A 51,072-nucleotide genomic window follows, 5' to 3' on the forward strand; every position below is an offset into this window, starting at 1 on the left:
GCCCCAGCCCCTCCACCTTCTGCAGCGACTCCAGGCAGCGGCCGAGCTCGCCGGGCTGGTTGGGGGCGGTGGGATGGTCGTAGGTGGCCACCACATCCGAGCCCCCGCGGTGACGGCGGGGGTAGATGAAGGTGGGGATAATGACGACGGGGTTCATAAGGTTCCTCTCGGGGCTCGTTGGCTCGAAATATATCGAACGTGCTTATTGTAACCGTTGGCGCCGCGCGGCGGGAAACCGTCCGTCAACGCGTGCGCCCGCCTCCACGCTCGCCCCTCGCGCCGTGGAGGCCATCCCCCTCGGAAGGCTTCGGCGCCGCCCCTAGCGGCGGCGGCCGGCGCGCCCGGGCGGGGCGCTCCCTCCCTTCCGGCGGCCCTGCCGGGGGCCGCGCTTGGCGTCGGAGGCCTTCTCCTTGCGCAGGCGCCGCGCCTGCTCGCGCCGCTCGTCCACCGCGGCCACTTCCTGGCGCAGGGCGCGGTAGGACTCGTAGCGCGCCTGCGGCAGCTCGCCCGCGGCCAGGGCGGCGGCCACCGCGCAGCCGGGCTCGCCGGTGTGGGTGCAGTCGCGGAAGCGGCACTGGGAGGCCAGCTCCGCCACGTCGGGGAACGCCGCCTCGATGCCGGCCTCGGCATCCCACAGCCCCAGCCCCCGTACCCCGGGCATGTCCACGATGCGCCCCGCGCCCGGCACCTCCACGATCTCGCGGCTCACCGTGGTGTGGCGCCCCTTCCCGTCGCCGGCGCGCACAGCGCCGACATCGAGCACCTCGGCGCCCACGAGCATGTTCACCAGGCTCGACTTCCCCACGCCCGACCGACCGATGAGCACCGTGGTGGTGCCGGGCGCCAGCAGGCGGCGCACCGCCTCCACGGAGGCGGGATCGGCCTCGCTCACCACGAGCACCTCGGTCTTGGGGCCGGCCAGATCGCGCACCGCCTGCTCCACCGCGGCCGTGGCGTCCCCGTCGGCCAGATCGGCCTTGGTGAGCACCACCGTCACCGCCGCGCCCGTCTCGAAGGCCAGCACCAGCTCGCGCTCCAAACGCCGCAGGTTCACCTCGCCCACGGGCTGGGCCACGATGACGCGCTCGAAGTTGGCGGCCAGTACCTGGGGAAGCGCCCGCTCGGTCGGATCCTTCCGCACGAACTCGCGCGTGCGCGGCGCGATGGCCTCGATGACACCCTTGTCGTGGGCGTCGGGCACCGCCACCGACACCATATCCCCGATGACGGCCCGCTGGTCGTGGCCCTTCACGAGCGCCGTGGCGTGCTCGCAGCGCACGCGCTCGCCGTCGGGGAACTGCACGAGCGGGTAGCCCCGGTCGAGCTTCACCACCTCCCCGGTGCGCAGGGTCCCCGCCATCAGCGCTGCCCCTCCCGCATGCGGTGGAACACGATGATCATAATGGCGCCGATCCCCACGAGGACAAGCCCCGGCACGAAGGAGCTGATGTCGAAGACCTGCTCGGTGATGGAGCCCTTCTCCACCACGCTCACCGTGTCGGCGTGCAGGTCGGTGAGGCCCTGGTGCTGGGGGCACGACAGGTAGAAGATGCCGCGAATCTGCAGCATGGTGCCGCGCTTGCCGTAGGCGCCGTAGGTGTCGATGCCCTCGGTGGCGTCAGTGGCGATGAACACCGGCACCTCCGAGCGCGCCTTGTCGTTGCCCTGCAGCACGATCCAGCAGAAGCCGGGGTCGAACTCGGCGTTGATGCGGTCGCCGACCACCTCGCCGGTCACCTGCACGATCTGGTTGTTCAGATAGGAGTCGGCCTCCTGCAAAGCCCCGATGGAGGTGTCGTAGATAAACGAGCTGTCGGGCTTCTGCTGGGGGTTCACCAGGTTGTTCTCGCTCACGCCGTCGCCGAACACCGGGTCGGTCACCCGCGGCGGAGGCGGGGTAAGCTCGGCCGCCCCCTCCTCGGGAACCACGCCCGCGGGAGCCTCGGCGCCGGACGCGGCGGTCCCCTCGGCGCCCGATGCGCCCTCCGCGCCCTCCGGTGCCGGGGTCGCGCCCTCGCCATCGGCGCCGGCACCCGCACCCGTGCCCGTACCCGCGCCCGATGCGTCCTGGCCCGCATCCGACGAGTCGGACGCCTCCTCGCGCGCAGAGGGGTCTACCACGCCAGCCTCGTCGGTAGGCACGTCCTGGTTGGTGGGCGCGTTCTCGGGCACGTTGATGGGGTCGTCGGCCCATGCGACCGGTGCGCCGCCCCCCGCAACCGCCATGCCGGCCGCCCCGGCCACGGCGACGGCGAGCAGCGCCGCCAAGCTCCATGCCGCCCAGCGCCGCGTCCGGCGCGCGCACCTCATGAGCGCGACCTCGGCTTCACGCGGGGCACCAGCGAGGCGCCCACCTCCACAATGAGGGCCAGAAGCGTCACGAACTCCAGACGGCCCGCCCACATCTGCAGGATGTAGAACAGCTCCAGCGTGGCCGGCATGCCCGGCTGGGCGAGCGAGGTGGTGATGCCGCCGTTGGAGGTCATGGCCACCGACTCGAAGATGGCGGGAATCGCCTCGCCGCCGTGGGCGATGCCCACGAGCGCGCCGATGACGTAGGTGATGACGTACAGGATGAAGACCGTCATGGCCTCCTTCACGATGCTCGGGGTGAGCGTGCGGCGCCCCAGGTGGTTGTAGGCCACCACCACGCGGGCCGAGTCGGGCGCGAGCGCCTCCTTCACGTTCGCCACGATGGACTTGAAGATGATGCCCATGCGCGAGAACTTGATGCCGCCCGAGGTGGACCCGGAGCTGCCGCCCACGGCCATGACGAAGGCCAGGGTGAGGAAGGCGCCGTTGGAGAACACCGTGGTGATCTGGTTGGTGGTGACCACCTGGAAGCCCGTGGTGGTGAACACCGAGATGATCATGAACAGGCCGCGGCGCAGAAGCGTCAGCATGTCGTCGAACAGCGCCCAGGACGACAGCGTCGCCGTGAACACGAAGGCCATGACGGCAATCCACAGCACCATGGTCTTCGTCTCCAAATCCTTGAAGAAGGCCCCGGCGCGGCCCTTCCACACCTCGGCGTACAACACGAAGCTGATGGAGCCCAGGATCATGAGCACCATGAGGATGCACTCCAAGGGGAAGGAGTGGTAGTACATGATGGACAGCTGCATGGGCGCGAAGCCGCCGGTCATGAAGCCGGAGATGGACACCCACAGGGCGTTGAGGAACGCGCGGGCCGGCTCCATGCCGAGCCACAGGCACAGCGCCGTAATGATGAGGGTGGCCACGGTGACGATGAGCAGGGTGATGCGGGCGATGAACTGGGCGGTCTGCACCACGTTGGGCACCACGTGCTCGCTGCGGCCCTCCGAGGAGAACAGCGACGCGCCCCCGCCGCGGCCGAACAGCCCGAAGGACAGCGCCACCACGATGAGGCCGAGGCCGCCGAGCGCGTGGATGGCGAAGCGGAACATGTTGTCGGCGTAGGAGAGGTGGTCCAGATCGACGATGACCGAGGCGCCGGTGGTGGTCAGGCCCGACACGCCGTCGAACACGGCGTCCAGGTAGGTGGCGTAGTGCCCCGAGAAGTACAGGGGGATGGAGGCGAACAGCGCGAGCACCACCCAGGCGAACCCGGTGACGGCCAGCGCCTGGCGCCGCGAGAGCCGCCCCGGCTCGATGCGGAGAAAGCGCAGGGAGCAGCCGCCCACCATGGCGATGCCGATGGCCACCAGGTAGCGCGAGGCCGGCTCCCATTCCTGGAAGATAAGCGCGGTGCCTAAGGGAGCTATCATGAGCACGGCGAAGAACAGGGTGAGCGTGCCCAGGTAATGGCCGATGACCCGCAGGTCGTACAAGGTGAATCGCTGCCACATAGCGCTACCCCAGCACGATTCGCGTCAGCGCCATGAGCGTCCACAGCCCGATGATGAAGCTGATGATGGACAGCAGCACCAGCGTGATGGCCGCCACCGGCGAGGCGGGCTTGATGACGGGATGCTTGCGAGCCACGGGCCTAGCACCCCGCTTCCGCACGATATGTGGGCGAAATAGTCATGGGCGTATTCTAGTACAATGGGCCAAACGGGTCACCAACGGTTACCCATCGGGCACGACGAATGGAAGGAACGCCTCATGGACTACACCACTCTCGACGCCGCGCTGCGCGAAATCGTCGGAGAGGCGCAGGTGCGCGCCGACGAGTCCCTCGCCGAGCACACCACCTTCCGCATCGGCGGCCCGGCCGCGCGGCTCGTGCTGCCCCGAACGGAGGCGCAGGCGGCCGACGTGGTAGCCGCCTGCGAGGACGCGGGCGTGCCGTGGCGGGTGCTCGGGTGCGGCTCCAACGTGCTCGCCCCCGACGCGGGGCTTTCGGGTGTGACGATGAAGCTGGCCGAGAACCTCTCGGCCGTGGAGGCGCTGCCGGACGGCCGGGTGCGCGCGCAAGCCGGCGCCACCAACGAGGCGGTGGCCGAGGCGGCGCTGACGGCCGGCCTTGCCGGCTACGAGTTCGCCAGCGGCATCCCCGGCACCGTAGGGGGCGCGGCCATCATGAACGCCGGCGCCTACGACGGGCAGTTCTCGGATGTGGCCGTCAGCGTGCGCTGCCTGGTGCCCGACGGGGAGGGGGGCTGGTCTGCCGCCGACGTGCCCGCCGCCAAGGCCGCGTGGGGCTACCGCACAAGCCGCATGATGGACGAGGGATGGGTGGTGCTCGGCGCCACGCTGCAGCTGGCACCCGACTCTCCCGAGGCCATCCGCGCGCGCATGGACGACCTGCGCGAGCGCCGCGCGAGCAAGCAGCCCCTGGAGATGCCCTCGGCCGGCTCCACCTTCAAGCGCCCCGAGGGGCACTTCGCCGGCGCGCTCATCCAAAAGGCCGGCTGCCAGGGCGCCTCGGTCGGCGGCGCCCAGGTGTCCGAGAAGCATGCCGGCTTCGTGGTGAACACCGGGAACGCCACCGCCGCCGACGTGCTCGCGCTCATCGCCGAGGTGCAGCGCCGCGTGCGCGAGGCCAGCGGCGTGACCCTCGAGCCCGAAGTGCGCCTCTGGGAGTAGGCGCCCGCCGGCTAGCGGCCCGGGGAATCCTCCCCCTTCTGGCGGCCGCGGGTGCAGCGACTGTGGAGCATCCAGGCCCAGGCCAGAACGACGGCGATGGTGATAACGCCCCAGGCCCAGTCGGCCGCGCAGAAGCTCAGCGATGCCAGCGCCGCCGCGGCTAGGATGAACAGGGCATAGAGCAGCTTATCCGAGAGCTTCACGGGAGTCCTCTCTCCGGTTTGACGCCTCCTGGCGCAGGCGCATCATGCTGTAGGCGCTCGCCAGCACGATGATCAGCACGAACATGATATGCAGCGGGCACGGGCCGAAGATGCCGCCGGTTTGGGGCAGCTGCCGCAGGCACGAGGCCCACCGGCTGCCGTCGCCGTCCTTCGCGCCGGCATGGCTGCTCGGCCCCGCCTCACTCACCGACGGGCCGTTGGGGTCGCCGGCCGGCCCGTCGCCGTCGGAGATGCCCCCGTCCACGAACCCCTCACGCACCTCGTAGATGAGCCGCAGCGTGGTGGTGTTGCCGAAGCGGTCGGTGAACACCTGCTCGATATGCCACACCCCCGGCTTGGTGCGATCGATGACCTCAGCGGGAGTGCCCGCGGCATCGGTGATGCGCACCTCGCCGGCCGATACCTCGCCGCCCATGGACGCGGCAATCTGGTAGCGGCTCGCGATGAGGGCGGCGGCCGCCTCGGAGGTGAGCGGCTCGTCGGAGGTTCCCGCGATGAGGTGGTCCTCCACCACGGCATGGGTCAGCCCCGTCTCGGGATCCACCGTCGACGAGGTGGGCGGCAGCGGGTCGCGACCGCCGGAGCCGCCGCCGTTGCCGTCCGAACCGCCGCCGTTGCTACCCGAGCCGTCACAGCCGTTGCTGCCGGGCCCGTCTCCGTCTCCGCCGCCGTTGCCGTCATCCCCGCCGCCGGGGCCATCGGGGTCGGTAGGCGTCACGGTGGGCGGGTCGGTCACCACCAGGTAGCGCAGGTGCAAGGTGATGGTGCTGCCGGCCTCATCGGCCACCTTGTAGGTAATCACCCATGCCCCGGGCCGCGAGCGGTCGATGGCCTCTACGGAATCCCCCGCGCTGTTGGCAAGCCCGAGGGACACCTCGTGCACCTGGTCGCCGGCAAGGGGCGTGAAGGTGTAGCGGCGCTCCACGAGCGCCCGCGCGTCGGCCAAGGTGAGCTGCGCACCTTCTTCCACCGGCACCTTCATGACGTCCTCCATCACGGCGTGCTGAGTTCCGTCGGGAGCCACCGCGGGCGGCGTCACCGGGTCGAGCGGACGCGGCTGCGGATGCAGGGGATCATCGCCCGGCTGCGGGTCCAGATCGCTGCCCGGGTCGGGTGTCACGAGAACGCCGGGGAGGTTGGAAGCGATCAAATGGTAGGTCAGGCGCACGGCGGTGGTGTTGCCCTCGGCATCGCGCACCAGGTACGTGATGCGGTAGTCCGCCGGCCGCGAGAGGTCGATGGTCCCCACCTTGCCGCCCGAGGCGTTCTCCATGGACTGCACCTCCAGCGTTGCCCCGTCGCTGCCGTCGGCAGAGGCGAAGGCGAAGTGGCGACGCAACAGGTCCGCCGCCCCGTCGGCGTCCATCGTGCCGCGGGAAGCGGCCTCAGTAGCCTCGCAGGACACCTCGACGTACTGGGTGCCATCGGGCTTGCGGGTCACCGGCCCGTCGGGCTCAAGCGGCTCGCCGGGCTCGGTGGGACCGGTAGGATCGTCGGGGTCCACCGGCTCCAGCGGGCGGATGACCGGGCAGCTGTCGCGCGTGAGGCGATAGTGCAGCAGGATGGTCGTGGTGTTGCCCTCGGCATCGGTGATCGTGCGCCGAACGAGGCACTCCCCCGGAGCTGTGGTGTCGAGGGAATCCAGCGGGTTGCCGGCTGAATCCAACAGCTCGTCGCGCTGGGTGGTGGGCGCGGCGGCAGAGGTGGAGGCGTAGCGGTAGTCCATCATCGCCGTCGCCTTCGCGGCATCGAGCGAGCCGGCGAAGGGAGGCGCGGCCGGATCGATGATCTCGGAGACGGTCTCCTCGATGACCGCATGGCGCAGCCCCTCCTCGTCCTCGGTGATGCTCGGGTCGGGCACCGTATCGCCGGGCCCCACCGGCGGCCCCACGGGCGTGGGCGGGTTCGGGTCGTCGGGATCCACGATGCTGCCGGCGGGGCGCTCCACCTGCGGCGGCTCGGTGTCGCCCACCTTCACCGGCGCGCTCCGATTGCCAGCGGCATCCTCGGCCACGTAGTATCCGTTGGGAAGGTTGCCCACGGCCTGGGTTTCCTCGCCGTGGCGGTCGCCGGCGTCTCCCGTAAGCGCGAACTCGCGGAAGGCCGCCGCTCGGGCATCGGCCGCCGACGCGCCCGAGGAGTTCGTGCGGTACAGCCGCCACACGCCCGAGGTCACCTTCGAGGCATCGGTCGGATTGTCGGTGATCGTCCAGGCCGACAGCGCCGCGTCGCGCTCGATGCGCGGGGCCGAGGTATCTATCTTCACCGAACCGGCCCGCTGGGTGGAGGTCACCCCGGTGGCGGTGTTCTTCGCCTGGGCCGACAGCGAGAGCCCGTCGGTGTCGTCCGTCCGCGTCCACGCCGGGTCGTCGCCCGTAAGCGTGGCCGACGCGCCGTCGGAGGGCGCGAGTTCCATCTGGTCGAAGTCGCCGGGATAGAAAGTGACCGTCACCGGCGAGTTGTTCCACCCATTCGCATTGGGCGCAGGCAGCCGCGTGTAATGGTAGTCGGTGCCCGCCGTCCCCGACCCCGACCCGTCCCCAGGCTTGAGGGGATGCTCCGCCAAAAGCGTGGCGCCATTCTCGTAGGTACCCCCAAACGAGTCGTCCACCAGCTGCAGCCCCAGCTTCACCACCGAACCGGTAGTACCGCCAATGGTGGCGTTGAAGGTCACCTTGTTCTCGGTCCTGCCCGTAAGGATGACCGCGCGGCCCGTCGACGAGTTGACGGCGTCCGTAGTCGTCAGTCCGACGGTAGGGTATTTGGAGTGCGTCGAGCCCAAAAGCTTCAGATGCAGCGGAAACTCCTCGCTGCCCGCGCTGGCGTTCGTGTTCTGCAGCACCGCCTCCACCCGCACCGACGTGCCGGGCGCCACGTAATCATTCGGCCCGATGAGCGTGCCGTCGGTGCGGTAGATTTTGATGTCCTTGATGACAGGGTCGAAATGAGGCAGTGTTATTGAAGAGAACGTAGCAGATACATTAAGTGATCGCGACGCAGGAAGTACGTATGAAGTCTTTCCGTTCCAGCGAATGTGCCCGCCAAAGAAGATATAGGCACTATCTCGGTCAACTGAGCCGAAGCTCTTCTTGCAATTTGACATGGACATGCTTTTCCCGGCAGCGGAAAATGTGAGCGTATCGGAAGCGCTGCTGTACGACACCACTACCGATACCGTGCTACCCACACTGCCGGAATATCGGCTCTCTTTCAAAGAGTCACCCCTATAGCCTGAGGGCCGGTTGTTCATCGCACTATTGTTGATCGGCTGTCCTTGCAGCATAGAGTAGGACTCGGTGGGCGAGTGTTGCTTCTTCAGTCCCACAGCGCATCCGCTCAACTGCGAAGGCGAAGCATTTGAACTCAGTCCGATGAAAAGGTAATGGTTTGACCCATTATAGGTAGAAGGGTGAACCGGATCAGATACCTGCCCCGAGAACCGCAGCTCCCAATCATGTTTCAACGACACCACTTGCTTCGATACGAACACGCCGCTGCTCATCCGAGAGTAGCTGGTAGATCCCGACTGATCGTAATAGAAGTCGTAATCGGATTCCTTCTCCGTAGATGCAGCACGTAGGTATCCGCCAACAGGCTTGGTGGTAGGTGAGCCCTGCCGATCTCCCCACGTAAAGAAGGTGTCGTAATCCGTCGTGCCCGCGAGGGCGTTGGCTGTTTCCACGGCAGGGGCCCCGGGCACGAGCGGAAGCACCCCTGCCGCCAGTGCGACCGCCAGCAAGCTGCGGGCAATGCGCGTGCGAAGCGAACGGCGTTCGCGCCCTTGGGCTCCCTCGAGGCTACGGGGACGCAGGGCTTGCTTCTGGGTGCGAATTGCAGACTCCCCTCTTCTCCTCATAACGACTCCTCCTTAGCAAAATGCTTCTCTCATCAGGCATTACAGATTTTCCGATAGTAGATCGAAGCCTAATATCCGTTGAGGAGGAAAAACGGGTCACCCTTTTCGTGGCGCAGCCGACACCTTCACAACTCCTTCACATCTTCCCCGATGGCCCGAAAGACGCAGCGCCCCGAAACGCCGGCCGCGACCTGTTCCGCAAGCATGGTTTCGCACTCGGGCAGCCGCCCCGGAAAGCGCGAGCCGGCCCTTCGCCTATGGTACACTGCGCCCGACTACTCGACGGAAAGCATGGTGGGCACATGGGCTTGGGCACGAACCCCTACGATGAGCTGGCAGCGCTGGTACGGCGCGCCCAAGCCGGCGACGAGGAGGCGTTCCGCGAGCTGTATCGACGCACGGCCCAGGCCCAGTATTTCAACCTCATCGCCAAGGTGGGCGAGGAGGCCGCCGCCGACATTTTGCAGGAAGTGTATCTCATCGCCTGGCAGCGCATCGGCGACATTGCCCCGCGCTCCTTCGTGGGCTACCTGCGGGCCGTGGGGCAGAACGTGTGCCGACGCTACTACGAGCGCACCGCCCACGCCCATGAGACCACGCTGCTGCGCGCCGATGTGACCGCGCTCGACCACACGCCGCTCAGCGAGCATATGGCCGACGAGACTTGCGACCCCGCCCGGGTGGCCGACGCGCGCGACACGAGCGAGCGGCTCGCCCGCGCCCTGCGCGACGAGCTGGACGAGCGCGAGCGCGAGGTGCTGCTTCTGCGGTTCTACCAGGAGATGCGCATCGATGCCATCGCCGAGGCGCTGGACATTTCCCCGAGCACTGTGAAGCGCACCATCCGGCGCGCACTCGACAAGCTGCGCGGGCAGCTGGGCGACCTGCCGCGCGGTGCCGCGTTCCCCGTGCTGCTGGTCCAGGCGGTGGAGAATCCGCTGGCCGCCGGCGTCGTGCCGAAGCCGCGGGCGCGCTCGGCCTCGGCCCTCGACTGGGGCGTGCGGGCCGTGGCGGCCGTATCGGCCCTCGCCGTGATCGGGTGTTTGGGCGCGGCCTTGTCGCTGGAGCGGCCGACACCCGCCGCGCCCGAGGTGATTGAGGAGGCCGCGGTGCCGACGGCGGAACCGAAGGCGCCCGCCGCGCCCGCCGACGAGACCGCCCCCGAGCTTATCGCCATGGCTACCGAGCGCGGCGCCACCGTGTTCACGATTGCGGACGATTCGGGAGTGGCCTCCGTGAGCCTGACCGATGCGGAGGGGACGGAATTCGCCGCCGACTCGGCGGAGGCCGACCCGTCGGCGGAGGTGCCGAACGCGGCCGCTTACCGCTTCAAAGTGCCCTCTGGCCCATACACGCTGCGGGCCGTCGATGTTGCCGGAAACGTCGCCGAGGGCACGGTGACCATAGCCCTGCCTCCCGAGGAGCCCGTCTCGGTCTCGGAGCTCGAGGGACGCTAGGCAGCTGACGACTGGTCGGCGAGCGGCCGTGCGAGCGCCAATCCAGCGGGTCACCGCCCTCGGCGGACGGCCCTTCCCCGCCAGCCATCGGCGCCAAAAGAGAGGGGGCGGCACAGGCCGCCCCCTTGAAGGTTTCGGAATGCGAGGACGCTCCTCGGTGCCGCTTCCCTACCCGCGGAAGTAGTCCACGCCGCCTTCGAACAGCGGCTGGTAGGTGTTGCCGAAGGCGTTCTTGTACAGGCCCGCGCCCGAACGCTCGGTGTGGCCCATCTTGCCGAGCACGCGGCCGTCCGGGCTCGTGATGCCCTCGATGGCGAGCACGGACCCGTTGGGGTTCGCCGACAGATCCATGGACGGCATCCCGGCCGCGTCCACGTACTGGGTGGCAATCTGGCCGCCGGCGATCATCTGGTCCAGCAGCGGCTGCGGCGCCACAAAGCGGCCCTCGCCGTGGCTGATGGCCACGGTGTGCACGTCGCCCACGGCCATGCGGCTCATCCACGGCGACAGCGTGCTGGCCACGCGGGTGCGCACGAGCGTGCTCTGGTGACGGCCGATGTCATTGAAGGTGAGCGTGGCGCAGTCGGCGTCCATGGGGCGGATGTCGCCGAAGGGCACAAGCCCCAGCTTCACCAGAGCCTGGAAGCCGTTGCAGATGCCGAGCATGAGCCCGTCGCGGCGCTGGAGCAGATCGCGCACGGCCTCGGTCACCTGGGGCGCGCGGAAGAACGCCGTGATGAACTTCGCCGAGCCGTCGGGCTCGTCGCCGCCGGAGAAGCCGCCGGGGATCATGACGATCTGCGACTCGCCGATGAGGCGCGCCAGCTCGGCGGTGGACTCTGCCACGGCCTCGGGCGTCAGGTTGTTCACCACGTACACGGTGGGCACCGCGCCGGCGCGCTCGAAGGCGGCGGCGGAATCGTACTCGCAGTTGTTGCCGGGGAACACCGGGATGACCACGCGCGGACGCGCCACGGCCGGACCGGGGAAGACCGCCGGCGCGCTAGCCGTGAAGCTGAGCGCGGGCACCTCCTCGGCGGCGGCCGCCTCGTCGGCCGGGGTGCGGTAGGGGAACACGCCCTCGATGCCGCCTTCCCAGGCCTCCTGCACGCGCGCCAGGTCGGCCACCTGGCCGTCGCAGGCAAGCTCGTAGGCCTCGGTCACCTGGCCTAAGGCCACCACGTCCACGTTGGCGGCAAGGCCCGCATCCTCCAGGCGCGTGACCACGGACTGGGACGTCTCGCCGGCGGCCAGCTCCACCACGAAGGTGCCGTAGGCCGGCTCAAAGAGCTGGCCCGCGCCCACGGCCGCATCCACCGCCACGCCGAGGCCGTTGCCCACGGCCATGGTGATGAGAGTGGCGCCCACGCCATCGGCCCCGCTGCTCGCGCACGCGCTTACCACGCCGGCGCCAATGAGGTGCTCCACCGCATCGAAGGTGGCGCACAGGCTGGAGGCCAGGGTGTCCTCGGGGGCGATCCACACGAGCTGCGCGCCGGCCGCCTTCAGCTCGGGCGACACGATGCGGTCCACCTTCCCGATGGCCGTGGCGAAGGACACGAGCGTCGGCGGCACGTCCAGATCCTCGAAGGAGCCGGACATGGAGTCCTTGCCGCCGATGGCGCCCACGCCGAAATCGACCTGGGCCATGAGCGCGCCGAGCACGGCCGCCATGGGCTTGGCCCAGCGCTCGGGGTCCTGGCGCAGCTTCTCGAAGTACTCCTGGAAGGTGAGGTACATGTTCGCGCGCTCAAAACCCGTGGCCACGAGCTTCGCCACGGAGTCGAGCACGGCCATATAGGCGCCCGCATAGGGGTCGAACGACGACAGGTAGGGGTTGAAGCCCCAGGACAGGCCCGACACCGTGGTGGTGGCCCCGCCGAGCACCGGCAGCTTCGCCACCATGGCCTGCGCCGGGGTGAGCTGACGGGAGCCGCCGAAGGGCATGAGCACCGTAGCGGCGCCGATGGTGGAGTCGAAGCGCTCCACGAGGCCCTTGTTGCAGGCGCGGTTGATGTCGGCCATAAGTCCCGCGCAGGCCTCGGTGAGCGAGTCGGCCTCGCGAGCCGCCTCCACCACCGGGTCGGCCAGCTGCTCGGCCGCCTCGAAGGCGCGGTCGCAGGGGCTCTTCGCGAAGCTCTCCTCGGCCGGGGCGGGCACGCTCACCGCCGCGTGCTTCGGCGCGCCGTTGCTCGCGAGGAAGTCGCGGCTCACGTCCACGATGGTGTTCCCGCGCCAGCGCATGCGCACCCGCGGCTCCTCGGTCACCACGGCCACGGGCGTGGCCTCCAGGTTCTCCTCGTGGGCGAGCGCGATGAAGGCGTCCACGTCCTCGGGCGCGAGCGCCACGGCCATGCGCTCCTGGGACTCGGAGATGGCGAGCTCGGTGCCATCGAGGCCGTCGTACTTCTTGGGCACGGCGTCCAGGTTGATGTCCAGGCCGTCGGCCAATTCCCCGATGGCCACCGACACGCCGCCGGCGCCGAAGTCGTTGCAGCGTTTGATCATGCGGCAGGCGTCCCCGCGGCGGAACAGGCGCTGGATCTTGCGCTCCACCGGCGCGTTGCCCTTCTGCACCTCGGCCCCGCAGCTTTCCAGCGACTCCACCGAGTGGGCCTTGGAAGAGCCCGTGGCACCGCCGATGCCGTCGCGGCCCGTGCGGCCGCCGAGCAGCACTACCACATCCCCCGGCGCCGGAGTCTCGCGGCGCACGTGGTCGGCCGGCGTGGCGCCCACCACGGCGCCGATCTCCATGCGCTTGGCGGCGTAGCCGGGGTGGTACAGCTCGTGCACGTGTCCGGTGGCCAGGCCGATCTGGTTGCCGTAGGAGGAATAGCCCGCCGCCGCCGTGGTTACGAGCTTGCGCTGCGGGAGCTTCCCGGGAATGGTGTCGGCCACGGGCACCGTGGGGTCGGCTGCACCGGTGACGCGCATGGCCTGGTACACGTAGGAGCGGCCGGAGAGCGGGTCGCGGATGGCACCGCCCACGCAGGTGGCCGCACCGCCGAAAGGCTCGATCTCGGTGGGATGGTTGTGGGTCTCGTTCTTGAACAGGTACAGCCAGTCCTCTTCCACGCCGTTCACGTCCACCTTGCACTTGATGGTGCAGGCGTTAATCTCCTCGGACTCGTCCAGCCCGGTGAGGATGCCCTCCTTCTTCAGCCACTTCGCACCGATGGTGCCCATGTCCATGAGGCACACCGGCTTCTCGTCGCGGCCGAGCTCGTGGCGCAGCTCCAGGTAGCGGTCGAAGGCGGCCTGCACGTTGGCATCCGCAATGGCCACGTCGTCCAGCACGGTGCCGAAGGTGGTGTGGCGGCAGTGATCCGACCAGTAGGTGTCGATCATCTTGATCTCGGTGATGGACGGGTCGCGCCCCTCCTTAGCGAAGTACGCGCGGCAGAACTGGATGTCGGCCAAGTCCATGGCCAGGCCGCGCTCGGCGATGAAGGCGGCCAGCTCGTCGTCGGAAAGCGCAGTGAAGCCGTCGATGACCTCCACGTCGGCCGGGCGCTCGAAGGCCATGGCCAGGGTGTCGCGCGTATCGAGCGACGCCTCGCGGGCCTCCACCGGGTTGATGACGTAGCGCTTCACGGCCTCAACCTCGTCATCGGTCAGGTCGCCTTCGAGGTAGTACACCACCGCCGAGCGCACGTCGGGCCGCTCGCCCTGGCTGATGAGCTGGATGCACTCGCTGGCCGAGTCGGCGCGCTGGTCGAACTGGCCGGGCAAAAACTCCACGGCGAACACGGCCGCGCCGTCGGCCTCGGGCAGCTCGAAGGTGGCCACGTCGGACTGCGGCTCGGAGAACACCGTGGGCACGCAGGCGGCGAACAGCTCCTCGCTGGCGCCTTCCACGTCGTAGCGGTTCACCAGGCGCACGCCGGCGAGCCCGGCGATGCCCACGATGTCGCGCAGCTCGGCGGCCAGCGCGCGGGCTTCGCCATCGAACCCGGGCTTCTTCTCAACATAGACGCGAGATACCATGGATGTGCCTCTCTCTTCTCTCTTCAGTGAACGAGCGGGGACGAACAAGGCGCGCCCCGCACCCTGCACGGCGGGACGCGCAAAGGGGCGCCCGCGGGCACCCCTTGAAAGCTACTGCTGGTCGGACGCGCCGGCGCCGTTCTTCGCGGCGGCCTTGGCTTCTTTGGCGGCCTTCTTCTCGGCCTGCATCTTCTCGCGGTTGGAAAGGCGGAAGCCGCTGCCGAACAGGCCTCGGCGCTGGGGCTTCGCGGGCGCCTCGTCGGACTCGCCGGCGCTGGCGGCATCGTCGGCCGCCTCGGCGCTTCCCTGCTTCGGCGCGGCATGGCGGTTCTGGTTCTTGCCGGAGCCCTTCGCCTTCACCTGCTTGGCCTGCTGTACGCGGCGCGCCTGCTTCTCGGCCTTCGCGTTCTTCTCCTCTAAGGCCAGCATGCGCTCCTGGTAGGCCACGCGCTCCTTCTTGATCTGCCAGAAGTCGAGCACGAAGGCGCCGATGATGAACACATAGGCCGCGATGAGCGTGGTCACGCTGAGCCACTGCGGCATGGCGCCCTGGCCGACGAAGCTCAAGGTGGTGCAGCCGATGGCCGCGATGAGCATCACCCACCAGATGGCGCGCAGGCGCTTGTAGCGCGGGGTGTCGGGCTTGTAGTACTTGCGCTCCACCTCGCGCTGCTTGGCGGCGGCCTCCTTGCGGGCGGCCTTCTCGGCGGCCTTCTTCTGCTCGGGGGTCTTCTTCGCAGACTTCACGGTGACCGACGCGGCAGCCTTGCTCTTGGGCTTGGCCGAGGCGGCCGATTTGCGGGTCACGCCGGTGCGCTCTTCGGAGGTGTAGCGCTCGTTCATGGGGTTACGCTGGGACATACGATGGAACTCCTAGAAGGTTTCGGGGTCGAACTTCTGGCCGGTGATGGTCTCGTAGGCCTGGATGTACTTGGCCGAGGTGGCGTCGATGACGTCCTGGGGCAGACGCGGCGGCGTGCCCGTCTTGTCCCAGTTCGCGGTCAGCCAGTCGCGCACGAACTGCTTGTCGAAGCTGGGCTGGTCGACGCCCTCCTTATAGGTGTCGCCCGGCCAGAAGCGGGACGAGTCGGGGGTGAGCACCTCGTCGGCTAAGATGATGGTGTCGCCGATGCGGCCGAACTCGAACTTCGTGTCGGCGATGATGACGCCCCGGGCCGCCGCGTGGTCGGCGGCGGTGGTGTACACCTTGAGCGCCAAATCGCGCAGGGCACTCGCGTCGTCCTCGCCGAGGATTTCCACAAGGCGCTCGTAGGAGATGTTCTCGTCGTGGTCGCCGATCTCGGCCTTGGTGGAGGGGGTGAAGATGGGCTCGGGCAGCTTCGAGGAGTTCACCAGACCGCCGGGCAGCTCGATGCCGCACACAGTGCCCTCGCGGTTGTACTCCTTCAGGCCGCTGCCGGCCAGATATCCGCGCACGATGCACTCGGCGGGGAACATGTCGGCCTTGCGCACCAGCATGAAGCGCCCGCGCAGGTAGTCGGCGTAGGGCTGGAACGCCTCGGGCAGGTCGGCCACGTCGGTGGAGATGAGGTGGTTGTCCACCACGCCGTCGAGCAGGTTGAACCAGAACTTCGACAGCTGGGTGAGCACCTGGCCCTTGTAGGGGATCTCGTCTTCCAGAATGTAGTCGAAGGCCGAGATGCGGTCGGTGGCCACGAGCAGCAGCTTGTCGCCCAAATCGTACAGATCGCGCACCTTGCCCTGCGCGTCGGGAGTGATGTCGATTCCCGCCATGGATGCCCTTTCTCCTGAGGTGAGCCCGATGCCGGCCCCTCGCGCCTGGGCTTACCCCATCCGCGCCTGCGGCCGCCACCCTTCGGCTCCCGCCCGAAACCTGCACTTCGAGCGCACTTTTTGCGTACCGCCCATTATGGCACAGAAAACGAGGCTCCTCCCCTACAAGAGCCCCTACGGCGACGGTTTCAGCATAAGCGAACGATTCGGGGCGTCGCCGCCCCCTTTTCCCGCGCACTGCGCCGCAGCGGCCCCGGGCCTTCCCGGGGCCCACGACCATGGATCCCGCGTCTTCTCGAAGTTCGCAACCCCGGCCCCACGACCAGCTCCATCTGGCCAGAAACGCGGTGTCCGCTCGCGCGAAGGGGCCCAAACTGACCCGGTCGGCCGCTTTCGTCCGGTCAGACGACCGTTTGCGGCCAAAACCGCGATGTCCGCTCGAGCGAACACCGTGTTTGCGGCCGCCCTCCCGGGACGCGGCCATCCCAGCGGCCATCTGCGGTCGGAAACCGCATCTCCGCTCGAGCGAACTTCCCATTCCCGGCCATCTTCCAGGTCGCAACGCAACCGCGCGGGCGTTTGCGGCCAAAAACGCGGTGTCCGCTCGGGCAGAGGCGCCCCCCAGCGACCATGCCCGGCCCGGGGCCACGTCCGGCCCGGGGCTGCTTCCGGCCCCGGGCTGCTTCCGGCCGAGGCCCGCTTCCGGCCCCGGGCTACTTCGCAGTCTTGGGCTGCTTCTTGTGGGGGGTGCGCTTCTTGCCGGAGCCGAAGGCGCGGTGCTTCTCGGCGTCCTCGTCGTAGAGGGGGATGTGGATGGTGAAGCAGGCGCCCTTGCCCTTCTCGCCTTCCACCTGCACCCAGCCGCCGTGGCGGTCGACGATCTCCTTTACCACGGCCAGGCCCACGCCGAGACCGCCGCTCTCGCGGTTGCGCCCGGCGTCCGCCCGCCAGAAGCGGGAAAACACCATGCGGGCCTCCTCCTTGGAAAGGCCGATGCCCGTGTCCCTCACGGCAATGGAGGCCATGATGTCGCCCTTCGTGACCGACACGGTGATGTGGCCGCCCTCGGGAGTGTAGCGCACGGCGTTGGAGATGAGGTTCGCGGTGGCCTGGCGGATCATGTCGGCGTCGCCCACCACCATCACGTCGGGCTGGGCGTTGTACTCCAGCGTGAGGCCCGAGTCGGAGACGAACATCTCGTGGGTGGCGATGATGCCGGCGATGAGCTCGCCCGCGTTCACCACCTCCTCCTTCATGGGATCGGCGCGGTTCTCCAGACGCGACAGCTTCAGCAGCGCGTTCACGAGACGGCTTAGGCGCTGGATCTCGGAGTTCACCGTGACGAGACGTTCCTCGTCGGCCTCGTACACGCCGTCCACCATGGCCTCCACCGTGGCCTGGATGGCCATGAGCGGCGTGCGCAGCTCGTGGGCCACGTCGGTGGTGAGGCGCCGCTCCAGGTCGCGATCCTTCTCCACCGACTCGGCCATGGCATCGAAAGTTTCGCCGAGGCGCGCCACCTCGTCCTCGCCGCGCAGGTTCGTGCGGGCCGACAGGTCGCCGTCGCCGATGGCGCGGGCGGCCCCCATGATGCGGTTGATGGGCGCCACGAGGTTGCGCGCGAACAGGAAGCCGATGCAGGAGGCGAGCACGATGGCCACCGCCGCCGCGATGAACATGGCCTGGTAGGAGTTGTCGCGGAACTCCTGGTCGGGCTGGCGCATGAGGGCCTCGGAGCCGTACACCCACAAACGCACGGTGCCCACCACCTCGCCGTCCACCTTGATGGGGGCCGAGGCCACCTGGGAACGGTCGGTGGGCTCGATGGACTTCGCCAGCCCGCCCTGCTCCTCGTCGTAGACGATGGACGAGTCGAAAACGGTCTTGCCGTCGGCGGCCACCACGCGCACCCCCACGCCGCTCGTCAGCTCCATGGCCTGGAGCGCCGGCTTGGCGGTCTCGGGGTTCCACAGATCGTCGGTCTCGCGGTAGATGACGGCGATGCGGTCGGCCGTGGTCTGGCACAGCGTCTTCATGTTGTCGGCCGTGTAGGTGCGGAAGTGCTGCTCCCACACGAACGACACCACGCCGATGGCCACGAGCGCGGTCATGGCGGCGATGAGGGCGAAGGCCAGGGTCACGCGCGTGGTGTAGGAGAAATCGGACCAGCGCAGGCGGCGGCGCTTCTTCGTCTTGCGCGCCGGAGACGGCGAAGAGGCCGCCGGCGGGGCGACCTCTTCAGCAGTTTCCAGGATGCGCGGCTTCTCTTCCGCTTCAGTCATGGGGCTCCTTCTAGGCCGGGACGCGGCTACTGCTTAGTGGGATCCTCGAAGCGGTAGCCCACGCCGTGCACGGTGTGGAGCCACTTCGGGCTGCGGGGGTTGTCGCCGATCTTGGCGCGGAGGTTCTTCACGTGGGAGTCGATGGTGCGCTCGTAGCCCTCGAAGTCGTAGCCGAGCACCTTCTCCACGAGCTCCATGCGCGAGTACACGCGGCCCGGGTAGCGCGACAGCGTGGTGAGCAGCTTGAACTCGCTGGCCGTAAGATCGATCTCCTCGCCGGAGACGAGCACCTTGTGGCCCGATACGTCGATGGTCAGCTCGCCGAACTCGAGCACCTCGCGCTGGGGCTCGGAATCGGCGTGCACGCGACGCAGCAGCGCGCGGGCGCGGGCCACCAGCTCGCGGGGGCTGAAGGGCTTCACGAGGTAGTCGTCGGCACCGAGCTCCAGGCCGATGATGCGGTCCTCGACCTCGCCCTTGGCCGTGAGCATGATGATGGGCACATCCGACGTGTCGCGGATGACGCGGCAGACGCGCTCGCCCGGCACACGGGGCAGCATAAGATCGAGAATCACCAGGTCGAAGTGGTGCTTCTGGAATTCCTCCAGGGCGTCCTGGCCGTCGCCGACGGCGGTGACCCAGTAGTTCTCGCGCTCCAGATAGGCGGTCACCGCATCGCGGATGGCCTTCTCGTCCTCGACGAGCAGAATGCGTCGTGTCTCGTTGCTCATGGATACACTCCTCGTGTTCGCTGCCGTGCGCTTTTTGCTCGCCACGGCCGACACCCTACCTGACCTGCGGTTTTCCCGCTGCCAGGATAAATATCAGCCCGGCGGTCGTGTTTGCGTTTATTGTAGCGTTTACCCCCGAACGGTCGCCGAGGCGTATGCGAAATGACACAATACACCCATGCCACAGAAACGAACCTCACGCACGCGGCCCGCCTCCTCCGGAAGCGCCCCCCGACCCAACCGCTCCGAGCGCGCCCGCCGTGCCTCCACTTCCCCCGCATCTTCCTCGGCCCGCAAGCGGCCGAGCCATCCCCGTCCGTCCGAGCGCCCCGCCGCCAAGAAGGTGAAAGTGCGCCGGGCCATGCCGGCCGACGCCTCCCACGAGGCGCCCCAGGAAGGCACCGTCGCGCGCCGCCTCGCGCTGCCCGGCGGCCACGAGCTGCTGCTCACGCGCCGCCACTTCCTCTACGGCGCCGCCGGGGCCGCCGCGCTCGCCGCCATCGGGGGCGGCGCCGCCTGGGCCGCGGGCAACTCGAGCGACAAGAAGGCGCTCGAGACCCTCACCGTGCCCGAGGCCAACGTGGTGCTCGACAGCTCGCTGGAGCAGATCGACGATACCGACGACGCGCTTGTGCTGGCCACCTCGGCGGAACTGCCCTACGGCACGCTGCTGTGGTGCAGTGACGACGCCGTGGCCGCCTGCCTGCTGCCCACCGAGACCGCCAAGCCCCTGGCCCAAGTGGGCCTTCTGGACCTCGCCACCGGCGAGTACGCCACCGTTATCGAGCACGCCGTGGGCGAGGACGAGGGCTTCGAGATCTACGACGTGCGCGCGAACGCCAACGGCGCCATCTGGACCGAGGCCGACATCCTCGACAGCCAGTGGCGCGTGTACGGCGCGGCCCTCTCCGGGGAATCGCTCGGCGAGCCGCGGCTGCTCGACGAGGGCGACGCCGACTGGGAGATGCCCTCGCTCGCCGTGGCCGGCGGCTACGGCTTCTGGCAGCGCCTCCCCCAGCTCGACGGCAACGCGCGGGTGGAGAACTCCCTGCTCAAGCGCGCGCCCTTCGGGTCGGCGGATGCGGAAGTGGTGTACTCCTCCCAGGGGCGCATGGCCTGCGCGCCCATCTCCTGCGGCGACGGCCTGGTGGCCACCCCGCGCGCCCGCGTGAGCGGCACCTACTACCAGCTCACCCGCATCGACGGCGCCTCAGGCGCGGTGACCGACGCCTGCGTGCTGCCCTCCTCCATGCGGCCGCTCGAGGCCGGCTGGGGCCGCACCGGGTTCAACTTCGCCTTCGACGGCATCTACAACTACGGGGACGGCATCGCCAACCTGGGCACCTACATGCCCCTGAACACGCTGAGCAGCCCGCGCCTGGCCGGCACCGACCTGGAGGGCGTGGAGGGCCCAGGCACCGACGACCCCCACATTCCCGCAAGCGCCGCCAACCTGACGACACCGCTCTACAGCGCCGATAGCTGGTTCCACTACGTGGCCAACCCGCTCTCGGCCCCCTGCTGGTGCGGGAACTGGCTGCTCGTGCGCGGGGGCAGCTCGGTGTGTGCCATCGACCTGGAGGGCCGCCGCTACGCGCGCCTGCCCTTGCAGGAGGGCTCAGGCGACTACAACGACTTCCTCGCCTCCACCCATATCGGGCAGCGGGCCGTCACCTACTGCAACGTGGACTACACCCCCATCAACGGTGAACAGCAGAAGCACTGCCTCGTGCGCATCTGGGAGCCGGCCGCCTAGGGCGGAGCCGAAACCTCCCAAAACCGCGCGGAACGGAGGAGCGCCCTGGCGCGGGCGCCTACAGGCCGATGTAGCGCTGCTTGGCCGTAAGGATGCGCAGCACTGACTCGTCGATGCGCTCCTCGGTGAGCTCGCCTGCGGCCACGGCGTCGAGCACGCCCTGGTAGGCCTCGCCGAATCGCTCGGGCATGAGCGGGATGTCGCAGCCCGCCCTGAGCGCCGCCACGGCCGCCTCGGCCGGGGTGTAGTAGTTCGCGATGGCCCCCATGGAAAGCGAGTCGGTGACGACGATGCCGGTATACCCCAGGGTGTCGCGCAGAAGATCCTGCACCACCACCGCGCTCAAGGGCGCGGGCACGCCGTCGCTGATGACGTTCGGCAAGTTCAAATGTCCCACCATGATCATGGGCACGCCGGCCTCGATGGCCGCCTTGAAGGGCACCAGGTCGGTCTCCTGCAGCTCGTCGATGGTTTTCTCGATGGTGATGGAGTCGTCGTGGGAGTCGCCCGCTGCCGCGCCGATGCCGGGGAAGTGCTTGGCGCAGCAGAGCATGCCGGCCCCGTTGAAGGCCTCAACCTCGGCGCGCACCATGTCGGCGCACACCGCCGGATCGGGGGAGAACGAGCGCAGGCCCATGGTGTCGCTGCGGGTGGGATCCACCACGTCGGCCACGGGGGCGAAGTCGAGGTTGAAGCCGAGGGGCATCAGGTAGGCCGCGAGCGCCGCGGCCGCCTGGGACGCCGCGGCCGTATCGCCGGCAGCCCCCAGCTCGGAGGCGTTGCCCACATCCTGCACCCCGAAGGCCTCGTTGTCGGCGACGCGCACCACGCTGCCGCCCTCCTCGTCCACCGCCAGGAAGGGGCGCACGTTGCCGTCCTCGGAGAAGAACGACTTCACGTTGGCGAGCATGGCCGTGGTCTGGTCGGGATCGATGAGGTTCTGGGCGAAGTACACGATGCCGCCCACCGGGTGGGCCGTCACGCCCGCATGGGTGGCCTCGCCGGCCTGGGTGACCTGGGAGACGTCCTCCACCAAAGCCTCGGGCGCCACGATGAACAACTGGGCCACCTTCTGCTCGAGGCTCATGGCATCGAGCCGGGCCGCTGCCTCGGCGGCGGCGTGCTCGGCGGCATCGACGGCGGCGGCTCCCCCGCCCGCGCTGCCGGTGCCGGGCTCGTCGAAGGTCGTCGCGGAGGGAGCCTCGGGCGCAGGCTCGGCCTCGCAGCCGCCGAGCGCCACGGTGGCCGCGCCCACGGCGCCCAGCCAGACGAACCGGCGGCGGGTAACGGAATCGGTCGAGATGCCCATGGGAGGCCTCCTCTGGTAGCGCGTCGGCATATAAAAGTAAGTGCGCCCGACCAGCATAGGCCAGGCGCACCGCTTTTTCAACCAGCGAAATGGGAAAAGGCCCGACGCACACCGCCCGCCAGCTGCAAGGGGACTGGCGGGCGGCTGCGAGTCCTGCTCACGGACTCCGTCAGATCGTTCATCCCAGAAAATGTATGCAGCGAACGCGTGGCCCTCGCCATCGAGCGCCAGCGCATGAACCCATTGGGGCACTTCTCCTAATTTGAGGGCGCCGAAGGCCCGAAGCAAACCTCCGGCGCCCTCCCCTTTCCGGAGAGCAGCTGGGCACGCAATTGCTACTGGCGCGCTGATGCTAGCTATCCCCAAAAGGGACATCATCGAACGCGGCGAGTCTCGCGGCGATAATCTCGGGTGAAGGAAGCTGGCCTCTTAGCTCCTCGGGCAACGCGCGACTCAAACTGTAGGTAGCCACGCCGATGGGTGCAGACGACTGGCGCAAGGCATACTCCACATAGGTTCTGTCCTTGCTCTTGCAGATGATGATGCCAATGGACGAGTTCTCATCGGGGAGACGCACCTGATCGTCCAGCGCAGAAAGATAGAGCTGCATTTTCCCCGCATACTCTGCTTCAAATTCGCCCACTTTCAATTCGACAGCCACAAGTGACTTTAGCCCTCGGTGGAATAGCAACAAGTCAATGTAAATGTCTCGCTCTCCGGCCTTCAAGTGGAATTGACTGCCGACAAACGCGAAGGCGCCTCCCATTTCCGCCAGGAAGTCGCGAATGCGCGAAACCAGTTGAAGCTCGAGCTCGTGCTCGGAATACTCGGGAGAAAGCTCGGCGAAGTCGAAAGCATACTCATCTTTAACGGCAAGCTTTGCCTGCGCCCGTCGTTCGGGCGGAAGCGTGGCTTCAAAGTTCGTCTGGTTTGAGAGAAATCTCTCATAGGCGCCGGCCTCTATATAATTTGCGAGGAGCCGCTTGGTCCAGCCGTATCGCGCCGCTGCTTTTAGGTAAAACTCGCGCTGCAGGTCATCATCACATTTGTTCATTATCACCAGATTGCATGACCAGCTGATTTCTCTCACCAAAAGTGACAGCTTCTCGTTGTCGCGATAGGTGAGATAGAAGTTTCGCATTCTCCATAAATTGACTGCTGAATACCCTTTAGCGCCGGGAAACATTTTCATGAGCTCATCAGAGAGGCCCTCTACGACCGATTTTCCCCATCCCTCCAGCTCTTGCCGAGCGCATATTATCTCGCCGATGCGCCAGTACAGATCTATGGTGCTGGTATTCAGCCGCTTCAGAGCACGATACTGTCGCTCGTTGATAAGATGAGCTATTTCTCCGGCCAGCTCGCGTACGACCGGCTTCTCGATCTCTTCCATAAACGCCTCGTCTCACTACTGTCACCATTGGTGATAGAAAGTTGATAGGCCGCCATGATAGCGCATTCAGCCGTCGGGCGCCCCTCGTCCCTCGTCCTGGCCACCATGCGCCTCGCAAAACATGAAAGGCGGGGCTCCCTTTCCGGATTCGCCCTTGCGGAGGGGCGATATGGCACGAAGCCCAGCGCGCAAAAAAAAGACGGCTCCGAGCTGGAGCCGTCTTTCCAATTCTGAGCTTCCGATTAAGCCGCGGCCCGGCAAGCGCCCTTTAGGCCTTGGGCTCCTGCTGGGTGATGCAGTGGATGTTGCCGCCGCCGTAGACGACCTGCTCGGAGGGCACGCCCACGCACTTGTAGACGCCCTCGCCCCACACCTCGTCGTAGATCTGCTGCAGCGTCTCCACGGCCAGCGCGTCGTTCTCGTCGCCGTACTGCGGCACGATGACGCCGCCGTTGGTCACGAGGTAGTTCATGTAGGACGCGATGAGCGGCTCGTCTGCCACGCGCGGCTCGGCGTTCTCGTCGGCGTCGATGCTGTCGCAGGAGGCCTGGTCCATGTACAGCGGGTTCACCGGCATGGGCAGCTTGTACACCTTGATGGCGCGGCCCTTCGCGTCCACCGCGCCCGACAGCGTCTCGTAGGCGGCGTGGCACTGCTCGTAGAAGGGGTAGTCCGGGTCGTCGGTCCAGATGCAGGCCATGACGCCGGGGGCGACGAAGGTGGCCACGTCGTCGATGTGGCCGTTGGTCTCCTCGGGATCGATGCCCTCGCGCACCCAGATGACCTTCTCCACGCCGAGGTACTTCTTCAGCTCCTCGTCCATGTAGGCGCGCAGCTCCTCGCTCCAGGGCTCGAAGCGCTTGGCGTAGGCCGGCCAGATGGTGTCCTCGTCGGCTTCCTCGGCGAGCACGGCGGAGGCGGTGCGGCCCGGGGAGAGCAGGCACTGGTCGGTCACCACGAGGGTGCCCTCGCCGTCCACGGTGATGGAGCCGCCCTCGAGGATCATGTCGTCGGGACGGTAGCGGCGGCAGCCCGACAGCTCGGCCATCTTGAGCGCGATCTGCTCGTCCTTGTCCCACGGGAAGTACAGGCCGTCGATGAGGCCGCCGTAGGCATTGAAGTGCCAGTGGCAGGCGCGCTTGCCGCCCTTGCCGTCGATGACGTAGGTGGCGCCGGTGTCGCGGAACCAGGCGTCGTCGGTGGTCATCTCGATGACGGTCACGTTCTCGTCGTCCTCGAAGACGGCCTTGCAGTTGGCGTAGTCGGCCTGGTTCGCGCACATGGTGACCGGCGTGAACTCGGCGATGGCCCGGGCGATAGCGGCGTACTGGGCCTGGGCCGGCTTGGCGCCGTGGGCCCAGGTATCGGTGCGGTGCGGCCAGCCCATCCAGACGCGCTCCTGCGGGGCGAACTCGGCGGGCATGTAGAAGCCGTCGGCGGCGGGGGTGGACTCGGACTCGTAAATGGTCTTCATGGGGAAATCCTTTCGGAGTGAAATGGCTTCGGGGGCGGGGCGCGTCGGAGAGCTCGGGCGCGCCCCGCTTCCACTTGGTCAGAGGCGGCCGGCACAGACCCGCCTCGGTTCCACGGAGATCCTGACGGTTGAGGCTACAGAACCTTTTCGCTCTTGCCTCCGTCAGCGGCAAGAATCTGCTCGATCTGGGCCGGGTCGGCGGGCTCAAGCGAGTCGGGCTCGCCGGCGGCCTCGGCGGCGAGGCGCTCGGCAGCCGTGGCCTCGGTGAGGCCCGTGAACTCCTCCTTGCGGCCGCGGGCGCTCACCACGCGCACCACCTCGCCCATCACCAGGAAGACGACGAAGATGGCGATCATGGGAATCTTATCGGCCACTTCCTCGGCCGACAGCGGCACCACGGTGGCCACGCAGGCCAGCACCAGCTCGATCACGGGGATGGCGAGCACCACCTTCATGGCCGTGCCGGTGAAGGGGAAGCGGTACACGCGCGGGCGGTTCGCATCCACCTTGCGCAGCTTGATGAACGCCGGGAACATGGGGATGTAGGTGAGCAGCAGGAACACGACCGACGTGGCGAACAGGGTCCAGAACAGCCCGTCGGAGATGGCCTCGTTGGGGATGAGCTGGATGAGCAGCACGGCCGTGGCCACGATGCCGTTCACGACGGCGGCGCCGGTGGGCATGCCGGTCTTCGGGTTCTCATGGGCGAAGACCTTCGGCATGTTCTGGTTCTTCGCGGCGTACTGGGCCACGGCGTTCACGCCGAACGACCAGGAGGCCATGTTCGCGAACAGGGTGATGAGGAACACCACGGCGATGATGATGAAGATGGGGGACGCCTCGCCCACGATGGTCATCACGGCCACGATCATGCCGAAGTCCGGGTCGATCTGGTCGGCGGGGATGGCCGCTCCGATGCCGAAGCCGCAGAACAGGTAGATGGCGCCGATGGCCAGGCCGCCCAGGATGATGGCCTTCGGGATGTCGCGGGCCGGGTTCTGCATGTCCTTGGCGAAGGTGCAGACCACCTCAAAGCCCATGAAGTTGAAGATGATGATGGACAGGTACCCGAGCGCGGCGGTGTTGGTCACGTCGGGCAGGAAGGTCTCAGGGGCCATGGAGCCGGCGAACCCGTTGGTGCAGGCGAACCAGATGCCGAGCACGCCCACCGACACGGCCACGAGCACCTTCAGGATGGCGCCGCCGTTCAAGATCCACTCGGAATCGGACACCTTCGAGAAGCTCATGAACACGACGATCCACACGAAGGCGATCTCGATGGCTAGCGTCAGCGCCAGGTTCGACTCGATGTCGGCCCCGAACACCATGCCGAGAATCGGCGGGAACAGGGTGGCCAGGCTGGCGATCCACAGCGGGAAGTTGATCCAGTAGTACCAGCTGATGCGGGCGCCCCACTTGTCGCCCAGAGCATCGCGCACCCAGTCGTAGATGCCGCCCTCCGAGTCGTAGGTGGTGCCGAGCTCGGCCACCACCATGCCGTAGGGCAGAAGGAAGGTGATGATGAGGAAGATCCACCAGAAGAACTGCTGGTTGCCGATGGCGGCGGCGGGCGCTGCGGCCTCGCACACGAACACCACGCAGATCACCGAGAGGATGACGGACATGAAGGAGAATTTCTTCTTACCACTCATAGTGTGGCTCCTTACTTGGAAGATGAAGGCGGGGGAGCCGCGGCTCCCCCGACCCGGTACGTCTTACAGACCGTGCTTGCCCAGCTTTGCCATGCACGCGTCGATGGTGGCGCGGTAGGCCGTGGCCTTCTGCTCGTCGGGCTCGCTCTGCGGGCACAGCGTGGCCAAGATGGCGCGGATGGAGTGCTTGCGGTTCTCGGCCTCGTCCCAGCACAGGCTGCGCGCGGGGTCGTCCATCACCTCGTCCACCACTTCCTCGCCGCGGGTGGCGGGCAGGCAGTGCATAAACTTGCTGTCCGGGCCGGCCGCGTTCATCAAATCCCAGGTCACCTGGTACTTCGGGTAGAACACGTCCATGTAGTTCTCGCCGGAGACCTCCTCGTCGTAGAGGCCGTACCACACGTCGGTGTAGACGAAGTCGGCGCCCTCGATGCAGGAGATGTCGTCGGAGATGGTGATGGTGCCGCCGGAGATCTTGCAATTCTCCTCGCCGATGGCCATGAGCTGCTTGCCGAAGGCCTCGCGCTCCTCATCGGTGCCCACGTGCAGGGCACCGTCGGAGATCTGGTGGCCCTTCGGGCCGAACTGCACGAAGTCCATGCCCATCTTCGAGGCGATGAACATGAGCGACACGCACACCTGGGTGGCGTCGCCGATGAAGGCGAGCTTGCAGTCCTCGATCTTCTTACCAGCGGGCAAATTCTCGATCATGGTCATGAGGTCGCCGAGCTCCTGGGTGGGGTGGTTGAACTCGCTCATGCCGTTGATGACCGGGGCAGCGGAGTACTTCGCCAGGTCCACCACGTCCTTGTGGCGGTCGACGCGGGCCATGAGGATGTCGACGAGGCTTCCCATGACGCGGCCGGAGTCCTCGATGGACTCATGGCCGCCCAGCTGGATGGAGCCGGGGCCGAAGAACTGCGCGTGGCCGCCGAGGTCGGTCATGGCCGTCTCGAAGGAGATGCGGGTGCGGGTGGACACCTGCTGGAAGATCATGCCGAGGGTCTTGTGCTTCAGCAGCAGCGGGTACTCGCCGCCCTCCTTGATGAGCCCCTTCATGGCGATGGCCAGATCCACCATGCCGAGCAGCTCCTCTTTGGTGAAGTCGTTGGTGTCGATGTAATCCTTGACCATGGAAATCCTCCTTAGGGATATATCCGCGGCCTTCGGTCGGAAAGACCGCGGGCGACTTGTCGCGAAGGAAGCGGCGAGGCCGTGCCAGCCTGACCGTCCCCTGATGCTCCTCCGCATCCGTTGGGGCACAGCATGGGGGCGGCGTGAAGACTTGGGAAGCATTAACCGGGATTATTTTGCGTTCAGGAAATTTCACACCCGCATCTATATCCAAAATAATCCTGAAGTTGAGGGCTCTGAGCGGGCAGTTGTGGTTCAATGGGGTCTTGGTGCGAACGGGGGTTTACGCGGCTCGCATAGCGGGTGCATTCGGCTTTCTAATCCGGATTAGAACCTGGCAACGCACATTCGGGGGCCAAGGAGCAGCGCGATGGAGACAGCTTTCTACCTCTACACCATCCTCATCATGGTGGCTTGCGTGGCGGCGGGGTCGGTATGCCTGTCGGCCTACTTCGTCTCGCGGCGGCGCGCCTACCTGTACGCGGGCGCGCTCTTCCTCTTCTACTTCCTCGATATGGCCCTCATCTTCCAGTATGAGTACCTGGGGCAGAACCTCGCCTACTCCTTCGACTCGTTCTACGGCGTCGATCGGCCCCTGATGCGCACGGCGCTCGCGGCGGGCACCCTGCAGTCGCTGTGGCTGCTCGTGTGCGACTTCGAGAACGAGCGCCGGCCTGTGCTCCTGTGGCTGCCCCTGGCTCTGTTCCTCGGCGCCTGCGCCCTCGTGCTCGGACTGCTGCCCGAGGGCCCCTTCTGCCAGTGGCTGTACTTCAGCCTGCGCCAGCTGTTCCTGCTCTGGGGCCTCGGCTACGTGATCTTCCGCTACTGCACCTGTCAAAGCGACATCGAGCGGGCGCGCATGCGCCGCCAGGAACCGCTGCTGTTCACCACCTTCGCGTTCGTGCTGTGCATTCTGGCCGAGGACATCTTCATGATGCTCATGCTCGATCCGGACACCATCGCCGACAGCCTTCTGCCCCTCTACCTCTCGGAGCGCAACTTCTCCGAGAACTTCCTCGTGCTGGCCTTCGCCTTCTTCGCCATGCGGGCCGCCGCCGAGACGCTGCGCCTGCGCTTCAAGGAGCCGCCGGCCGCCGACAACCCCGACTTGCAGTCCTACATCGACGAGCTCTTGCCCGCCTACTGCGAGCGCCACGGCCTGACAGCCCGCGAGCGCGAGATTCTGGAAATGGTGCTCGAGGGCAAGGACAACCAGAACATCGCCAGCTCGCTGCAGCTGGCCTTGGGCACCGTGAAGGCCCATGTGCACAACATCCTGAAGAAAACCGGCCACGCCACCCGCCAAGAGCTCACCCAAGACTTCTGGAAGGGCTAGAGCTTCGCGCAAGGGCGCCGCACCCTTTCGTTTATGTACGTGCTTGTAACGGACGCGCGACTTTCTGTGAAGGACGTCGCGCGTTTCGCTATTTTCGGGAATAATAGCGAACACGGGTCGGGCGGCTGCGCCGTCGCCCCGGCAGGCTGTATCGACACGGAGCGGAAGGAATACGTGCGGTGACCTACCTCATCACATTTCTGGAGGGCATCATCACCTTCGTATCGCCGTGCCTGCTTCCCATGATCCCCATCTACGTGACCTACTTCGCCGCCGGCGAGGAGGTGCGCACCGGCGTGGTGCTGCGCAACGCGCTCGGCTTCGTGCTCGGCTTTACCTGCGTGTTCGTGGCCATGGGAGCGCTTGCCTCGTCGGTGGGCGCGTTCTTCATCGAGTACCAGAGCGCCGTGAACGTAGTGTGCGGCCTGGTGGTCATCGCCTTCGGGCTGTACTTCCTCGGCTTCATCAAGGTGAACCTGTTCCGCGGGGGCAAGAACCCGCTTGCCGGGCGCCAGCTGGGATTCTTCTCATCGGTGCTGTTCGGCGTCATCTTCTCCATCGGCTGGACGCCCTGCGTGGGGGCGTTTCTGGGCTCGGCGCTCATGCTGGCCTCCCAGCAGGCCTCGGTAGCCCAGGGCGTCGTCCTGCTTCTGTGCTACTCGGCCGGCCTCGGCATTCCCTTCGTGGCCGCAGCCGTGCTCATCGACAAGCTGAAGGGGGCCTTCGCGGCCATTAAGCGGCATTACGGCATTATCAACAAAGTGTGCGGTTGGTTCCTCGTGGTCGTGGGCGTGCTCATGGCCACGGGGCTGCTCGGCGGCTTTCTGCGCCTGCTGAGCTAGAACGGCCGCCCCGCGGAGAAAGGTACGGACATGAACGAGCATACCGAGAACGAGAGCGGCACTGCGGCGGAGACGCCCGCGGAGCGCGGCGAGCGCCTGGGCGCATCGCTCGAGGCGGCCGTCCAGCAGGAGGCGGCCGCGGCCGCCACGCCCGAGGGGCGCCAGGCCGACCGCAAGAGCCATCGCACGGTCGTCATCGCGGCCGTGGCCTTCGCCGTGCTGCTCATCGGCGCCGGCGTGGCCTACAGCGTGCTGGCCCCCACAGCCGAGCGCGAGGTGCAGGCGACGGGCACTGCCGCCGCGCATCGCACCGAGGCCGAGCCGGTAGCCGGCGAGGACGGCGAGGCGGAGGCGGACACGGGAGACGGCAACGGCGCCAACGCCGACTCAACGCCGGCGCCCGACTTCACCATGACCACCTCCGAGGGCAAGACCGTCTCGCTCTCCGACTTCCGCGGACGCCCGGTGCTCCTGAACTTCTGGGCCAGCTGGTGCGGGCCGTGCGCGAGCGAGATGCCCGCCATCCAGAAAGCCTGGGAGACCTACGGCAGCGAAGTAGATTTCGTCATCGTGAACATGACGGGCATGAGCGGCGAGACCGAGGAGACAGCCAAGGCGTTCCTCGCCGACGCCGGCTACACCTTCCCGGCCTACTTCGACGCCAACAGCAGCGCGGCGCGGGCCTTCGGCGTGTCGTCCATCCCGCAGACCTACCTCGTCAACGCCGAGGGCAACATCATCGGCGGCTACATGGGCGCCATGGACGACGCCATCCTCGCCGAGGGCATCCGCATGCTCACCGACGGCACCGAGGCCGCGGCACAGTAGAGCCGATGCAGCCGAACGGTGCTTGAGCGAGCAATACTCAAATTCATTTTAGTAAAGTGGACTTTAGTAAAGTTGATTTGAGCGTCGCGGGGCCGGGAAGAGCAGCGCGGTGCAGCAGCGCCTTTCAGCCCTACAACAAAGAACCCCCTCGCGCTGATGCGAGGGGGTTCTTTGTTGTAGGGGCAAGCGGGAGGCTCTTTAGAACTCCAGATCCTGGAGGCGGTCGAAGACCACGTCCTTGCGGGTGAGGAAGTCCCACGGGTCGAAGATCTCGTCGAGCTTCTCCTGCGACAGCAGCGCGGCGGCCTCGTCGTCGGCCTCCAGGCGCTCGCGATAGGTGGGGCCGTCCACGGCGTTCTGGATGTCCTCCCACACCTTCATGGCGTTGCGCTGCACGATGACGTAGGCGTCCTCGCGGGTGATGCCGGCGTCCACCAGGGCCAGCAGCACCTTGCTGGAGAAGATGAGGCCCTTGGTGCGCCACAGGTTGTGCTCCATCTTGGCCGGGTAGGTCTGCAGCCCGTCGAGCATCCATTGCATCTTCGCGAACATGTAGTCGAGCGCCGTGAAGCTGTCGGCGAGCACCACACGCTCGGCGCCGGAGTGCGAGATGTCGCGCTCGAACCACAGGGCCACGTTGTCGAAGGCCACCTGGGCGTTGGCCTTCACCACGCGCGCGAGGCCGCACACGCGCTCGGCCGTGATGGGATTGCGCTTGTGGGGCATGGCGGAAGAGCCCTTCTGGCCCTTGGTGAACGGCTCTTCCGCCTCGATGACGTCGGACTGCTGCAGCAGGCGCACCTGCATGGCGATGGATTCCAAGGTGGAGGCGCATACCGCCAGCGCCGCCATCACCTGGGCGTGGCGGTCGCGGGCGAGCACCTGGGTGGAGAGCGGGTCGGGCGTGAGGCCCAGCTTCTCGCACACGTACTGCTCCACGTAGGGGTCGATGGAGGAGTACGTGCCCACCGCGCCTGAGATGGCGCCGGTGGCGGCCACGGCGCGGGCCTCCTCCATGCGGGTGAGGGCGCGCTTCAGAGCCCAGGCCCAGCTGCCGAACTTCATGCCGAAGGTCATGGGCTCGGCGTGGATGCCGTGGGTGCGGCCGACGCAGAGCGTGTTCTGGAACTCGAAGGCGCGGCGCTTGCAGGTCTCGCCGAGGCGCTTGATGTCCTCGATGATGATGTCGCAGGCCTGGGTGACCTGGTAGGAAAGCGCGGTGTCGCCCAGATCGGAAGAGGTCATGCCGTAGTGCACCCAGCGGCTCGGCTTGTCGCCGCCCTCGGGAATATCGGCGTCGATGTAGTTGGCCATGCAGGTGGTGAACGCGATGACGTCGTGGTTTGTCACCTTCTCGATCTCGTCGATCTCCTCCACGGTGAAATCGGCGTGATCGCGAATCCACTGGGCCTCCTCGCGCGTGATGCCCGCCTGGCCGAGCTCGGCCTGGGCCTCGCAGGCCAGAACCTCGATCTCCTTCCAAATGGCGAACTTGTTCTCGAGCTCCCAGATGCGGCCCATCTCGGGGCGCGTGTAACGACCGATCACGTGCGTGTCCTTTCCCTCGTGCGCTGCGTGCTTTCGTGATGAACAGGGTACCAGAAATAGCCGCGCTCGTCGGGGCTTCTCGCCTAAGCGCCTCGTTCAGATGCGCCGAGGCGGCCCGAAGCGGTCACCGGGAGCGCCTCGGGAGGATTCTTTGCGCAGCGGGAAAATATCTCATTGCAGAATGCGGGCGGCTCGGGTAAGATGCATTGTTACGCGGAGGAGTGACCGAGAGGCCGAAGGTGCTCGCCTGCTAAGTGAGTATGCCCCACAAGGGCATCTAGGGTTCGAATCCCTACTCCTCCGCCACTTGAATGCCAACGCCCTCAGCTGAGGGCGTTTTTCGTTGTCGGGGGCGGTGGAGGGATTCGAACCCGCGAGGGGAAAACTGCCCAGTGGGCAGTTTTCGGCCGAGGGCGCCAGCCCGCAGGCCTCGCGGATTCGCGCAGCGAATACGCGGACATCCCTACTCCTCCGCCACTTGCATTCAAAAGCTCCCTGATCAGGGGGCTTTTCTTTTCCCAAGCTCCTCCCCTGTGGTCGAAAAGTGGTCGCAACCGCGAGGCGAAGATCTCGCTGCTTTCCGAAGAGAGCTGAAGAGCGCAAAACGCACGAGGACTCATTGCTCCCATGGGATCAGTAGTCGTGCACCATGAGATGGACAATATCTATTGAGTCCGCAGATAACCAGCGGACGGCTCAACCGTTATTTCTCCTCTGGCCTCCTAGCGCTGCCAGGGCCAGCGGCGGCGGGTGGTGGCGGCAAGGCGCTTCTTGCGGTAGGCGGGGTTGTGCTTGAGGAAGCGCCAGTTGCATAGGCGCGTGATGGCAAGGCCGACAAGGCCCACGACCATGAAGCTGAGGGAAAGATCGAGCACGGCAGGCGCATTGTCGAAGAAGGCGTAGAGGGACACGAGCGCAAAGAAGCCGATGACGATGCCGTTGAGCCAGGTGAACACCTTGATGAGCACTTCCTTGGCGCGCGCCGGAGAGTGCCGGTAGGTGACGACGACGTAAATGAGCCCGGCGGCCACCGCCATAATGACGAGCAGGGGAACCACGCGAGACAAGCGTGCTAGAAAGCCCATTTCTCACCCTCTCCCTTCGGCAGCGGCGCTCGCAAGTTCGCTCGGCGGCACGGTCACGCGGCCGCCTGCAACGCCATCAGTGTATACGATAATTCCGCCCTCTCGCAGAAAGCGCAGCGGTTCGTTACCCATCCCCTTATCGCGAGGGCACGATGGCGGCGCGCAGACCGGAAAGGCTTGTGGGGCGCGCCCACCAGCCGCGGGCCGTGGCCGCGGTGGCGATGCGGCTGGCATCGGCGAACGTGTCCACGAGGGCGAAGGTGGCAGACCCGCTGCCGGAAAGGAGCACGTTGCCCTCCCCTGCCTGTTCGGCAAGCCAGGAGCGAACGTCGCGCAGCTCGGGCAGCAGGGCATCGGCCGCAGAGGCCAGGTTGTTGGCGAGAATCACCTCGTCGGCCCTCGCGGCGGAGCGGTCGCACTCGAGCACGTCGGCGGCAACGGCCACGGGGCTCTCGTCGAAGCGCTGGTAAGCAGCCGCGGTGGATACGCCGCCTTCGGGCTTCACCAGCACCACGGCCCGGCGCGATGGCTCCAACGTGCGCTGCAGCGCCTCGCCCACGCCGCCGAGCAGCGCGCAGCCGCCGTGCAGGAAAAACGCCACATCGGCACCGAGGGACTGGGCGACATCGACGACGCGCTCGTCATCGGCGGGAATGTCCCACGCCTGGGCCAGGCCCACGAGCACGGCCGCCGCGTTCGACGAGCCGCCGCCAAGACCGCCCTGGGCAGGAATGTGCTTCTCGATGCGCAGCTGAATGGCCTCGGGAAGATCGCGCTCCACCGCGCGCGCCAGCCGGTCGGCCGCCTTGAAGGCGAGGTTGTCCTCGGCCGGCACCACGAGATTCTGGCCCGTTCGGTCGGCAAGATCGATGGTCATGTACAGGTTGCCGGAAGGACCGCCCACGGCCGCGTCGGTGCGACCCGCGCCCTCCGCCGCGCGCTTGGCCAGCTCGTCAGCGGAAATATCCTCGCAGCGCAGATACAGCGTGTCGTGCAGCGCGAGCGCGTGCATGATGGTATCGGCGTCGTGGTAGCCGTCGGTCCGGCGCTCGCCGATGGCCAGCAGCAGGTTCACCTTCGCCGGAGAGACGAGCTTCACGGTGTTCGGCCCCATGAAAGCGGCCGCTGACCATTGGGCCTCGCGGGCCGCCGCCAAAAGGTTCACTTCCGCCTCGCGGTTGCGCTGGGCATTCTCGGTCATTCGGTTTCCTCTCGTGTTGCTGAGCGCTTCCCACGTCGGGCCTGGAAGAAATCGCGGAGCAATTCCGCGCACTCGTCCTCGCGCACGCCCGCCGTGACCTGGAACTGGTGGTTCAGGCGCGTATCGGCGTGGATGTCGTACAGCGTGCCCGCGGCGCCGGCCTTCTGATCGGCCGCGCCGTACACGCAGCGGGCCACGCGCGCCTGGTGCATGAGGCCCGCGCACATGATGCAGGGCTCCAGCGTCACGTACACCGTGCAGCCGGCCAGCCGCCACGCATCGAGTGCGCGGGAGGCCTCCTTCATGGCGAGGAACTCCGCATGGCCCGCCGGGTCGCGGTCGGTCTCGCGCCGGTTGTGGGCCCGGGCGATGACGCGGGGCTCGGCCAGGGGGCGCCGCGTGCCGCGGTCGATGGGCTCGTGCACCACCACCGCCCCGATGGGCACCTCGCCCATAGCGCCCGCGGCCCGGGCCTCTTCCAAAGCCATGGCCATGTACTGTTCGTCGAGCGCGCGCTGCTCCTCAGGTGTGCGATGTTCGTTCATAGCGGGAATTATAGCGAACGCGAAGAGCGCGGCCGGGGAGGGTCGGCCGCGCTCTTCCAAATCTCCGTCAGGCCAGGGTGGAGATCGATGGCCTCTACAGATCAGAACCGAGAATCACGGCTTCAAGCATCCAATTGGCACTACGCAAACGCCGTCCTCACGACGATAGCCGTACTCGGTAGCCGTAATCACGAGCTTCACATCGGGAAGACGCAGCGGAACTTGCTTCTCCTTTTTGTTATGCTCGGAAACAAGCCGCTCGATTTCAAGAAGATGTTCTGCCCCTTCATCGATTTCGCTCTCGCCGAGCTTGAACTCAATGAGCGCGTACCGCCCATCGCCAAGATGGAGCACCGCATCGGCCTCCAATCCGTACCGATCGCGATAATATGACAGTTCGCCCCCTAGAGCGGAAGAATAGGCCTTCAAATCCCTCATGCAGAGAGACTCAAAGAGGAATCCCAGCGTTTTGAAGTCTTCGTTGAAATATGCCGGGCTCAACCCAAGCGCGGCAACGGCAACGGACGGATCCACCATATTCCGCTTCTTTGAGGCCCGTATCGCTGTTTTGGATCTAATGGCAGGGCACCACGCGAGAACATCCTCGACAATATAGAGCTTCTCAAGTGCCTCAAGGTAATCGTAGAACGTTGACTCGGACAGCTCCGTCGTTGCCCGCACATCGCCATAGATTGTCTTCGTCTCTGCCAACGTGCATAGATTTCGCGCATAGGAGCGTAGAATGGCCTCGACCCATCGAGGATTTCTCCTCTGCCCATCTATGTTGGACATGTCAACAGAGCACGTCTGGCGAAAAAGATCCTTGGCCACCGCCAGCTGCGAGCGCAGGGATGCGTTATTGACGGCATGCGGCCATCCGCCGCGGCATATCGCTACAATCAGTTCGTCGACAGAGAGCTTCGAAATGCAGCCATCGTAGCTCGCTGAATCGTCGAAAAGCGCTTTGAGAGAGACAGAGCCGTCCGACTCGCCGCTTTCGAACAAGCTCATCGGTTGCATTTTCATCGTTGATATGCGTAAGGTACCTGTATGCGGGGTCTCCACTTCTCGAGATGTCGACCCCGTAAGAATATAGAGCCCGTTCTTTTGCTCATCATCCACCGATTTGCGAACAGCTCCCCACAGCTTCGGCGCGTCTTGCCACTCGTCGAAGAGCCTTGGTTTCGGCCCTTCCAACAGCCGCGATGGCTGCATTCTCGCTACGGCAAGATAGTTGTCGCGCTTGTCCTCATCCTGCAATTCCACAACACTGGCAGCCTTTTGCTTAGCGGTAGTAGTCTTGCCGCAGCCCTTAGGGCCCACGATGAGCGTGGCGCCAAAAGATTCCAAGCGAAGTTCGAGCTCCTGGTCCGCAATGCGACTACGATACCGCATTATCGATCACTTCCTTCACACTGCTTGCAAAATTATAGTGTCTACGTCGAATTTTACACTGAATAGCTCCCCTTTGTTGGAGAGATTTGCGGCATAATTCTGGAAACATTTGCGATTTAAGGGCAACGTGCGGCATGCAACAGGCTGAGAACGAAAAGATAGAAGAGCGCGGCCGGGGAGGGTCGGCCGCGCTCTTCCAAATCTCCGTCAGGCCGAAAGCCCGAGGAGGCGATGATGCTGCGAGGTTAGGCGATGTCGCCCGCCAGATGGCGCACCGCATGGCGCCCGAAGGTGATGTTGCGGCCCATGCAGTTTCCGACGAGGTAGACGGGGTAGTTGCCGCTGTAGAAGCTGCCCGAGCAGGTACCGGCGGCGTAGAGTCCCTCGATGACGTTGCACTGCTCGTCGAGCACCTGCATGTTGCTGTTGATGCGCAGGCCATCGAGCGTCGTCAGCAGGCTTCCGCCGAACCAGGCGCCGTAGAACGGGGCCTCGCGGATGGCCGAGAGACGGTACGCCTCCTTGCCGAAGTCCTCGTCTACCCCCTGGTCGTACAGGTAGTTGTAACGATCGATGGAGGCCAGGAACCTCTCCTTGTCCTCGCCCGCAAACCCGAGCTTGTCGGCCAGTTCGTCGAGGGTGTCGGCCTTCAGGATGACCCCCATCTCGATTTCCTTGGCGTAGGCTTCATCGATGCTGTGACCGTTCAGAGTGTTGCGCCACACATTGTTCGAACAGCCCTGAGTCTTGAAGATCTGAACGTCTTCGGGGGCGTTCACGTCGAACACCTCGCACCACACGCCGCCGGGGCGCTGGGCCGCCGCATGACAGATGGCATCGTAGTTCGCCGACTCGTTCGTGATGCGCAGGCCGCGACGGTCCACCTTGAGGAAGGGCATGGAGCCGATGCCCAGCTGCTGCAGCTGGCCGGGGAAGATGGCGTCCTCGCTGTCGTCCACATAGCCCGCGTCCACTCCCGGCTCGACTCCGCCGCGGTCGAAGATCATCGCCGCGGGATCCACATCCTTCGCGGCTCCCACCCACATGGCCGCCTTGATGCCCGCGCCGGTGTTGTTCTGGTTGAAGTCCACCGCCGTCACGCACTTCGGCACGAGGGGGTTCAGGGCGCGCACCATCGTAGGATTGCCGGCATAGCCGCCCGTGGCCAGGACGATGCCCTTGCGCGCGTTCACCTGAACATACCCGTCGGGCGTCTCGAAGATGGCCGCCGACACCCGGCCGGCCCCTTCCCCGTCGCGCACCAGCTTCACCAAATCGAAGTTGAAGCGAATCTCATTGCCCGCCTCCTCGATGACCTGCTGGAAGCAGGGGTTCTGCGAGATGAAGGGCCAGCCCTCGAACTCCGGGTTGTTGTAGACGAACCCATGCTTTTGATAGGGCATGTAGTACATGGTGCCGCCCGCACGGCCATCACCGCCGTTCTCCTCGTCCACCTCGCAGGAGACATCCCACGGCGCCATGAGGCCGGCCAGCCAATCGATCATCTCGGCCGACTCGTCGATCCACACCTTCGAGACGGAAGCGTCGTTCTTGAACGATGCGTAGCGGTTGAGCTCGTTGAGCAGGCGCCCCTTGTCCACCTCATGCCCCTCGGGCGTGTAGCTGGTGTTGATGGCGCCGATGTCCCAGTGGTTGTCGGCGATATGGTCGGTTTTCTCGCACAAGATGAAATCGACGCCGAGTTGGGTCGCTGTCGCGGCGGCGGCCAGACCGGTGCAGCCGGCGCCCACGATGAGCACGTCGCACTCCTGCGTGGCCGCGATCTCGCTGATCTCCGGAGCTTCGCCCAACCACGAGCGGGCGTCGGCGGGCGCATCCTCGGCCGCCGCGTGGGCGCTCGCCGGCTGGGGCGCGCAGCCGGACATTCCCGCCATCGCCATCGCGCCCAAGCCCATGGCTCCCGCCAGGAATCCGCGCCGCGAAACGTTCACGCCGTTCTCCATGTTCTGACTCATTATGAGGCCCTCCTCAATCGTCGATGCGGTGCCGAGATGCGGCACCCCTCCTGCCGTGCGAGCGCTTCCGGAGAAGGCGTTCGCTGCCTGGTATACTACGCAGCGAGCAGAGGGCCGTCTTCACCTGCGGCAGGTGCTTTCGAGAGGGCGCGCCGTCCTCACCCACCTAAGGTGAGAGGGGTTGTCTATGGGCAGGAGCGCCACTATGACCAGCGAAAATACCGAGCACCGAGCGAAGAGCGACATGGCCGCCCCTCGGTCGGGAAAAGACAGCGCGCCTGATGGATCCAGGCCCGGCGCCGGAGGCGGACGCGACGCCGTCCTCGCGGGATGCGCCCTTGCCGCGCAGTCTCTCCACGGCTGGCTCACGAACGGCAGCGTCTTCGCCTCCGTCATTCCCTACTTTCCCCTGGCGCGCGACCTGAACATGGCCTTCTCCGTTGTGGCGTTTGCGCTCGTCGCGCTTGCCGCCTTCTACCGGCCGCGCCTGCTCGATCTGGGGCAGATGGCGCTTGTCTCCGCAGGCTGCCTGTTCAGCGCCACGCTCATCGTGCCGCTGGCCGCCCAAGCGCAGAGCGCGCCGTTCGCGACCCTCGGCCTCTTCCTGTATTCGATGGGGTGCATCTGGCCCGCCGCCATGGCCCTTTTCGCCCTCGCCTCGCTCGCCACCCCACGGCTCCGAAGCATCGTCGCGGCAACCGGCCTGCTCGCAGGAGCACTTCTGTCATTTTTTCTCCCAACGCCCAGCGCGCTCGTAGGTCTTATTGCCGCGCTTGTGCTCAAAGTCGGCACCATGGCGATCTTGTGGCGGCTGGTTCGCCCGGCGCTTTCCATGGTGACAAGCGGTCCTCCGGCCAACCAGCTGAAGCCGGAGGCCCCCGATGCGTTCATCTCCCTCTTCCACCCCCTGATGATCTGCATCCTCCTGTTCACCATGGCGGGAAGCTACGGCTCGGTGCTCAGCGAGTACGCGGGAACTGCGCCCGTCGATCTCTCCATCGTCGCCGCCGGCGGTGCGCTTCTCTGGCTTGTCTTCTCGCGACGGGGGCGACGGGCCGACGATCTCTTCTCGCTCTCAGTCATCCTCGTCATCGGGGGATTTCTGCTGATTCCCCTCGGCATCGCCGATGCGCGCCCGTGGGCCAGCTCGCTTCTTGCCGCAGGGGGCGTCTGCTTCAGCATCCTGCGCTGGCTTACGCTGTCTTCCATCGGCTCGCGAAACATCTTCGCGCTCGTGCCCACCTTCGCCTTCGCCGATATCATGACATCGCTTGGCACCGAAGCCGGTGCAGCGGCGGCCCACGCCTCCATGGCCGTTTGGGGGCAGGACGCCACCGGAGCCATCGCCACCGGCGGCACCTTCATCCTCGTCGTCTTCCTCTGGCTGGGATTCAGGTCGTTTAGCTTCACCGAGACCATTCGAGACGTCGAGCCGATCCGGCCCCTGCCTTCCAGCGAGGCGGGCGCAAGCCTCGCTGATCGCTGCGACCAGCTCGCCGAGGCTGCCGGCCTGACGGAGCGGGAACGGGAGATTTTCCTCATGCTGGCGAAGGGGCGCAACACGCGCTTCATCCAGGAACAGCTCGTCATCTCACCCAATACGGTGCGCTCCCACATCAAGCACCTCTACGTGAAGCTCGACGTGCACTCCCAGCAAGAGCTCATCGACCTGGTGGAGCGCTAGGCTCGCGGCCGCCGGGCGGCGGCGCCCTCGCGGCCCCGTTGCGAGATTTGGCGCACGCCGGGGCGGTGCATGTGGTATCCTTTTTTCGCTTCATTGCGGCAATGCGCAGGTCGCGTTGCGCTTCACCGAACGCGGAGGCGTGTCCGAGTGGCTTAAGGAAGCAGTCTTGAAAACTGTCGTGCCGAAAGGTACCGTGGGTTCAAATCCTACCGCCTCCGCCATTGCAAACCCCGGCAACCGCGATCATCAGCAGACGCGCCAGGGCCCTAGTCCCTCGTCTCGCTCGCAGGCCTCGGGAGGCCTATTCGCTGGCTCACTCGAGCACCCAGCAGGCCGCGCAGGGCTTACTTCTTTTCCCGCCTCTCCAACCAGCGCCTGAAGCTGTTGCCCTCGGCCGTGTTGCGGAACTCGACTATCCGCGTGCCGCCGCCCTTCGACAGGTCGTAGATCCTCGCCCGCGTGACGCGCTTGCGCTGGCCGCCCCTGACGTAGAAGGCCTTGTTCGCCCAGCCCTCGCCGAACTCGGCACCCGGATCCTCGTAGGAGAACTCAGTGCCGCCGCCGAAGCCAGCGTGCCTTAGTTCGAGCCGCCTGCGCGATGCTATGAGCACCAGGGGCTCGCCCCGGTTCCCACGCACGAGCCATCGCTTGCTAAAGATTCCCATGGCTTTGCTTCCTCTCGCTCGAGCGCCGGCCAGAATGCCACCGGCCCGAAACCGCGTCGCGCCAGGACCTCTCCCGTTCCGACGCCGCATCCCCTCAGCATCCGCGATTTCCGAAATCAGGTCTTATTATACGCGCCCCGGGCCTCTCTGGCGGATTCTCCGTCACGGGGATCTTCGCCGCCTCAGGGCACTTCTGCGCCATGAAGTACCCGCAGTCGCACCTCCATTTGCCGACGTTCGGGTTCAGCGTCTCCTCGAGACGCAGCCCTCGCGACCTGCACTTCGGGCAGATCCTCAGCTGCCGCGCTAGCGACTGCAGGTAGGGGTTAAGCCGCGCCGTTTCCGTTCGCGTTTCCGTTTGCGCGCCAGCCAGAATGTCGTCGCTCAGAAACAACATATCGTCGCCCTGGATCTTGCCGTTTTGCTAGGCCGCGAGCGCGGCCGCCAGGAACTCGTCGCAGGGCGCCAGGTCGTAGTGCTCCACGTGGTAGGTGTCCCGCGAGGTCCAGGAGAAGGTGCCGTCATCGAACGCGAGGTAGCTGATGCCGACCTTCATCTCGCCAGTCACTGCATCGTCGAAGAACCCTGCGGCTACGGCGTCGTAATGGAAGGATCGCATATAGGACAGCAGGGCCTCCTTCTCGCCCGGTTTGTAGTCGCGGGTTACGAGGTCGTTCTTGCTCTCGTACTCTGCGAATGCGTCGGTCATCGCTTCCTCCTTGGCTCGAATTGTACCATGCTTCCAGTGCTCGCGCCCTTCTTCTCTCCGATGGTGAACGACCCGTCGCCGTAGAGCCACAGCATCCCGCGGGGGCCGTGACGGTCACACCCAACTCGTCGGCGGGCCTCTGGGCAAAACACTCTCCGCGCTCATCAGCGCATCCCGTGTAGCACGATAGAAGCCTCACCACGTCGCCGTAGCAATCGTCCCTCGATCTGAGTATGCCCGAGATGAGGCGGACGTCGGCTTTCCCAAGATAGGGGAGCGACACGAAGGTCTCGCGGGGTTCGAGCGCATAGATCCCATTTCAATCCACGCTCCCCTTGCAGAGAGCGACTACTCACCCGGTGGGGCTTGCGCTACTGGCTCACATTTCAATCCACGCTCCCCGTGCGGGGAGCGACGCCCCAGGCCTCCTCGTAGGCGATGTGGTGCTTATTTCAACCCACGCTCCACCTTCGTGCCGTCGTCGGTTCCGTAGACATTTCAACCCACGCTCCCCATGCGGGGAGCGACCTCATGGTCGACTTCCGCTACGACTCCAAATTCAAATTTCAATCCACGCTCCCCTTGCGGGGAGCGACGAGGTGCGTGCACGACACGAACCTGAACCGGTACGTATTTCAATCCACGCTCCCCTTGCGGGGAGCGACGCTAACCCGCTGGGGCCTGCGCTACTGGTTCGCATTTCAATCCACGCTCCCCTTGCGGGGAGCGACTCGGCCGTGGTCGCGAAGGAGGAGTAATGGCCAAATTTCAATCCACGCTCCCCTTGCGGGGAGCGACGATCACTCAGCTTAACGGTTTTCTGCTCGATGAATTTCAATCCACGCTCCCCTTGCGGGGAGCGACCCTCTACGTCGCGTACCTGTGCGGGTACCTCGACGAATTTCAATCCACGCTCCCCTTGCGGGGAGCGACCGCCCATGGCCGTCAGCACCTCGGCCTTGTTGTTATTTCAATCCACGCTCCCCTTGCGGGGAGCGACCCCGTCCCCGTTCTCCCACGACTTCCAGGGCGTATTTCAATCCACGCTCCCCTTGCGGGGAGCGACGCGACATACGGGCTTTGTTCCACGCCTCCCAATATTTCAATCCACGCTCCCCTTGCGGGGAGCGACTACGGGCGTAGGTGTACCCGATGCGGTTGACCAGATTTCAATCCACGCTCCCCTTGCGGGGAGCGACCAAGGCCCGGAAAAGCCGAGTCGGGGAGGTGCGATTTCAATCCACGCTCCCCTTGCGGGGAGCGACGCCCCAGGCCTCCTCGTAGGCGATGTGGTGCTTATTTCAACCCACGCTCCACCTTCGTGCCGTCGTCGGTTCCGTAGACATTTCAACCCACGCTCCCCATGCGGGGAGCGACCTCATGGTCGACTTCCGCTACGACTCCAAATTCAAATTTCAATCCACGCTCCCCTTGCGGGGAGCGACGAGGTGCGTGCACGACACGAACCTGAACCGGTACGTATTTCAATCCACGCTCCCCTTGCGGGGAGCGACGCTAACCCGCTGGGGCCTGCGCTACTGGTTCGCATTTCAATCCACGCTCCCCTTGCGGGGAGCGACTCGGCCGTGGTCGCGAAGGAGGAGTAATGGCCAAATTTCAATCCACGCTCCCCTTGCGGGGAGCGACGATCACTCAGCTTAACGGTTTTCTGCTCGATGAATTTCAATCCACGCTCCCCTTGCGGGGAGCGACCCTCTACGTCGCGTACCTGTGCGGGTACCTCGACGAATTTCAATCCACGCTCCCCTTGCGGGGAGCGACCGCCCATGGCCGTCAGCACCTCGGCCTTGTTGTTATTTCAATCCACGCTCCCCTTGCGGGGAGCGACCCCGTCCCCGTTCTCCCACGACTTCCAGGGCGTATTTCAATCCACGCTCCCCTTGCGGGGAGCGACGCGACATACGGGCTTTGTTCCACGCCTCCCAATATTTCAATCCACGCTCCCCTTGCGGGGAGCGACTACGGGCGTAGGTGTACCCGATGCGGTTGACCAGATTTCAATCCACGCTCCCCTTGCGGGGAGCGACCAAGGCCCGGAAAAGCCGAGTCGGGGAGGTGCGATTTCAATCCACGCTCCCCTTGCGGGGAGCGACATCTCCTCGGAGCGCGACCACCCCAGCTCCTTCAATTTCAATCCACGCTCCCCTTGCGGGGAGCGACGTCTTCTTCCGCTGCGGCCGCGATGACCTATACGCGATTTCAATCCACGCTCCCCTTGCGGGGAGCGACGTAGTAGACAAAGGACTAATGCCATCAGACAAAATTTCAATCCACGCTCCCCTTGCGGGGAGCGACCGTACTCCGGCCCGAGCCCGGCCACGTAGTCGATATTTCAATCCACGCTCCCCTTGCGGGGAGCGACTGTCGTTTCGCACGCCCCCGCCGTCCAGCGGGTTATTTCAATCCACGCTCCCCTTGCGGGGAGCGACCACACGCAGGTCTTCGCCCTCAGGTGGCGCTCAAATTTCAATCCACGCTCCCCTTGCGGGGAGCGACGCGGCTCACCCGTCGCCCTTACGAGCCGAAATGGTAATTTCAATCCACGCTCCCCTTGCGGGGAGCGACCTCAACGATATGAGCGATTCCGCGCTCGACGGGAAATTTCAATCCACGCTCCCCTTGCGGGGAGCGACGGCGATCTCCGAGGCGCTCGCGCGCGCCGGAGAATTTCAATCCACGCTCCCCTTGCGGGGAGCGACGTTGCGTCCCAGCGCATCGGCGATGCGGCCCTGCTTATTTCAATCCACGCTCCCCTTGCGGGGAGCGACCTGCTTGTGGTCGACGAGCTGCTTCGACAGGATGATTTCAATCCACGCTCCCCTTGCGGGGAGCGACGCCAATTTGACCTATGATACCCAGTACACTAACGATTTCAATCCACGCTCCCCTTGCGGGGAGCGACTCCTCGGATATCTGCTTGGCGAGGGGCTTCACAGTATTTCAATCCACGCTCCCCTTGCGGGGAGCGACCTCCAATTCCCCTGCTGGGTGGCTTCAGAAGCTATTTCAATCCACGCTCCCCTTGCGGGGAGCGACCTCTAAATATCTCACGCCGGCGATATAGTCGGCATTTCAATCCACGCTCCCCTTGCGGGGAGCGACGACATACTCCTCGCCCCGTGGAACTTCATTTGGGAATTTCAATCCACGCTCCCCTTGCGGGGAGCGACTCAGTCTGGGCGAGACGACCACGCTCCAGACTGTATTTCAATCCACGCTCCCCTTGCGGGGAGCGACGTCGGTGGCTCGACTGCGAAAGGCAGTACCTGATGATTTCAATCCACGCTCCCCTTGCGGGGAGCGACCCAGGCCGCCCATTTCAAGGTAAAACGTATCCCAATTTCAATCCACGCTCCCCTTGCGGGGAGCGACTGCGTTGGCTGCTCGTCCTGGGCGCGACGGTCATTTCAATCCACGCTCCCCTTGCGGGGAGCGACGTGCTGAAAAAATCGACTCCCATCGAACACCGATGATTTCAATCCACGCTCCCCTTGCGGGGAGCGACCGCTACATATTGCATTGTTAAGGTGCTTGATGTCAAGATATGCCGAAATGCATCCCGCATTGGGTGTATGCCAGTCTCTTGAAAACGTATACCAGGTCTCAAAGTGGTGCGAACCTCACGTAGTTATTCTGAACGCCCCATGTTCGCACCGTCCGCCCGATCTCATCAGATAAGCCAGCGCCCACCAGGCCGTTGCGCTCGGAACGGATCACAGCGAGAGAAAGCCTTCTGCCTCATAAGTTTCATGACTGCCGTAATGCTCGACCTTCCCGGCGTAATTGTTGCCCAAATCATAGAAGCGCAGGCTATCATCCTCCCCCATCATGGCAATCAGCTCTGCTTTTATCTTGACCATTGTGGCAGCATCTGCCACGCATTCAAATACAGAGTTCTGGACGCGCTGCCCATAGTTGACGCAGTGCCTGGCGACTTTCCTCAACCGCCTTCGACCCTCAGCGGTCTCTGTATTCACGTCGTAGGTAATAACCGTCAGCATTTTGATCACTTCCATAAAAAGGCAGGGTAGTCGTCCAAATCTCCCCGTATATACTGCGCGAGGAGCAATGCCTGCACGTGAGGAATCAGACCCCTGTCGATTTTCTCCTTTAGATACGGATGGGTTATTTGCTCGCGCTTCTTCTCTTGCCACACCTCAAAAAGCCTCTTCCTGCCCGCGTCGGCAAGACGCACCTCCCCTGTTTCCAACTCGACGAAATCCTTGCGAGAGACCACCCGATTGTTGATGGACGTCACCACAAACCGATCAACCAGCACAGGGCGCAGCTCCTCCATGATATCCAGGGCCAGGGACTCTCGGCCCGGACGATCAACATGCAAGATCCCGCAGTATGGATCTAGGCCAACTCCCTCGAGCGCCGAAGCACAATCTGTCGCAAGGACACTATAGAAGAGCGAGAGCATGGCGTTCACCCGGTCAGTGGGCGGCCGCCGATTACGTCCGACAAACCGAAACGACTCCTTGTCGCGCAGGATCATCTCGTCAAATACAGAGAAATAGACCGACGCCGCGTCGCCCTCAATTCCCCTGAGCGAGGCGACATCCCTGCACTCCTCTATCGCTGCAAGTGCTGCCACTAAACGCCCCGAAGCCCTGCGTACCGCATCGGCTTCGATTCTCAAACTATGATCACGCACCACTCGCTCAAGCACCCACCGTGAGTTGTATATCTTCCCGATCAGAAAGCGTTTCGCGACACCGAGCGACCACGCCTCCTCATCTGCCAAACGATACTGCTGGCGCCTCAGATGTATGTTTCCCTGACATCTGCCATACGATCGTGCCAAAAAGCGCCCCCGCGGGCTGAAAAACGCCAGCGCAACCCCGCGCTCGGAGCACGCACTCATAAGCTGTGGACTCGCCCCGGGATACGTGAAGCAAAAGATCGACTCAAGCGTATGGAGAGGAATCCGGCCTATCTCATCGCCCGATACCCTCGCCACGACATTCTCCCCATCAAGTGCAAGGTAGGCATTTTCAGTAAAGATATAGAGCGTATTGCGAAGGCGCCTCATAGCACTTCCCCGATTCGTCGCTGGTAGTAGTCATCCACACTTTCCCGCTTTGCCGTAGCGGGCAGACACGCGTCCTTGATCGAGCACGATCGGCACGAGGGCCGCGGCCGTGCCTTGGGAATATGTTTCCGGGAGAAGAGCCGATGCATCTCTCGAGCGCATCGTTGCGTCTCCTCGCGCAGTGCGCTATCGAGAATAACTCGTTCGCGCGATCTCGTCTCATGGTAGTAGAGGCACGCTTCGCCTATATCACAGCACAGCATCTCCTCAAGTGCCATAGCCTGGGCGCACAGCTGCAACCGATCGGCATCGATCGACTTTCTGTGCCCTCGCTTATACTCTATAGGGAAAACACTCCACAGCCCTTCCTCGCCAGCCAGGGTCACACCGCTTTCCGTTTGAACGAGCTCGACAACATCACATTGCCCAGCAAGTCCTAGGCGCCGAGAGCAGACATTCACGCAACGCAGCTCGATGGTATCGCCGCGCCGCTCCCGAAGGGAGGCATCGTGAGCACGCTTATGCACGATGCCTCCCTGGACAGTCAGGGCGTTCTCTGCCCAATCCCGAGCCACATGAATGAGAGCCCATTGCCTCGGGCAGAACGAATAGTGCTGGATGCCGGAAAGGGGCAGCAGCTCATCGTCTTCATAAGCCATGGGCTAGGGAAGTTTTTTCTCTACCGTGATGCCGACGGGAATAGCCTCCTCGTCCACTGCCGCTCGCTCATAATCGGCAAAAGATCGTGGCGTTTCCACTCCGTCCTTCTTCTTTATGGTAACCGCGTCGAAGAGCTGGTAAGAAGGCGCGTTACCAAATTCGCTATCGTGTCGGAAGACGATCAGTTCACGCACTGCCATCTTTCCCCGCGCGGCCGAGCGATCAAGGTCGAACATATTGATAATAGCCTCCCAGAGCAGCTGCAGGTCCTCTTCGGAGAAGCCCGTCGTTTTCCGGGCAAGGTTGGCAGACACAAATCCTTCGCAACGGTAAAGCCCATAGGGCACGATATGCTTACGGCCCATCTCGGTGCTCTTCTTCTCGGCATCGGCGTCCGTCGTAATGGCGACGCGCGTGATAGTCACCTCCTGCGGAATGATCGGCTCGACGCTGCGCGCGAATGTAAGCTGCACCGGCCCACGCACCTGACCGCAATTGAGATTGTCCTTGACAAAGGTGGTCATGACCGCACCGAATGTCCGAATGTCGTAGTAGTTCTCGCACATGAAATCGCGTACTTTGATATCGAGCTCGGGATCGTCCTTCCTCAGTTTCTTGATCTCCTTGCTGTCGATACCAAGATGCTCATAGGCTTTGCGATCGCTCGCATTGAGCGGAATGCTGTCCTTGATATAGATGTCGAATCCCGGCTCGCCTTCCTTGACGGCCTCAACATAATTTCGAATCTTGCGCTTCAGGCAGACATCCGTCACCAAGCCGTACCCCTCCTCGGGGTCGACGCGCGGCATATTTCCCGCATCGGGGTCGCCGTTGGGATTGCCGTTCTCCACATCGAAGTAAACGACGAAATCGTAGCGGTTCTTAATGGGCTCGTTCATGCTATTCCTCCTCGCCGGAATGGTCACTCTCGTTGTTTGCCGCAAAGCTGCTCTGCCGCTGACACCAATACCCGATAATGAAATCGCCCTGCTCCTCGATAGTCAAACGAGCAGGAAAAGAGGGCGTTTGCGCGTGTATCGTCTCCGTCAGCTCCCCGATGGCCCGGGCATGCCGCGAGCCCTTCGCCGTCCGCGACAGCTTATCGAGATGCTTCATGTTCAGCTTCATAATCTCCGGGAACGCCATCGCCGGCGTTGCGCAAGCGGCGTTGAAATACCGATTGACAATGGTGGCGTTCAGTTTTCGCCCATCTAAATATGCCGCATCGGCTTGCGTCTGCTCCAATTCGCTGAACAACCTGCCCAGCAGATAGGGAACACTCGCGTTTTCCTCGTTCAAATCCACTGTGAGAACCTCCTCGCTTACTCCGTAGTTTTTAATGAGAACAGCTTTCATGATTGCCGCTCGACCGTAACTGACCTTTTTTATTTTCTTCTCATCATTGTCCTGTGTCGCGCGGACGCGCAAGAGAGCGTTTTGGTAAAGTGCCGCAGGATAAGGGGCATCCGCCAAAATGGAACGCAGCAACGCGCCCGCCAAAATACTGGCAGCATCGCCCTTCTTCGCATTGGGGTTCTGTGTTTCCATGACCAGACGATAGGGAGAAAGGTAATTGCCCTGGTGCGGTCCGTGCGCGAGAGCTAGACGCCTGTAGTGCTCGGCTATGTTCGCCATGAATGCGCCGAGTGAGTCTCGGAGAAAAAACCGAACCGAGACACGAGCCGCATTCGGATCAAGACCCAAAACGAAAAAGGGAACATCTAGCGATACACCGTCTGGGGTCCTTCCCTTGGCAATCGAGGCCATAGCGGCATCGAGCGACGCATCCGCATCGCGAGCCCACTGCCCGGGATCCTTCTTCGGGGCATCCCCCATTCCGGGCAATCGCAGGGCAAACCCAGGGTCTATGCCCTCCCGAAATACCGCCACCGCCTCACGGTCGTTTTCGACGGACCAGAACACCACCGTCGTGTCTCCAATACGCACATGATGCATCGGATCGGAAAGCAAATAGTTCAGCGCCGTCGCATAGGCGAAGGCCGCATATTCGCTCACCGGAGCGTTAAGCCCCTGCGCCTCTTCACGCCCATACGATTCAAAAGCAGCCGCGTTGAAGCTCACTAGTGAAGCTCCGCTCGACTGCGCACCCAAAACGCCCTTGATCTTAGGATGGAGCCGGGCAACGGGCGCCCTCTCCCCCGTCACCAGGCAGCGCATTTCCGCCACATCGTCCGCATTCGATCTTTGGGCGGCGTGGTTTACCGCTGCGATAACTTCGTCGTCCTCCAGAACTTCCTTGCCTTTGAAGTAGAAGGCAATGTTACGGCCGCTCAGCACAACCTCTTTGTTGGAAGCTATCGCCGGATGATCGAGCGCCTGGGAGGGCTCCCAGCGAGAAAAGAACGCCAGAACCGCTCGTGCCGCCGGAGAGTCGACCCTCTCGAGCAGCCCAGTATTCTTCTCCTTCGCATCGTTGAAGCACTTCACCGCCCGATCGGGCTTGCCCTTTGCGTCCACTCCGAACAAATAGGACGAGGTATCGCAAAGAAGGTTGGCCGACACGCCCGAGGAACGCTCAACACGCTGCGGTACCTGCCGCTTCCACCCCGCCTTCTCCTCAGCGGGAATAATACCGACAAGGTTTCCCGCCTCATCAACCTCGGCGAGGGCGCTCACAGATACGGAGGACCAACCGGGACGCGCAACGCCCTCGACCTCGTTATCGAGAAGATACTCATAATAGTCGACGAGAGACCTCAGCATTAGCGCAGCACCTCGCTTCCAGCGACATCGATGACGCCATTCTCCATAACGCACCGGTAGTACATGGGCACAATGGAGCCTGGATTGTTGTAATCCATGTCATAGAGGACAATGCCGAAGTCACGTCGCCCGTCATCGGAGTAGAACCCTCGCGGGGGCTCTACGGCGTCCCACTCCCTAAAGTGGCAGCTGCATTCGCGCGTTCCCAAATACGGTTGCGAATAACATGCCCCTTTTCTAAGCCTACGCATGAGAATGTCCTTGAATTTACCCGGGTTGTCCCCCGGCTGCGCCTTGTCGGTCATATCGAAATGGGCCTCGATGACGTAGCGCACATCCCTCAGCATCATGGATGCCCGTTGTTGGATATCCTCGGACGTATAGATACTGGGAAGATCACCGCCATTTGACATAACGGTACGGAACGACGACGCCAGCGCCTTCGATCTCACCTCGTTGCGCCGAACATTGGTAAACTGAATCGGGTTGAGCACATGGATGCGATCTACCTGGTATTTCATGCCGGGATGCCAGTAGAGGCTTTCCAGGATACCCCGAGCCGCCGACGGAGAAATGACGTCGTAGGACACACGCTCAACCGACAGCTCGGGGCGTGTGAACAACGCGTAGTCGCCCCACACCTCAACCTTCACTCCATAGGACATGTCTGCACCTCCTTTCCTTGCCTCACGTAAATCCTGCAAAACTAGCGCGAAGCGGGATCCTCGCTTCGCAGAAAGACACTTTACTCTAATTCTTTTCCGTCATCAATATTTTTCTTCAATTTAGAGG

At 64.9% G+C, this 51,072-nt stretch carries 37 protein-coding genes, 2 tRNA genes and 1 CRISPR repeat array; of the genes, 9 read left to right on the forward strand and 30 right to left on the reverse strand.

All coding sequences use genetic code 11. The features are described 5' to 3' along the window. Positions 1 to 319: 319 nt before the first annotated feature. Genes rsgA through Q5064_RS07140 form a run of 4 tightly spaced genes read right to left on the reverse strand, consistent with a single transcriptional unit; the run spans position 320 to position 3,966 of the window. Entirely contained in the window at positions 320 to 1,360 is a 1,041-nt protein-coding gene (gene rsgA, locus Q5064_RS07125; protein ID WP_302963373.1) for a ribosome small subunit-dependent GTPase A, read from the reverse strand. Beyond that, complete coding sequence (locus Q5064_RS07130) at positions 1,360 to 2,310, reverse strand: hypothetical protein (RefSeq protein WP_302963375.1); 951 nt, start codon at positions 2,308 to 2,310, stop codon at positions 1,360 to 1,362. The genes rsgA and Q5064_RS07130 overlap by 1 nt, the downstream gene beginning before the upstream one ends. Continuing rightward, positions 2,307 to 3,830, reverse strand: coding sequence for a TrkH family potassium uptake protein (locus Q5064_RS07135; RefSeq protein WP_302963377.1), 1,524 nt, complete (start codon positions 3,828 to 3,830; stop codon positions 2,307 to 2,309). The genes Q5064_RS07130 and Q5064_RS07135 overlap by 4 nt, the downstream gene beginning before the upstream one ends. A 4-nt stretch (positions 3,831 to 3,834) precedes the next feature. After that, positions 3,835 to 3,966 (reverse strand): hypothetical protein, encoded by a 132-nt coding sequence (locus tag Q5064_RS07140; protein ID WP_022926665.1) that lies wholly within the window; start codon positions 3,964 to 3,966, stop codon positions 3,835 to 3,837. 123 nt (positions 3,967 to 4,089) lie between these two features. Here Q5064_RS07140 and murB point away from each other — a divergent pair, with 123 nt between their 5' ends. After that, a complete protein-coding gene (gene murB / locus Q5064_RS07145) occupies positions 4,090 to 5,013 on the forward strand; it encodes a UDP-N-acetylmuramate dehydrogenase (RefSeq protein WP_302963380.1) in 924 nt (307 codons plus the stop codon). Between the two features lie 11 nt (positions 5,014 to 5,024). Here murB and Q5064_RS07150 read toward each other — a convergent pair whose 3' ends face one another. Together Q5064_RS07150 and Q5064_RS07155 are read right to left on the reverse strand one after the other, a co-directional pair. Further along, on the reverse strand, positions 5,025 to 5,216 hold the full coding sequence (locus Q5064_RS07150) for a hypothetical protein (RefSeq protein WP_302963382.1): 192 nt from the start codon (positions 5,214 to 5,216) through the stop codon (positions 5,025 to 5,027). Further along, positions 5,200 to 8,112: a hypothetical protein gene (locus Q5064_RS07155; protein ID WP_302963384.1), complete on the reverse strand. Its 2,913-nt coding sequence runs from the start codon at positions 8,110 to 8,112 to the stop codon at positions 5,200 to 5,202. The genes Q5064_RS07150 and Q5064_RS07155 overlap by 17 nt, the downstream gene beginning before the upstream one ends. A gap of 1,283 nt (positions 8,113 to 9,395) precedes the next feature. Between Q5064_RS07155 and Q5064_RS07160 the strand changes: the two genes are divergently transcribed. After that, a complete protein-coding gene (locus tag Q5064_RS07160) occupies positions 9,396 to 10,550 on the forward strand; it encodes an RNA polymerase sigma factor (protein ID WP_302963386.1) in 1,155 nt (384 codons plus the stop codon). A 168-nt stretch (positions 10,551 to 10,718) separates the two neighbouring features. Here the strand turns inward: Q5064_RS07160 and Q5064_RS07165 are convergent, their stop codons facing one another. The 5 genes from Q5064_RS07165 to Q5064_RS07185 form a co-directional block, all read right to left on the reverse strand. Further along, entirely contained in the window at positions 10,719 to 14,537 is a 3,819-nt protein-coding gene (locus Q5064_RS07165) for a phosphoribosylformylglycinamidine synthase (RefSeq protein ID WP_302963388.1), read from the reverse strand. A 111-nt stretch (positions 14,538 to 14,648) separates the two neighbouring features. Then, positions 14,649 to 15,398, reverse strand: a complete 750-nt coding sequence (locus tag Q5064_RS07170) for a hypothetical protein (protein WP_302963389.1) — start codon at positions 15,396 to 15,398, stop codon at positions 14,649 to 14,651. 12 nt (positions 15,399 to 15,410) lie between these two features. Then, positions 15,411 to 16,292, reverse strand: a complete 882-nt coding sequence (locus Q5064_RS07175) for a phosphoribosylaminoimidazolesuccinocarboxamide synthase (RefSeq protein ID WP_302963390.1) — start codon at positions 16,290 to 16,292, stop codon at positions 15,411 to 15,413. 713 nt (positions 16,293 to 17,005) lie between these two features. After that, complete coding sequence (locus Q5064_RS07180; RefSeq protein ID WP_302963391.1) at positions 17,006 to 18,574, reverse strand: cell wall metabolism sensor histidine kinase WalK; 1,569 nt, start codon at positions 18,572 to 18,574, stop codon at positions 17,006 to 17,008. Positions 18,575 to 18,600: 26 nt separating this feature from the next. After that, the gene (locus tag Q5064_RS07185; protein ID WP_016310340.1) at positions 18,601 to 19,305 is read right to left on the reverse strand and encodes a response regulator transcription factor; all 705 of its coding nucleotides are present in this window, start codon (positions 19,303 to 19,305) and stop codon (positions 18,601 to 18,603) included. A 349-nt stretch (positions 19,306 to 19,654) separates the two neighbouring features. Here Q5064_RS07185 and Q5064_RS07190 point away from each other — a divergent pair, with 349 nt between their 5' ends. Continuing rightward, positions 19,655 to 21,061, forward strand: coding sequence for a twin-arginine translocation signal domain-containing protein (locus tag Q5064_RS07190; protein WP_302963393.1), 1,407 nt, complete (start codon positions 19,655 to 19,657; stop codon positions 21,059 to 21,061). A gap of 58 nt (positions 21,062 to 21,119) precedes the next feature. Here Q5064_RS07190 and Q5064_RS07195 read toward each other — a convergent pair whose 3' ends face one another. The 5 genes from Q5064_RS07195 to ptcA all read right to left on the reverse strand — a co-directional run bounded on the left by Q5064_RS07195 (position 21,120) and on the right by ptcA (position 28,023). Then, the gene (locus Q5064_RS07195) at positions 21,120 to 22,370 is read right to left on the reverse strand and encodes a glycoside hydrolase family 3 N-terminal domain-containing protein (protein ID WP_302963395.1); all 1,251 of its coding nucleotides are present in this window, start codon (positions 22,368 to 22,370) and stop codon (positions 21,120 to 21,122) included. 352 nt (positions 22,371 to 22,722) lie between these two features. Then, positions 22,723 to 23,763: a YhcG family protein gene (locus tag Q5064_RS07200; RefSeq protein WP_302963398.1), complete on the reverse strand. Its 1,041-nt coding sequence runs from the start codon at positions 23,761 to 23,763 to the stop codon at positions 22,723 to 22,725. Positions 23,764 to 24,031: 268 nt separating this feature from the next. After that, a complete protein-coding gene (locus Q5064_RS07205; RefSeq protein ID WP_302963401.1) occupies positions 24,032 to 25,237 on the reverse strand; it encodes an agmatine deiminase family protein in 1,206 nt (401 codons plus the stop codon). Positions 25,238 to 25,371: 134 nt separating this feature from the next. Then, positions 25,372 to 26,889: an APC family permease gene (locus Q5064_RS07210; protein ID WP_302963404.1), complete on the reverse strand. Its 1,518-nt coding sequence runs from the start codon at positions 26,887 to 26,889 to the stop codon at positions 25,372 to 25,374. A 63-nt stretch (positions 26,890 to 26,952) separates the two neighbouring features. Continuing rightward, the gene (gene ptcA / locus Q5064_RS07215) at positions 26,953 to 28,023 is read right to left on the reverse strand and encodes a putrescine carbamoyltransferase (RefSeq protein WP_302963407.1); all 1,071 of its coding nucleotides are present in this window, start codon (positions 28,021 to 28,023) and stop codon (positions 26,953 to 26,955) included. Positions 28,024 to 28,393: 370 nt separating this feature from the next. Between ptcA and Q5064_RS07220 the strand changes: the two genes are divergently transcribed. The 3 genes from Q5064_RS07220 to Q5064_RS07230 all read left to right on the forward strand — a co-directional run bounded on the left by Q5064_RS07220 (position 28,394) and on the right by Q5064_RS07230 (position 31,029). Beyond that, positions 28,394 to 29,359 carry a helix-turn-helix transcriptional regulator gene (locus Q5064_RS07220; protein ID WP_302963410.1) on the forward strand — a complete coding sequence of 322 codons (966 nt, stop codon included), beginning with the start codon at positions 28,394 to 28,396 and terminating at the stop codon, positions 29,357 to 29,359. Between the two features lie 179 nt (positions 29,360 to 29,538). After that, entirely contained in the window at positions 29,539 to 30,201 is a 663-nt protein-coding gene (locus tag Q5064_RS07225; protein WP_302963412.1) for a cytochrome c biogenesis CcdA family protein, read from the forward strand. A 30-nt stretch (positions 30,202 to 30,231) separates the two neighbouring features. Further along, positions 30,232 to 31,029: a TlpA disulfide reductase family protein gene (locus Q5064_RS07230; RefSeq protein ID WP_302963415.1), complete on the forward strand. Its 798-nt coding sequence runs from the start codon at positions 30,232 to 30,234 to the stop codon at positions 31,027 to 31,029. Between the two features lie 198 nt (positions 31,030 to 31,227). Here the strand turns inward: Q5064_RS07230 and purB are convergent, their stop codons facing one another. Continuing rightward, positions 31,228 to 32,577: an adenylosuccinate lyase gene (gene purB / locus Q5064_RS07235; protein ID WP_302963418.1), complete on the reverse strand. Its 1,350-nt coding sequence runs from the start codon at positions 32,575 to 32,577 to the stop codon at positions 31,228 to 31,230. Positions 32,578 to 32,792: 215 nt separating this feature from the next. Between purB and Q5064_RS07240 the strand changes: the two genes are divergently transcribed. Next, a tRNA-Ser gene (locus Q5064_RS07240) sits at positions 32,793 to 32,883 on the forward strand. 416 nt (positions 32,884 to 33,299) lie between these two features. On the opposite strand, the gene Q5064_RS07245 is transcribed toward Q5064_RS07240, so the two are convergent. The 5 genes from Q5064_RS07245 to Q5064_RS07265 form a co-directional block, all read right to left on the reverse strand. Further along, a complete protein-coding gene (locus Q5064_RS07245) occupies positions 33,300 to 33,662 on the reverse strand; it encodes a guanylate cyclase (protein ID WP_302963420.1) in 363 nt (120 codons plus the stop codon). Between the two features lie 136 nt (positions 33,663 to 33,798). Beyond that, positions 33,799 to 34,863, reverse strand: a complete 1,065-nt coding sequence (gene ispE, locus Q5064_RS07250) for a 4-(cytidine 5'-diphospho)-2-C-methyl-D-erythritol kinase (protein WP_302963423.1) — start codon at positions 34,861 to 34,863, stop codon at positions 33,799 to 33,801. After that, a complete protein-coding gene (gene tadA / locus Q5064_RS07255; RefSeq protein WP_302963424.1) occupies positions 34,860 to 35,408 on the reverse strand; it encodes a tRNA adenosine(34) deaminase TadA in 549 nt (182 codons plus the stop codon). The genes ispE and tadA overlap by 4 nt, the downstream gene beginning before the upstream one ends. Before the next feature lie 114 nt (positions 35,409 to 35,522). Next, the gene (locus Q5064_RS07260; protein ID WP_302963426.1) at positions 35,523 to 36,803 is read right to left on the reverse strand and encodes an ATP-binding protein; all 1,281 of its coding nucleotides are present in this window, start codon (positions 36,801 to 36,803) and stop codon (positions 35,523 to 35,525) included. A 245-nt stretch (positions 36,804 to 37,048) separates the two neighbouring features. After that, positions 37,049 to 38,779 carry an FAD-binding protein gene (locus tag Q5064_RS07265; protein ID WP_302963427.1) on the reverse strand — a complete coding sequence of 577 codons (1,731 nt, stop codon included), beginning with the start codon at positions 38,777 to 38,779 and terminating at the stop codon, positions 37,049 to 37,051. A 205-nt stretch (positions 38,780 to 38,984) separates the two neighbouring features. On the opposite strand from Q5064_RS07265, the gene Q5064_RS07270 reads away from it, so the two are divergent. After that, positions 38,985 to 40,463, forward strand: coding sequence for a response regulator transcription factor (locus Q5064_RS07270; protein ID WP_302963428.1), 1,479 nt, complete (start codon positions 38,985 to 38,987; stop codon positions 40,461 to 40,463). A 133-nt stretch (positions 40,464 to 40,596) separates the two neighbouring features. Beyond that, positions 40,597 to 40,684 (forward strand) — tRNA-Ser (locus Q5064_RS07275). A gap of 123 nt (positions 40,685 to 40,807) precedes the next feature. Here the strand turns inward: Q5064_RS07275 and Q5064_RS07280 are convergent. From Q5064_RS07280 to cas5c, 8 genes are all read right to left on the reverse strand, one after another. Continuing rightward, positions 40,808 to 41,128 (reverse strand): hypothetical protein, encoded by a 321-nt coding sequence (locus tag Q5064_RS07280; protein WP_302963429.1) that lies wholly within the window; start codon positions 41,126 to 41,128, stop codon positions 40,808 to 40,810. Between the two features lie 424 nt (positions 41,129 to 41,552). Beyond that, on the reverse strand, positions 41,553 to 41,837 hold the full coding sequence (locus tag Q5064_RS07285) for a hypothetical protein (protein WP_302963430.1): 285 nt from the start codon (positions 41,835 to 41,837) through the stop codon (positions 41,553 to 41,555). Positions 41,838 to 42,153: 316 nt separating this feature from the next. Further along, positions 42,154 to 45,363: a CRISPR direct-repeat array (repeat unit 33 nt; unit sequence ATTTCAATCCACGCTCCCCTTGCGGGGAGCGAC). Between the two features lie 208 nt (positions 45,364 to 45,571). Beyond that, entirely contained in the window at positions 45,572 to 45,874 is a 303-nt protein-coding gene (gene cas2 / locus Q5064_RS07290) for a CRISPR-associated endonuclease Cas2 (RefSeq protein WP_302963432.1), read from the reverse strand. Beyond that, positions 45,865 to 46,896, reverse strand: a complete 1,032-nt coding sequence (cas1c, locus tag Q5064_RS07295; protein ID WP_302963434.1) for a type I-C CRISPR-associated endonuclease Cas1c — start codon at positions 46,894 to 46,896, stop codon at positions 45,865 to 45,867. The genes cas2 and cas1c overlap by 10 nt, the downstream gene beginning before the upstream one ends. Continuing rightward, positions 46,893 to 47,555, reverse strand: coding sequence for a CRISPR-associated protein Cas4 (gene cas4 / locus Q5064_RS07300; protein WP_302963436.1), 663 nt, complete (start codon positions 47,553 to 47,555; stop codon positions 46,893 to 46,895). Before cas4 ends, cas1c begins: the two co-directional genes overlap by 4 nt. A 3-nt stretch (positions 47,556 to 47,558) precedes the next feature. Next, entirely contained in the window at positions 47,559 to 48,455 is an 897-nt protein-coding gene (gene cas7c, locus Q5064_RS07305; protein WP_302963438.1) for a type I-C CRISPR-associated protein Cas7/Csd2, read from the reverse strand. A gap of 1 nt (position 48,456) precedes the next feature. Further along, entirely contained in the window at positions 48,457 to 50,280 is a 1,824-nt protein-coding gene (cas8c, locus tag Q5064_RS07310) for a type I-C CRISPR-associated protein Cas8c/Csd1 (protein ID WP_302963439.1), read from the reverse strand. Next, positions 50,280 to 50,945 (reverse strand): type I-C CRISPR-associated protein Cas5c, encoded by a 666-nt coding sequence (gene cas5c / locus Q5064_RS07315; protein ID WP_302963441.1) that lies wholly within the window; start codon positions 50,943 to 50,945, stop codon positions 50,280 to 50,282. The genes cas8c and cas5c overlap by 1 nt, the downstream gene beginning before the upstream one ends. Positions 50,946 to 51,072 lie beyond the last annotated feature (127 nt).

The organism is uncultured Adlercreutzia sp. (assembly GCF_958431955.1).
Lineage (GTDB): Bacteria > Actinomycetota > Coriobacteriia > Coriobacteriales > Eggerthellaceae > Adlercreutzia.

What these genes read in the sequence shown, in the direction of transcription:
- Q5064_RS07260 (WP_302963426.1), bottom strand. Translation starts at nt 36,803, where the DNA reads ATGCGGTATCGTAGTCGCATTGCGGACCAGGAGCTCGAACTTCGCTTG.
- ptcA (WP_302963407.1), bottom strand. Translation starts at nt 28,023, where the DNA reads ATGGTCAAGGATTACATCGACACCAACGACTTCACCAAAGAGGAGCTG.
- Q5064_RS07135 (WP_302963377.1), bottom strand. Translation starts at nt 3,830, where the DNA reads ATGTGGCAGCGATTCACCTTGTACGACCTGCGGGTCATCGGCCATTAC.
- Q5064_RS07165 (WP_302963388.1), bottom strand. Translation starts at nt 14,537, where the DNA reads ATGGTATCTCGCGTCTATGTTGAGAAGAAGCCCGGGTTCGATGGCGAA.
- Q5064_RS07200 (WP_302963398.1), bottom strand. Translation starts at nt 23,763, where the DNA reads ATGGAAGAGATCGAGAAGCCGGTCGTACGCGAGCTGGCCGGAGAAATA.
- cas5c (WP_302963441.1), bottom strand. Translation starts at nt 50,945, where the DNA reads ATGTCCTATGGAGTGAAGGTTGAGGTGTGGGGCGACTACGCGTTGTTC.
- Q5064_RS07185 (WP_016310340.1), bottom strand. Translation starts at nt 19,305, where the DNA reads ATGAGCAACGAGACACGACGCATTCTGCTCGTCGAGGACGAGAAGGCC.
- Q5064_RS07280 (WP_302963429.1), bottom strand. Translation starts at nt 41,128, where the DNA reads ATGGGAATCTTTAGCAAGCGATGGCTCGTGCGTGGGAACCGGGGCGAG.
- Q5064_RS07220 (WP_302963410.1), top strand. Translation starts at nt 28,394, where the DNA reads ATGGAGACAGCTTTCTACCTCTACACCATCCTCATCATGGTGGCTTGC.
- Q5064_RS07170 (WP_302963389.1), bottom strand. Translation starts at nt 15,398, where the DNA reads ATGTCCCAGCGTAACCCCATGAACGAGCGCTACACCTCCGAAGAGCGC.
- Q5064_RS07245 (WP_302963420.1), bottom strand. Translation starts at nt 33,662, where the DNA reads ATGGGCTTTCTAGCACGCTTGTCTCGCGTGGTTCCCCTGCTCGTCATT.
- Q5064_RS07130 (WP_302963375.1), bottom strand. Translation starts at nt 2,310, where the DNA reads ATGAGGTGCGCGCGCCGGACGCGGCGCTGGGCGGCATGGAGCTTGGCG.
- murB (WP_302963380.1), top strand. Translation starts at nt 4,090, where the DNA reads ATGGACTACACCACTCTCGACGCCGCGCTGCGCGAAATCGTCGGAGAG.
- Q5064_RS07265 (WP_302963427.1), bottom strand. Translation starts at nt 38,779, where the DNA reads ATGAGTCAGAACATGGAGAACGGCGTGAACGTTTCGCGGCGCGGATTC.
- Q5064_RS07230 (WP_302963415.1), top strand. Translation starts at nt 30,232, where the DNA reads ATGAACGAGCATACCGAGAACGAGAGCGGCACTGCGGCGGAGACGCCC.
- Q5064_RS07205 (WP_302963401.1), bottom strand. Translation starts at nt 25,237, where the DNA reads ATGAAGACCATTTACGAGTCCGAGTCCACCCCCGCCGCCGACGGCTTC.
- Q5064_RS07180 (WP_302963391.1), bottom strand. Translation starts at nt 18,574, where the DNA reads ATGACTGAAGCGGAAGAGAAGCCGCGCATCCTGGAAACTGCTGAAGAG.
- cas7c (WP_302963438.1), bottom strand. Translation starts at nt 48,455, where the DNA reads ATGAACGAGCCCATTAAGAACCGCTACGATTTCGTCGTTTACTTCGAT.
- Q5064_RS07210 (WP_302963404.1), bottom strand. Translation starts at nt 26,889, where the DNA reads ATGAGTGGTAAGAAGAAATTCTCCTTCATGTCCGTCATCCTCTCGGTG.
- cas4 (WP_302963436.1), bottom strand. Translation starts at nt 47,555, where the DNA reads ATGGCTTATGAAGACGATGAGCTGCTGCCCCTTTCCGGCATCCAGCAC.
- cas8c (WP_302963439.1), bottom strand. Translation starts at nt 50,280, where the DNA reads ATGCTGAGGTCTCTCGTCGACTATTATGAGTATCTTCTCGATAACGAG.
- Q5064_RS07285 (WP_302963430.1), bottom strand. Translation starts at nt 41,837, where the DNA reads ATGACCGACGCATTCGCAGAGTACGAGAGCAAGAACGACCTCGTAACC.
- cas1c (WP_302963434.1), bottom strand. Translation starts at nt 46,896, where the DNA reads ATGAGGCGCCTTCGCAATACGCTCTATATCTTTACTGAAAATGCCTAC.
- Q5064_RS07270 (WP_302963428.1), top strand. Translation starts at nt 38,985, where the DNA reads ATGACCAGCGAAAATACCGAGCACCGAGCGAAGAGCGACATGGCCGCC.
- Q5064_RS07160 (WP_302963386.1), top strand. Translation starts at nt 9,396, where the DNA reads ATGGGCTTGGGCACGAACCCCTACGATGAGCTGGCAGCGCTGGTACGG.
- tadA (WP_302963424.1), bottom strand. Translation starts at nt 35,408, where the DNA reads ATGAACGAACATCGCACACCTGAGGAGCAGCGCGCGCTCGACGAACAG.
- Q5064_RS07195 (WP_302963395.1), bottom strand. Translation starts at nt 22,370, where the DNA reads ATGGGCATCTCGACCGATTCCGTTACCCGCCGCCGGTTCGTCTGGCTG.
- rsgA (WP_302963373.1), bottom strand. Translation starts at nt 1,360, where the DNA reads ATGGCGGGGACCCTGCGCACCGGGGAGGTGGTGAAGCTCGACCGGGGC.
- cas2 (WP_302963432.1), bottom strand. Translation starts at nt 45,874, where the DNA reads ATGGAAGTGATCAAAATGCTGACGGTTATTACCTACGACGTGAATACA.
- ispE (WP_302963423.1), bottom strand. Translation starts at nt 34,863, where the DNA reads ATGACCGAGAATGCCCAGCGCAACCGCGAGGCGGAAGTGAACCTTTTG.
- Q5064_RS07175 (WP_302963390.1), bottom strand. Translation starts at nt 16,292, where the DNA reads ATGGCGGGAATCGACATCACTCCCGACGCGCAGGGCAAGGTGCGCGAT.